Origin of the sequence: Streptomyces globisporus, from assembly GCF_003501885.1 — a bacterium.
Classification (GTDB): domain Bacteria; phylum Actinomycetota; class Actinomycetes; order Streptomycetales; family Streptomycetaceae; genus Streptomyces; species Streptomyces globisporus_D.
Genome location: NZ_QWFA01000109.1, coordinates 1 through 40,865, shown reverse-complemented (window position 1 = coordinate 40,865; position 40,865 = coordinate 1). Strand labels below are relative to the sequence as shown.

41 protein-coding genes, 2 tRNA genes and 1 pseudogene are annotated in these 40,865 nt (G+C 70.8%); 25 read left to right on the top strand and 19 right to left on the bottom strand.

Going from position 1 to position 40,865, the window contains the following annotated elements:
• Both D3105_RS20555 and D3105_RS20550 read right to left on the bottom strand, forming a co-directional pair.
• Positions 1-941 (bottom strand): serine/threonine-protein kinase (locus D3105_RS20555; RefSeq protein ID WP_133305697.1); only part of this gene is annotated, 941 nt, incomplete at its 3' end.
• Positions 942-1,089: 148 nt separating this feature from the next.
• Entirely contained in the window at positions 1,090-1,638 is a 549-nt protein-coding gene (locus tag D3105_RS20550; RefSeq protein WP_032781704.1) for a helix-turn-helix domain-containing protein, read from the bottom strand.
• A gap of 135 nt (positions 1,639-1,773) precedes the next feature.
• Here D3105_RS20550 and D3105_RS20545 point away from each other — a divergent pair.
• Both D3105_RS20545 and D3105_RS20540 read left to right on the top strand, forming a co-directional pair.
• Positions 1,774-1,846 (top strand) — tRNA-Ala (locus tag D3105_RS20545).
• A 116-nt stretch (positions 1,847-1,962) separates the two neighbouring features.
• Entirely contained in the window at positions 1,963-2,547 is a 585-nt protein-coding gene (locus D3105_RS20540; RefSeq protein WP_010071383.1) for a TerD family protein, read from the top strand.
• 99 nt (positions 2,548-2,646) lie between these two features.
• Here D3105_RS20540 and D3105_RS20535 read toward each other — a convergent pair whose 3' ends face one another.
• Positions 2,647-3,366: a DUF5324 family protein gene (locus D3105_RS20535; RefSeq protein WP_118904567.1), complete on the bottom strand. Its 720-nt coding sequence runs from the start codon at positions 3,364-3,366 to the stop codon at positions 2,647-2,649.
• Positions 3,367-3,646: 280 nt separating this feature from the next.
• Between D3105_RS20535 and D3105_RS20530 the strand changes: the two genes are divergently transcribed.
• Together D3105_RS20530 and D3105_RS20525 are read left to right on the top strand one after the other, a co-directional pair.
• Positions 3,647-4,174 carry a peptidylprolyl isomerase gene (locus tag D3105_RS20530; protein ID WP_118904566.1) on the top strand — a complete coding sequence of 176 codons (528 nt, stop codon included), beginning with the start codon at positions 3,647-3,649 and terminating at the stop codon, positions 4,172-4,174.
• 175 nt (positions 4,175-4,349) lie between these two features.
• Positions 4,350-5,252 carry a rhomboid family intramembrane serine protease gene (locus D3105_RS20525; protein WP_118904565.1) on the top strand — a complete coding sequence of 301 codons (903 nt, stop codon included), beginning with the start codon at positions 4,350-4,352 and terminating at the stop codon, positions 5,250-5,252.
• A gap of 336 nt (positions 5,253-5,588) precedes the next feature.
• Here D3105_RS20525 and crgA read toward each other — a convergent pair whose 3' ends face one another.
• On the bottom strand, positions 5,589-5,843 hold the full coding sequence (gene crgA, locus D3105_RS20520; RefSeq protein ID WP_003967902.1) for a cell division protein CrgA: 255 nt from the start codon (positions 5,841-5,843) through the stop codon (positions 5,589-5,591).
• A gap of 151 nt (positions 5,844-5,994) precedes the next feature.
• On the opposite strand from crgA, the gene D3105_RS20515 reads away from it, so the two are divergent.
• The 6 genes from D3105_RS20515 to D3105_RS20490 all read left to right on the top strand — a co-directional run bounded on the left by D3105_RS20515 (position 5,995) and on the right by D3105_RS20490 (position 10,524).
• Positions 5,995-6,762 (top strand): DUF881 domain-containing protein, encoded by a 768-nt coding sequence (locus D3105_RS20515; RefSeq protein ID WP_206272817.1) that lies wholly within the window; start codon positions 5,995-5,997, stop codon positions 6,760-6,762.
• A gap of 42 nt (positions 6,763-6,804) precedes the next feature.
• Complete coding sequence (locus D3105_RS20510; RefSeq protein ID WP_118904563.1) at positions 6,805-7,506, top strand: class E sortase; 702 nt, start codon at positions 6,805-6,807, stop codon at positions 7,504-7,506.
• A 112-nt stretch (positions 7,507-7,618) separates the two neighbouring features.
• A complete protein-coding gene (locus D3105_RS20505) occupies positions 7,619-7,807 on the top strand; it encodes a hypothetical protein (protein ID WP_118904562.1) in 189 nt (62 codons plus the stop codon).
• Positions 7,804-8,442 carry an aminodeoxychorismate/anthranilate synthase component II gene (locus D3105_RS20500; protein WP_118904561.1) on the top strand — a complete coding sequence of 213 codons (639 nt, stop codon included), beginning with the start codon at positions 7,804-7,806 and terminating at the stop codon, positions 8,440-8,442. The genes D3105_RS20505 and D3105_RS20500 overlap by 4 nt, the downstream gene beginning before the upstream one ends.
• Positions 8,439-9,764 (top strand): class E sortase, encoded by a 1,326-nt coding sequence (locus D3105_RS20495; protein ID WP_118904560.1) that lies wholly within the window; start codon positions 8,439-8,441, stop codon positions 9,762-9,764. Before D3105_RS20500 ends, D3105_RS20495 begins: the two co-directional genes overlap by 4 nt.
• 25 nt (positions 9,765-9,789) lie before the next feature.
• Positions 9,790-10,524, top strand: coding sequence for a class E sortase (locus D3105_RS20490; RefSeq protein WP_118904559.1), 735 nt, complete (start codon positions 9,790-9,792; stop codon positions 10,522-10,524).
• A 96-nt stretch (positions 10,525-10,620) separates the two neighbouring features.
• Here D3105_RS20490 and pknB read toward each other — a convergent pair whose 3' ends face one another.
• From pknB to D3105_RS20460, 6 genes are all read right to left on the bottom strand, one after another.
• Positions 10,621-12,615, bottom strand: a complete 1,995-nt coding sequence (gene pknB, locus D3105_RS20485) for a Stk1 family PASTA domain-containing Ser/Thr kinase (protein WP_118904558.1) — start codon at positions 12,613-12,615, stop codon at positions 10,621-10,623.
• A gap of 171 nt (positions 12,616-12,786) precedes the next feature.
• Complete coding sequence (locus D3105_RS20480; protein WP_118904557.1) at positions 12,787-14,244, bottom strand: peptidoglycan D,D-transpeptidase FtsI family protein; 1,458 nt, start codon at positions 14,242-14,244, stop codon at positions 12,787-12,789.
• Positions 14,241-15,641 carry an FtsW/RodA/SpoVE family cell cycle protein gene (locus D3105_RS20475; protein WP_118904556.1) on the bottom strand — a complete coding sequence of 467 codons (1,401 nt, stop codon included), beginning with the start codon at positions 15,639-15,641 and terminating at the stop codon, positions 14,241-14,243. The genes D3105_RS20480 and D3105_RS20475 overlap by 4 nt, the downstream gene beginning before the upstream one ends.
• A 22-nt stretch (positions 15,642-15,663) precedes the next feature.
• Entirely contained in the window at positions 15,664-17,163 is a 1,500-nt protein-coding gene (locus D3105_RS20470; protein WP_118904555.1) for a PP2C family protein-serine/threonine phosphatase, read from the bottom strand.
• A gap of 129 nt (positions 17,164-17,292) precedes the next feature.
• Positions 17,293-17,811 (bottom strand): FHA domain-containing protein FhaB/FipA, encoded by a 519-nt coding sequence (locus tag D3105_RS20465; RefSeq protein ID WP_010060367.1) that lies wholly within the window; start codon positions 17,809-17,811, stop codon positions 17,293-17,295.
• Between the two features lie 10 nt (positions 17,812-17,821).
• A complete protein-coding gene (locus D3105_RS20460; protein ID WP_118904554.1) occupies positions 17,822-18,679 on the bottom strand; it encodes an FhaA domain-containing protein in 858 nt (285 codons plus the stop codon).
• Positions 18,680-18,993: 314 nt separating this feature from the next.
• Here D3105_RS20460 and D3105_RS20455 point away from each other — a divergent pair.
• A tRNA-Leu gene (locus D3105_RS20455) sits at positions 18,994-19,076 on the top strand.
• Positions 19,077-19,412: 336 nt separating this feature from the next.
• Complete coding sequence (locus D3105_RS20450; protein WP_118904553.1) at positions 19,413-20,243, top strand: ScbR family autoregulator-binding transcription factor; 831 nt, start codon at positions 19,413-19,415, stop codon at positions 20,241-20,243.
• A 130-nt stretch (positions 20,244-20,373) separates the two neighbouring features.
• On the opposite strand, the gene D3105_RS20445 is transcribed toward D3105_RS20450, so the two are convergent.
• Positions 20,374-20,985 (bottom strand): FMN-dependent NADH-azoreductase, encoded by a 612-nt coding sequence (locus tag D3105_RS20445; RefSeq protein WP_118904552.1) that lies wholly within the window; start codon positions 20,983-20,985, stop codon positions 20,374-20,376.
• Between the two features lie 148 nt (positions 20,986-21,133).
• On the opposite strand from D3105_RS20445, the gene D3105_RS20440 reads away from it, so the two are divergent.
• The 4 genes from D3105_RS20440 (at position 21,134) to D3105_RS20425 (ending at position 24,488) form a co-directional block, all read left to right on the top strand.
• Positions 21,134-21,484: a winged helix-turn-helix transcriptional regulator gene (locus tag D3105_RS20440; protein ID WP_118904551.1), complete on the top strand. Its 351-nt coding sequence runs from the start codon at positions 21,134-21,136 to the stop codon at positions 21,482-21,484.
• Positions 21,485-21,623: 139 nt separating this feature from the next.
• The gene (locus D3105_RS20435; RefSeq protein WP_318197633.1) at positions 21,624-23,036 is read left to right on the top strand and encodes a DUF2252 domain-containing protein; all 1,413 of its coding nucleotides are present in this window, start codon (positions 21,624-21,626) and stop codon (positions 23,034-23,036) included.
• 93 nt (positions 23,037-23,129) lie between these two features.
• The gene (locus D3105_RS20430) at positions 23,130-24,041 is read left to right on the top strand and encodes a hypothetical protein (protein ID WP_118904550.1); all 912 of its coding nucleotides are present in this window, start codon (positions 23,130-23,132) and stop codon (positions 24,039-24,041) included.
• Between the two features lie 102 nt (positions 24,042-24,143).
• Positions 24,144-24,488 carry a rhodanese-like domain-containing protein gene (locus D3105_RS20425; RefSeq protein ID WP_010071374.1) on the top strand — a complete coding sequence of 115 codons (345 nt, stop codon included), beginning with the start codon at positions 24,144-24,146 and terminating at the stop codon, positions 24,486-24,488.
• Between the two features lie 25 nt (positions 24,489-24,513).
• On the opposite strand, the gene D3105_RS20420 is transcribed toward D3105_RS20425, so the two are convergent.
• From D3105_RS20420 to paaA, 6 genes are all read right to left on the bottom strand, one after another.
• Entirely contained in the window at positions 24,514-25,683 is a 1,170-nt protein-coding gene (locus tag D3105_RS20420) for an acyl-CoA dehydrogenase family protein (RefSeq protein ID WP_118904549.1), read from the bottom strand.
• A gap of 99 nt (positions 25,684-25,782) precedes the next feature.
• Positions 25,783-26,841 (bottom strand): 2Fe-2S iron-sulfur cluster-binding protein, encoded by a 1,059-nt coding sequence (locus D3105_RS20415; protein ID WP_118904548.1) that lies wholly within the window; start codon positions 26,839-26,841, stop codon positions 25,783-25,785.
• Positions 26,842-27,339 carry a 1,2-phenylacetyl-CoA epoxidase subunit PaaD gene (paaD, locus tag D3105_RS20410; protein ID WP_118904547.1) on the bottom strand — a complete coding sequence of 166 codons (498 nt, stop codon included), beginning with the start codon at positions 27,337-27,339 and terminating at the stop codon, positions 26,842-26,844.
• A complete protein-coding gene (gene paaC / locus D3105_RS20405) occupies positions 27,333-28,049 on the bottom strand; it encodes a 1,2-phenylacetyl-CoA epoxidase subunit PaaC (RefSeq protein WP_118904546.1) in 717 nt (238 codons plus the stop codon). The genes paaD and paaC overlap by 7 nt, the downstream gene beginning before the upstream one ends.
• Positions 28,046-28,336, bottom strand: coding sequence for a 1,2-phenylacetyl-CoA epoxidase subunit PaaB (gene paaB / locus D3105_RS20400; RefSeq protein ID WP_010060350.1), 291 nt, complete (start codon positions 28,334-28,336; stop codon positions 28,046-28,048). Before paaB ends, paaC begins: the two co-directional genes overlap by 4 nt.
• Positions 28,333-29,442 (bottom strand): 1,2-phenylacetyl-CoA epoxidase subunit PaaA, encoded by a 1,110-nt coding sequence (paaA, locus tag D3105_RS20395; protein ID WP_118904545.1) that lies wholly within the window; start codon positions 29,440-29,442, stop codon positions 28,333-28,335. The genes paaB and paaA overlap by 4 nt, the downstream gene beginning before the upstream one ends.
• Positions 29,443-29,557: 115 nt before the next feature.
• On the opposite strand from paaA, the gene D3105_RS20390 reads away from it, so the two are divergent.
• The 3 genes from D3105_RS20390 to D3105_RS20380 are packed head-to-tail and all read left to right on the top strand — an operon-like array spanning position 29,558 to position 32,507.
• Positions 29,558-30,400 carry a DUF5819 family protein gene (locus D3105_RS20390; protein ID WP_165891050.1) on the top strand — a complete coding sequence of 281 codons (843 nt, stop codon included), beginning with the start codon at positions 29,558-29,560 and terminating at the stop codon, positions 30,398-30,400.
• Positions 30,397-31,827 (top strand): HTTM domain-containing protein, encoded by a 1,431-nt coding sequence (locus D3105_RS20385; protein ID WP_118904543.1) that lies wholly within the window; start codon positions 30,397-30,399, stop codon positions 31,825-31,827. Before D3105_RS20390 ends, D3105_RS20385 begins: the two co-directional genes overlap by 4 nt.
• Entirely contained in the window at positions 31,824-32,507 is a 684-nt protein-coding gene (locus tag D3105_RS20380; RefSeq protein ID WP_118904542.1) for a TrmH family RNA methyltransferase, read from the top strand. The genes D3105_RS20385 and D3105_RS20380 overlap by 4 nt, the downstream gene beginning before the upstream one ends.
• A gap of 3 nt (positions 32,508-32,510) precedes the next feature.
• Here the strand turns inward: D3105_RS20380 and paaN are convergent, their stop codons facing one another.
• Positions 32,511-34,211: a phenylacetic acid degradation protein PaaN gene (paaN, locus tag D3105_RS20375; protein ID WP_118904541.1), complete on the bottom strand. Its 1,701-nt coding sequence runs from the start codon at positions 34,209-34,211 to the stop codon at positions 32,511-32,513.
• A 157-nt stretch (positions 34,212-34,368) separates the two neighbouring features.
• Between paaN and D3105_RS20370 the strand changes: the two genes are divergently transcribed.
• Entirely contained in the window at positions 34,369-34,968 is a 600-nt protein-coding gene (locus D3105_RS20370; RefSeq protein ID WP_118904540.1) for a TetR/AcrR family transcriptional regulator, read from the top strand.
• Positions 34,969-35,018: 50 nt separating this feature from the next.
• Here D3105_RS20370 and D3105_RS20365 read toward each other — a convergent pair whose 3' ends face one another.
• Positions 35,019-35,603: an Lrp/AsnC family transcriptional regulator gene (locus D3105_RS20365; RefSeq protein WP_425315748.1), complete on the bottom strand. Its 585-nt coding sequence runs from the start codon at positions 35,601-35,603 to the stop codon at positions 35,019-35,021.
• Between the two features lie 243 nt (positions 35,604-35,846).
• On the opposite strand from D3105_RS20365, the gene pdhA reads away from it, so the two are divergent.
• The 5 genes and pseudogenes from pdhA to D3105_RS20340 all read left to right on the top strand — a co-directional run.
• Entirely contained in the window at positions 35,847-37,007 is a 1,161-nt protein-coding gene (pdhA, locus tag D3105_RS20360) for a pyruvate dehydrogenase (acetyl-transferring) E1 component subunit alpha (RefSeq protein ID WP_118904539.1), read from the top strand.
• A complete protein-coding gene (locus D3105_RS20355; RefSeq protein ID WP_010071366.1) occupies positions 37,004-38,035 on the top strand; it encodes an alpha-ketoacid dehydrogenase subunit beta in 1,032 nt (343 codons plus the stop codon). The genes pdhA and D3105_RS20355 overlap by 4 nt, the downstream gene beginning before the upstream one ends.
• Positions 38,035-39,435, top strand: coding sequence for a dihydrolipoamide acetyltransferase family protein (locus tag D3105_RS20350; protein ID WP_118904568.1), 1,401 nt, complete (start codon positions 38,035-38,037; stop codon positions 39,433-39,435). The genes D3105_RS20355 and D3105_RS20350 overlap by 1 nt, the downstream gene beginning before the upstream one ends.
• 112 nt (positions 39,436-39,547) lie before the next feature.
• Positions 39,548-40,489: an NTP transferase domain-containing protein gene (locus tag D3105_RS20345; protein ID WP_118904538.1), complete on the top strand. Its 942-nt coding sequence runs from the start codon at positions 39,548-39,550 to the stop codon at positions 40,487-40,489.
• Positions 40,486-40,865, top strand: a pseudogene (locus D3105_RS20340) (molybdopterin molybdenumtransferase MoeA); the annotation flags it as partial. The gene D3105_RS20345 and the pseudogene D3105_RS20340, both read left to right, overlap by 4 nt.

Below are 40,865 nucleotides of genomic sequence, written 5' to 3'. Positions count from 1 at the left end.
ACAGGGGGCGGGGTGGGGGCCTGCTGTTCGGACGGCTGCTGTGGGGGCTCCGGCGGGGCGGTGACGGGCCCGTCGGGGCCGAACCCCTCGGGCAGCGGCCCGATCTGGTCGAACACCTCCACCGGCTCGTCGTCCGGGCCGGCTTCGGGCAGCATCTCGACCGCCGCGGTCAGGGCCTTGCGCGCGCCCGTGGCCGTACGGAACCGGGAGTGCGGGTCGGGCTGGAGCAGACCGGCGAGAACCTGCCACAACGGCTCGGGAATGCCCTCGGGGGCGCCCGGGGTGCCATGGGCGGCGAAGTGCTCCACCAGGGCCTGGGCGTCGGGCTTCTGACCCTGGAGGAGGTAGATCGCGACCAGGCCGACCGCGAAGAGGTCCGCGGGGAAGTCGGGCTCGGCGCCCATCATCTGCTCGGGGGCGAAGTAACCGGGCGTACCGACCACGTAGTTGGTCTCGGTCAGCCGGGGTTCGCCCTTGCGCATCGAGATGCCGAAGTCGGACAGGCGCAGATGCGGGCGGCCCGTACCGGTCGCCTCCATCAGGATGTTGGCGGGCTTGATGTCACGGTGCACCACCCCTTCGGCGTGCACCGTGGAGAGGCCGGAGAGCAGCTGGTCCAGCAGCAGGCAGACGAAGCGCGGGGGCAACGGGCCGTAGTCACCGATGACATGGGCGAGCGAACCGCCGCTCACCAGGTCCATGGTGAACAGGACCTTGTCGTCGTCGGCGGCCCAGCTGGCAGGGGCCAGCACATGCGGGTGCTCGATGCGCAGCGCCTGCTCGCGGACGAAGCGCAGCAGCGTGTGCGCGTCGCTCTGCTGGAGCACCTTGGCCGCGACGTACCGGCGGCGGCGGTGGTCCCAGGCCCGCCAGACGGCGCCGACCCCACCGCGTCCGATCGGATCGATCAGCTCGTACCGACCGGCGAAGACCTCACCCATTGCGCTGCGCCCGCTCCCCGTTCGTGTGGTGCCGCGGCGTCCGCCGCGGCCCGTGTCCGGTCCCGGTGTCCGGCTCCGTGTCCTGGCCGGTACCAGGGCGCTGCGCGGTGCGCGTGCCCTGGCTCCGTCGTGCTTCCGTCGGGACGTGCTAGCTCTGGTGCCCCTCGTAGTGCGCCACCGCGTCCGAGGTGCGTCCCGCGCCGTACACCTTGAGGAACTCTGCCAGCTCCGGGTGGGTCGGGGCGAGGGCGTCCGCGGCATCGATGATGTCGCCGGCCGCCGCGACCGACCGCAGCAGGGACTGGATCTCGCGCACCACACGGCGGACCGTGGGAGCGCCGCCGGTGGAGGTGGTCTGGCCGGTCGCGGTGAGGACGGAGCCGCCTTGCGACTTCTTGATCTCCTCCATGCGGTCGGTGGCCTCGCCCGCGCTGACGCTGCCGTCGGCCACCTGGCTCGCCAGCTCCTGAAGGGCCTGGACGCGCTGGACCACCGCGGGGTTCCCGATCTTGGCGCGCTGGCCGCTCATCAACTGCGAGAGCATCGGGGCGGAGAGCCCGAGAACGGCGGCGAGCCGGGCCTGGTTCAGACCGAGATCATCGATCAGCCGACGGAAGAGCGCCCCCAACGGCTCTCCGTACCAACTGCGTTGAAGCTCTCTGGCTCTTGCCGTCGCCTCTTGTTGCGCTGCGTCCATGGCGTCTCCCCATCGCTGCGGCTTCGCTGCTGCGAACCTTGCGAGCATCTTACGGAGCGTGGTCGCTCCCGGGGAGTCCCTATCCTTTTGGAAGAACCCGGGGGGTACCCGGTACTCTGTTCCCGACGGTGACCCGGGGCCTTAGCTCAGTTGGTAGAGCGCTGCCTTTGCAAGGCAGATGTCAGGAGTTCGAATCTCCTAGGCTCCACTTGATTGAACCCCTCCAACCTGCGGAAACGTGGTTGGAGGGGTTCTTTTGCGTTCCGCCGCCGCTGCACCAGGCACACTTCATACATAAACAGTCGAGCCACAAAGGACTCAGGCATGATCACGTTGACGAAGGAAGACGGCCCGGCGGACCTGGGCGGAGTGACCCACCTGTCCATCGGAGCGTCCTGGGACCCGACCGTCGGGAGCAGCGGCGGTCTGATGGGGAAGATCCGGCAGAAGGCCGGTACGGACCTCGACCTGATCGCCATCGCGCTGCAGGGCGGCGACCCGGTGCGGCTGGCCGGTCTGGACTCCCTGGACCCGCTGGGCAACGGCTCGCTGGTGCACAGCGGGGACAACCAGACCGGGCACGGTGACGGCGACGACGAGACGGTGACCGTCGAGTTCGCCAGGATCCCTTCGAACATCACGTCGATCGTCTTCATCGCGGCGGCCTACAAGAAGCGCAGCTCGTTCAGCAACGCGCGCAACATCAGCTTCAAGGTGTACGACGCGACGGGCGGCAGCTCGCAGCAGGTCGCCGACATCTGGCCGAGCATGCTCACCCAGGACAACGGCGTCGCCGTCGCCAAGGCGATTCGCGAGGGCGCGGGCTGGAAGCTCCAGGTGATCAACGAGACCGGGAAGATCAAGCAGGGCGACGAGCACGCCCTGATGCGGTTCGCCGTCAGCCGGTAGGTGTAGCCGGACACACGCGAGCGCGGCCGCGGAAACCGTTGAGCGGTTTCCGCGGCCGCGCTCGTTCTGCCGTTCTGCCGGCCTGTCGGCCGGCCCGGGTCAGGGCCGGTCGTCGAGGCCCGGGACGTCCCCGTCGCCCGATTCGGCCTCGGCCTGCTTGGCCTTGACCTCCGGGTCGAGGTCGGCCCGCGGGCTGCCGTCGACCGAGCTGAGCGGCGAGCGCTCGTCGCCCACCTCGGTGGCGACGGGCGGCTCGACCAGCCAGTCCGGGTTGGCCTGCTTGTCCCACCAGCGCCAGGCGGCATAGGCGCCGCCCGCCAGGACGCCCAGCACCAGGAACCCCTTCGCGGCCCGGCCGACCTTGGCCCGTCGCTGGTGCTTCCGGGCCAGCTTCTGGATCTCCTTGGCCGTCACCTGGGTGCGCAGCGCCGCCAGGGCGGCCGCGCTGCGGGCGGACGCCTGCTCGGCGACGGGCAGGGCCACCGCGCGGGCGTGCTCGACGCGGGGTGCGGTGTAGTCGGCGGCGCTCCGCGCGGCCTTCCGGGTCGAGACCGCGGCGCGGTGCGCGGCCTCGTCGACCCGGGGCGGCACGTGCGTACGGGCCTGTTCGATGCGCGGTGCGAGATGGGACGCGTACTGGACACGGGCCTGCTGGGCCGCCTTCGTCACCTTCGGTGCGAGCCGTACGCGCGCCTCGTGCGCGTAGTGGGCCGCCTGCTCCTTGGCCGTGTCGGCGTAGGGCGCCACCACTTCCGCGGCGTGCTGCGCGCTGTCCTTCGCCGAGTCGGTTGCGGCGCGCACGCTGTCGATGCGGGTCACGAGATCCTCCTCCTTGGTGGCGGGTAGGTACTCCGCCTGTCCGCCCAGTTCAAAATCATGCCTGTTGGGTCCATGCCCGGCATGCGGGACGGGCATCCGGGTCATGATCGTCATTTGCGGTCAAAACGGTTCAAGTGAAGTGTGCCGACGACAATGCCATGGTTCGGTGGTGAACGCGCCGGTTCGCCCGGCATCCGGCCGTACGTTTCCCGGTCCGTGGGAGGATCGCCGGACGTCAGCGAAGGTTTTGACGGCAGGCGAGGGAAGAGGAAGGCAGATCGTGGCCGAGCAGCTTTACGCCACTTTGAAGACCAATCGGGGCGACATCGAGATCCGGCTGCTGCCGTTCCACGCCCCCAAGACGGTGAAGAACTTCGTGGAACTGGCCACCGGGCAGCGCGAGTGGACCCACCCCGAGACCGGCGAGAAGACCACGGCCCCGCTGTACGACGGCACCGTCTTCCACCGCGTCATCAGCGGTTTCATGATCCAGGGCGGCGATCCGCTGGGCAACGGCACCGGCGGCCCCGGCTACAAGTTCGCCGACGAGTTCCACCCGGAGCTGGCCTTCACCAAGCCGTATCTGCTGGCCATGGCCAACGCGGGTCCGGGCACCAACGGTTCGCAGTTCTTCCTGACCGTCTCGCCTACCGCCTGGCTGACCGGCAAGCACACCATCTTCGGCGAGGTGGCCGACGACGCGGGCCGCAAGGTCGTCGACGCCATCGCGGTCACCCCGACCAACCCGCGCACCGACCGCCCGCTCCAGGACGTGGTCATCGAGTCCGTGGTCGTCGAGACCCGCTGACGGCCCGCACACACCGGCCCTGCGGGAATCCCTGTGGCGATCCTTGTGGGAACCAACCGCCCTGCCCGTCCGTAGTGATACATAGCGGACGAGCGGGGCGGTTCTGTCCGTGCCGCCGCCCGAGCGATGGGGACCGAGGACCGAGGATCGAGGACCGAGAGGCAGGCCAGGACCGATGGACCAGCAGCCGCCGGGAGACCGTGCCGCCGCGGGAAGCGGTGTGCCGACGCCGACCTGCTACCGCCATCCCGACCGCGAGACCGGCATCAGCTGTACGCGCTGCGAGCGGCCGGTCTGCCCCGAGTGCATGGTCAGCGCCTCGGTCGGCTTCCAGTGCCCCGACTGCGTACGCCAGGGCTCGGGCACCGGGCACCATCCGGCGGCCAGTCGGCCGCGCACGCTGGCGGGCAGCTCGGTGGCCGCCGATCCCCGCCTGGTCACCAAGATCCTGCTCGGCATCAATCTGGCCGTCTTCCTCCTGGTAACCGTCCGCCCCGGGCTGGTGGGCGACCTGACGCTGCTCGGCCGGGCATGGGACCCGAGCCCGCCGCCGGGCTCCATCGAAGGCGTCGCCGAGGGCCAGTGGTACCGCCTGGTCACCTCGATGTTCCTGCACCAGGAAGTGGTGCACCTCGGGTTCAACATGCTGGGGCTCTGGTGGCTCGGCGGACAGCTGGAGGCGGCGCTCGGCCGGGCCCGCTATCTCGCCCTCTACCTGCTGTCCGGGTTCGCCGGCAGCGCGCTGACCTATCTGCTCGCCGCGCAGAACTCGCCCTCGCTGGGTGCGTCCGGCGCGGTCTACGGCCTCTTCGGCGCGACCGCCGTTCTGATGCGCCGGATGAACTACGACATGCGCCCGGTGCTCGTGCTGCTGGCGCTGAACCTGGTCTTCACCTTCACCTGGGGCGGTATCGCCTGGCAGGCGCACGTCGGCGGTCTTGTCGCGGGCGTCGCCATCGCCGTCGGCATGGTCCACGCCCCGCGCGAGCGGCGTACGGCGGTGCAGACCGGCACCTGTGCCCTCGTCCTGCTGGTGTCCCTCGGGATCGTCGTCGCCCGGACGATGGCGCTCACCTGAGCGGAAGGGGCGGCTAGGAGGGGTCTCCACCCCCAGGCTGACCGAAGTTGTCCACAGTCTGCGCGGATTCTTGTGCATGGCAAGAGGAACAGATGTGCCCCTCGTCGCTGAGCTGGGTTTTTCCGCCCGTACAACGGGGTGCAGCCCCCCTCGGTGAGGGAGGCTGCAGTCACACCGGCGTCAACTTGAGTGGAAGTTATCCACAGATCGTCTGACCTTTTCCCCCGGCTGTGGATAACTCTGTGGGTAACTCAGGGCAAGGCTTGCGCGGGAGGGTGCCGACAGGCTACGGGCGCGCGTACGGGCCCAGGGGGCGACGGAGCGGAAGGGGTTCCGCTACTTCCACTGGGTCGACACGGCGAAGCCGCCGGCGATGAAGCCGAAACCGACCACGATGTTCCAGTTGCCCAGGGCGTCGACCGGCAGATCGCCTTCGGTCACGTAGAACACCACGATCCAGGCCAGCCCGATGAGGAACAGGGCCAGCATCACCGGAGCGACCCAGCTGCGGTTGGTCAGCTTGATGGCCGTTGCCTGCTTCGCCGGGGGCGGCGTGAAGTCGGCCTTCTTGCGGATACGTGACTTCGGCACGAGGGACTCTCCTGTCGATGCGCTGCGTGACCGCGCAGGGATCTGTGGCGGGCGCCGGGGGCGGGTGCCAGGGGATGCCAGGGGGAATGCTGCCTCCCCCGAGCGTCCGTTAGCGTAGTGCTTCCCTGGCGCCTGATGAGATAAGGGTACGTTGAGCAATTCTGCCGACTCCCCCGAAGGCCCGGCCCGGCGCACCTCCGTGTGGGCGGTCCGGGGGCTCACCGCTGCGGTTTTCGCCCTGGCCGGCCTCATCTTCGTCACCAGCGCCAACACGGCCAAGGGCACCAATCTGCGCAGTGACTCCTCGCTCCTCAAGCTCTCCGACCTGATCAGGGAGCGCAGCGAGAAGAACGCCGAGCTGAACGATTCGGCCGCGTCCGTGCGCGCGGAGATCGACGCCCTCGCCCAGCGCGACGACGGCTCCACCCGGGCCGAGGACGCCCGGCTGAAGGCCCTGGAGAAGGCGGCCGGCACGACGGAGATCACCGGCGACTCCGTCAGCGTGACCCTCAACGACGCGCCTCCCGACGCCACCGCCAATCCCGGCTACCCCGAGCCCCAGCCCAACGACCTGGTCATCCACCAGCAGGACCTGCAGGCCGTGGTGAACGCGCTGTGGCAGGGCGGGGCGCGCGGAATCCAGGTGATGGACCAGCGGCTGATCTCCACCAGCGCCGTCCGCTGCGTCGGCAACACCCTGATCCTCCAGGGCCGCGTCTACTCCCCGCCGTACAAGGTCACCGCGGTCGGCGACCCCGGAAAGCTCAAGCAGGCGCTCAACAGCTCCACCGCGATCCAGAACTACCTGCTCTATGTGAAGGCGTACGGGCTGGGCTGGAAAGTCGACGAGGACGAGGCGGTGACTCTTCCCGGGTACTCGGGCACAGTGGATCTCCACTACGCACAGCCTGTGGAGTGAGCCCTGGCCGAGCGCCAGTTGAGCCCCGGGGAGGCCGGTCCGGTGTCGGTGCGACTCGTCGTCAGGACCTTCAGCGAACTCTGCATCACCGTGGGCGCGCTGATCGTCCTCTTCGTCGTCTACTTCCTGTTCTGGACCGGTGTGAAAGCGGCCGACGCGGCCGAGGGCGAGATCGACACCCTCCGGAGCCAGTGGGCACGCGAACCCGCGGCCCCGGCCCCGCCGCCCGCTTCCGCCTCCGCGAAGCCCTCTGCCCCGTCCCCATCCCCGTACCGCGACGGAAAGCCCTTCGCGACGATGCACATCCCCCGCTTCGGCTCCGGCTGGGAGTGGCCCGTCCTGGAGAACACCGAGGTCAGGACCTTGCAGAAGGGGCTCGGGCACTACAGCGGAACCGCCCGACCCGGCGATACGGGCAACTTCGCGGTGGCCGGGCACCGGCGGACGTACGGCGACCCCTTCAAGGACTTCCCGAAGCTGCGCCCCGGGGACGCGGTCGTCGTCAACGACGGCACGACCTGGTTCACGTACCGCATCGCGAAGCAGCCCCACCGGACCGTGCCCACCGACACCGCCGTCGTCGACGCGGTGCCCCGCGGCTCCGGCTTCGAGGGCGCGGGCCGCTATCTGACCCTCACCACCTGCGAACCGGAATGGGGCAGCAGCCACCGGCTGATCGCCTGGGCGCATCTGGACGCGACACGGCCGGTGAGCGAGGGGAAGCCGCCGGAGCTCGCCGGCTGACCCGTGATGGTCCCCGGCCTGTGGTGGTCCGCGACTCGTGGTTTTCCCCAGCGGACCCACGCTTCAGCCGCGGCCCTCTAGTCTGGTGCGGGTACCGAATGGAGGGGTCAGCATGTACGGCTGGATCTGGCGGCATCTGCCGGGCAACGCATGGGTGCGCGGCATCATCGCGCTCGTGCTGGTTCTGGCGGTCGTCTACGCACTGTTCCAGTACGTGTTCCCGTGGGCGGAGCCGCTGCTCCCGTTCGGTGATGTGACCGTCGACGGCGCGAGCGCCGGTGGAGCAGGAGCCGGCCGGTGAGCGCACGCATCCTCGTCGTGGACAACTACGACAGTTTCGTCTTCAACCTCGTCCAGTATCTGTACCAGCTCGGCGCAGAGTGCGAGGTGCTGCGCAACGACGAGGTGACCCCCGCCCACGCCCAGGACGGCTTCGACGGCGTCCTGCTCTCGCCGGGCCCCGGTACGCCCGAGCAGGCCGGCGTCTGCGTCGAGATGGTGCGCCACTGCGCGGACACCGGCGTTCCGGTCTTCGGCGTCTGCCTGGGGATGCAGTCGATGGCGGTGGCGTACGGCGGTGTCGTCGACCGGGCCCCCGAACTCCTGCACGGCAAGACCTCCCCCGTGACCCACGAGGGCCAGGGCGTCTTCGCCGGGCTGCCGTCCCCCTTCACCGCGACGCGCTACCACTCGCTCGCCGCCGAACCCGGCGAGCTGCCCCCCGAGCTGGAGGTCACCGCCCGCACGGCGGACGGCATCATCATGGGGCTTCGCCACCGCGACCGGGCGGTGGAGGGCGTGCAGTTCCACCCCGAGTCGGTGCTCACCGAACACGGCCACCTGATGCTCGCCAACTGGCTGGAGCAGTGCGGAGACCAGGGGGCCGTCGCGCGCTCGGCGGGGCTCGCGCCGGTGGTGGGCAAGGCCGCCGCGTGACCGCAGGCCGCCCCGGGCACGCCGCCGGACCGGAAGGCCCCGACGCGCACGGGGCGTACGGGACCGACGGGGCGTTCGTGGCGGCGGTGGACGGCCTCGCGGATCCGCTGAACGATCCGCTGCCCGGCGGGCACACGTCGCCGTGGTTCCGGTCGGACACGGTCCCGGCGGCGGAACCCGCGGCGCACTCCTCGTACGAGACCGGGTACGCGGCCCACCAAAGCCTCCACCAAGCGCCTCAGCAGGCCCAGGGAGCCCCGAACGAGTGGTACGACCCCGCCGGGTACCAACGCGACTGGTACGGGCCTCAGGAGCCGTCGGCGCGCATGGCCCCGGCGGACTCGGTGTCCCCGGTGGCTCCGGCCGAGGAGCCGGCTCCGGCCCCGGTTCCGGACCCACCGGGCCCGCACGCCGAAGCGCGCACGGAAGTGCTCGCCCGCATACCGTCGGAGACGGAGTCCGACCCCGCGCCTGATCCGCAGTCGGCCTCCGCTCCTTCGCCTCCTGCCCCCGGCGGGCGGGCCGAGCGGCGGCGGGCGGCCAAGGGGCGCGGGCGTCGGCGCCCGGGGGCGCCCCCGGAGCAGAAGGCCACCCCGGCCGCCGCGCCGATGTCCCGGGTGGAGGCCCGGCGCGCGGCGCGGGCGGCGAAGGACAGCCCCGCGGTCATCGCCAGCCGGGCGGTCGGCGAGGTGTTCATCACGCTGGGCGTCCTGATGCTGCTGTTCGTCACCTACCAGCTGTGGTGGACCAACATCCGGGCCGACCGGATCGCCGGCAAGGAGACGAACCGGATCCAGGACGCATGGGCCAACGGGGACCGGAAACCAGGGGTGTTCGCGCCCGGTGAGGGCTTCGCGATCATGCACATCCCCAAGCTGGACGTCGTCGCCCCGATCGCCGAGGGCATCGACAAGGAGAAGGTCCTCGACCGGGGGATGATCGGCCACTACGGCGAGGGCAAGCTCAAGACGGCGATGCCCTCCGACGAGCAGGGCAACTTCTCCGTGGCGGGTCACCGCAACACCCATGGCGAACCGTTCCGCTACATCAACAAGCTGAAGCGCGGCGACCCGATCGTGGTCGAGACCCGGGACGCGTACTACACGTACGAGATGGCCAACATCCTCCCGCAGACCTCGCCGTCCAACATCTCGGTGATCGAGCCGATCCCGGTCGGTTCCGGGTTCACGAAGCCGGGCAGGTACCTCACGCTGACGACCTGTACGCCGGAATTCACGAGTACCTACCGGCTGATCGTCTGGGGCAAGATGGTCGACGAACGGCCACGCAGCGAGGGAAAGCCCGACGCGCTCGTCGGCTGAACATCCTCACGACAGGGACGGTGCGGTGGCAGCGAGGACCGAGCACGACGAGCGGACCGACACGTCCGCGTCCCCGCCCCCGGCACGCCGCCGCGTCCGCCACCCCGTGGCGACGGCCGTCAGCGTCTTCGGCGAACTGCTCATCACCGCGGGCCTGGTGCTCGCGCTGTTCGTCGTCTACTCCCTGTGGTGGACCAACGTGCTCGCCGACCGTGAGGCCGACCGGCAGGGCGACACGGTCCGCAGCAAATGGGCGGACGGGCCGGGCGCCCTCGACACCAAGGACGGCATCGGCTTCCTGCACGTGCCCGCCATGAAGAACGGCGAGGTGCTGGTCAAGAAGGGCACCGACCCCAAGACCCTCAACAACGGCATCGCGGGCTACTACACCGACCCCGTCGAGTCGGCCCTCCCCTGGGACGACGAGGGCAACTTCACGCTGGCCGCGCACCGCGACGGGCACGGCGCGAAGTTCCACAACATCCACAAGCTGAAGAACGGCGATCCGGTCGTCTTCGAGACCAAGGACACCTGGTACGTCTACAAGGTCTACAAGACGCTCCCCGAGACCTCGAAGTTCAACGTCGACGTGATCCAGCCGGTCCCGGAGGAGTCGGGCGTCAAGGAGCCCGGCCGCTACATCACGCTGACGACCTGCACCCCGGTCTACACCTCGAAGTACCGGTACATCGTGTGGGGCGAGCTGGAGCGTACGGAGAAGGTCGACAAGGACCGCACGATCCCGGCCGAGCTGCGCTGAGCCCTCGCCGCGCCTCCCCCGCACATGGAAAGGGCCCCGGTCGCCGAGCTTGGGTGACCGGGGCCCTTCCCGTACTGCCGGTGGGGGGACGGCGGTTCAGTCGTCGCCCATGCCTCCGATGAAGCCCCCGCCGTTCCCGCCGTTCCCGCCGCCCTCGATGGTCACGAGGGTGACGGTGCTGCCCTTGTCCGCCTGGGTGGTCGGTGCCGGGCTGCTGGTGATCACCCGGGCGTTCGGCTTGTCGACCGAGTTGGGAGCGAGCTGAACCACGAACCCGAGCGCTTCGAGCTGGGCCTTCGCGTCCTGGTACGACTTGCCGCCGATGTCACCGGGGATCTGGACCTGCTCCGGCTGGGCCGGGCCCTTGGAGACCTTGAGGACGATCTGCACGTCCTTGCCCTGCTTGCTCGGGCCCGTGGGGGTCTGCTCGATGACCTCACCGGCCGGCTTGTCCGAGTCCACGTCGGTCCGCGAGACGTTGGTGAACCCGATGCCGCGAAGCTGCTGCTCCGCCGCCTCGAACGTGCGGGTCCGCATGTCGGGCAGGTCGAGCGTGGCCTGGACGGCCAGGGTGATGGTGACCTCGGACTCCTCGTCGGCCTTCTGGCCGCCCTTGGGGTCCTGCTTGATCACCGTCCCCTCGGGCTCGTCGGACTCCTCCGTGGTGACGTTGACCGTGAAGCCGTCGCCTTCCAGGACTTCGCGGGCGCCGTCCTCGGACTTCTCCAGGACGTTGGGGACCTCGATCTGCGGCGCTCCGGACGAGACGACGACCGTGACCGTGCCGTCCTTGTCCATCATCGCGTCGGGCGACGGATCCTGGGAGCAGATCTGGCCCTTCTCCTGCTGCTCGCACGGCTCTTCGGCGCCCTTGGTCACGGTGACGCCGGTTCTGGACGCGAGCGTCTGTGCTTCCTCAAGCGTGGAGCCCACCAGGTTCGGGGCCTTGACCTGGTTGTCACCCCCGTTGTCGGAGAAGATCACCCGGCCGATCAGGATCGCGCCGATGAGCACCAGGATGCCCGCGACGACCAGCAGGATCGTCGAGGTGTTGCTCTTCTTCTGCCGGCCCCGGCGGCCCTGGCGGTCGTCGTAGCCGTAGCCGCCGTCTTCCGGGTTGACCGGCGGCAGCATCGAGGTCTGCGCGTTGTTCGGGTCGGCCGGGCGCAGGGCGGTGGTGGGCTGGTCGGGGTTGTAGCCGTCGTAGCCCCCGTACCCGGCGGCGCCCATCGCCGCCGTGGCCGCGACCGGCTGGCCGTCGAGGCAGGCCTCGATGTCGGCGCGCATCTCGTCGGCGGACTGGTAGCGGTAGTCCGGGTCCTTGGTGAGCGCCTTCAACACGATCGCGTCCATCTCGGGCGTGATCTCGGGGTCGAAGTTGCTCGGCGGCTGCGGCTCCTCGCGGACATGCTGGTAGGCCACCGCGACGGGCGAGTCCCCGACGAACGGGGGCCGCACCGCGAGCAGCTCGTAGAGCAGACAGCCGGTGGAGTACAGGTCGGAGCGGGCGTCGACCTGCTCGCCCTTGGCCTGCTCCGGGGAGAGGTACTGGGCGGTGCCGATGACCGCGGCGGTCTGCGTCATCGTCATTCCGGAGTCGCCCATGGCGCGGGCGATGCCGAAGTCCATGACCTTGACCTGGCCGGTGCGCGTCAGCATGACGTTCGCCGGCTTGATGTCGCGGTGGACGATCTGGGCGCGGTGCGAGTACTCCAGGGCCTGGAGGATGCCGACCGTCATCTCCAGCGTGCGCTCGGGGAGCAGTCTGCGACCGGAGTGCAGCAGTTCCCGCAACGTCGACCCGTCGACGTACTCCATCACGATGTACGGGATGGAGACCCCGTCGACGTAGTCCTCGCCGGTGTCGTACACGGCGACGATCGCGGGGTGGTTGAGCGAGGCGGCCGACTGGGCCTCTCGGCGGAACCGGGCCTGGAACGACGGGTCACGGGCCAGATCGGCCCGGAGCGTCTTCACAGCTACGGTGCGGCCGAGCCGGGTGTCGTGGGCGAGGTAGACCTCGGCCATGCCACCACGGCCGAGCACCGAGCCCAGCTCGTACCGGCCGCCGAGGCGACGCGGCTCTTCCATAACTGTTCCAGCCCTCTCCGTCAGTCCCGACCGCACCCGTGTGTGGTCCGCGGCGGTGCGCTGTTCGCGCATACGCTACCGGGCACGGGTTACGTGCTCAGCCCGCACCCGTCAGCCGATATCCGACCGGTATGCGATGTCCGGTATGACGGGCGACAGCCGTGACAGGTCTCACTTCTTGCTGTCGATGACCGCCTTCATCACGTCGCGCGCGATGGGGGCGGCCAGGCCGCCACCGGAGATGTCGTCCCGGTTGGCGTTGCCGTCCTCGACCACGACGGCGACGGCGACCGGGGAGCCGTTGTCGGTCTTCGCGTACGAGATGAACCAGGCGTACGGCTTCTCGCTGTTGTTCAGACCGTGCTGGGCGGTACCGGTCTTGCCGCCCACTGTGACGCCGGGGATCTGCGCGTTGGTTCCCGTGCCGTCCTTGACCACGGTCTCCATCATCTGCTGGACCTTCTGGGCGTTCTCACCGGAGAGCGCGCGGCTGAGTTCCTCGGGCTCGTGGGTGTAGACCGGGTCCAGGTTGGGCGCCTGGCGCTCGGCGACCATGTACGGCTGCATCAGCTTGCCGTCGTTGGCGATCGCGGAGGCCACCATGGCCATCTGGAGCGGGGTGGTCCGGTTCGATGCCTGACCGATGCCGGCCATGGCGTTCTGCGGCTTGTTGTCCTCGGGGTAGATGCTGGCGTCGGCGCGGACGGGCGTGAAGACTTCCTTGTTGAAGCCGAACTTGTCCGTCTGCTCGATCATCTTCTGGTTGCCGAGGTCGTCGCTCATCTTCCCGAAGACGGTGTTGCACGACCAGCGCAGGGCCTCCCGCAGCGAGGCGTCCTTGCAGGGGATGTTGCCCTCGTTCTTGAGCTCCGTGGTGGACTGCGGAAGCGTCCAGGGAAGCGGCGATTCCGTCTTGGCGTCGATGTCGTCGTACAGCCCGTTCTCCAGGGCGGCGGCGGCGGTGACGACCTTGAAGGTGGAGCCCGGGGGGTAGGTCTCGCGCAATGCCCGGTTGAGCATCGGCTTGTCCTTGTCCTTCAGGAGCTTCTGCCGGTTGTCCGAGTCCTTCATGGAGTTCCCGGCGAAGACCGAGGGGTCGTAGGACGGGGTGCTCGCGAGGGCGAGGATGGCGCCGCTCTTGGGGTCGAGGGCGACCACCGCGCCCTTCTTGTCGCCGAGCCCCTTGAAGGCGGCCTTCTGGGCGTCGCCGTTCAGCGTGGTGACGATGTTGCCGCCGCGCTTCTTCTCGCCGGTGAACATCGACAGCGTCCGGTCGAAGAACAGCTGGTCGTCGTTGCCGGTGAGGATGCCGTCTTCCAGGTTCTCCAGCTGCGAGGAGTCGAAGGCCTGGGACGAATAGCCGGTCACCGGGGCCCACAGGGGGCCGTTCTTCCAGACCCGCTTGTACTTGAAGTCGCTGTCCTCGGTCTCGGCGGAGCCGGTGATCGCCTTGCCGTCGACGATGATGTCGCCGCGTTCGTGGGCGTACCGCTCGATCTCGACGCGGCGGTTGTACTTGTGGCTGTTCAGTTCGTCGGCACGGACGTACTGGAGCCAGTTGTCCCGGATGAGGAGCGAGAGGACGAGGATGCCGCAGAAGATCGCGATCCGGCGCAGCGGCTTGTTCACGGTCGGACCACCTGGGTCATCTCGGCGTCGGGCGACGGTGAGGGGGCCGGAGCCGGGCGGCGGGCGGTGTCGCTGATCCTGATCAGAATGGCGATCAGCGCCCAGTTGGCGAGAACGGAGGAACCACCCGCGGCCAGGAACGGCATCGTCATACCGGTGAGCGGGATGAGACCCATCACACCGCCGGCGACGACGAACACCTGGATGGCGAACGAGCCGGAGAGCCCGATCGCGAGCAGCTTGCCGAACGGGTCACGGGCCGCCAGAGCGGTGCGTACGCCGCGCTCGACGATCAGGCCGTAGATGAGAAGCACGGCCATCATCCCGGCGAGCCCGAGCTCCTCGCCGACCGTGGCGAGGATGAAGTCGGAGTTGGCGGCGAAGCCGATCAGGTCGGAGTTGCCCTGTCCGAGCCCGGTCCCGAGCGTGCCTCCGGAGCCGAAGGCCATCAGGGACTTCGCCATCTGCTCGCTCGCGTCCACCTTGCCCCAGCCCGCGAAGGGGTCGAGCCAGGCGGTGACGCGCTGCTGGACGTGCGGTTCGAACGTGGCGACGCTGACCGCGCCGACTGCCGACATCAGCAGACCGAAGACGATCCAGCTGGTGCGCTCGGTCGCCACGTAGAGCATGACGACGAACATGCCGAAGAAGAGCAGTGAGGTGCCGAGGTCGGTCTCGAAGACGAGGATCAGGATCGACATCGCCCAGATGGCGAGGATCGGGCCGAGGTCCCGTCCGCGGGGCAGGTACAGGCCCATGAAGCGGCGGCTGGCCAGGGCCAGCGCGTCCCGCTTGACCATCAGGTAGCCCGAGAAGAACACGGTGATGATGATCTTGGCGAACTCGCCGGGCTGGAGCGTTCCGAAGCCCGGGATCTTGATCCAGATCTTGGCGCCGTTCACGGCGGGGAAGAACATCGGCAGGATCAGCAGGAACAGCGCCACGACCATGGAGATGTACGTGTAGCGCTGCAGGATGCGGTGGTCCTTCAGGATGGCCAGGACCGCGACCAGCGTGGCCACGCCGATGGCGGAGAACAGCAGCTGCTTCGAGGCGGCCGGGGCGAAGGTGGTCAGAGCCTGGAAGCGTTCCGACTGGTCCAGGCGCCAGATCAGCGCCAGGCCCAGGCCGTTGAGCAGGGTCGCCAGCGGCAGCAGCAGCGGATCGGCGTACTTGGCGAACCGGCGCACCACGAGGTGCGCGACCCCGCCGAGCAGGGCGAGCCCCGCTCCGTAGCCGAGCATCCCGGAGGGCAGTTCGCCGTTGAGGGCGAGGCCCACGTTGGCGTAGGCGAACACCGAGATGGCGACGGCGAAGACGACGAGTACCAGCTCGGTGTTGCGGCGGCTCGGTGCGTCGATCGCGCCGATGGTGGTCGTGTTGGTGACAACGCTCATGGTGCTGAAGGCCCCCTACGGCTTACTGCTTACCGCACTGCGGGACCAGCTTCTTCTCTTCCTCCGAGAGGCTGGGGCCGGGAGTGGGAGCGGTGGTCGGCTTGGTCCCCTTGGCGGAGGACGTGGCGGAAGTCCTGGTGGCGGGGGCCCCGGCGGTGCCGCCGGCCTCGCCCTCGCCCGTACGGGCCCGGGTCTCGGCCTCGGCCGCGCGGCGCTGCGCGTCCTTCTTGCAGGCGGAGGCCTGGGCGGCCAGCTCCGCGATCTTCTCGCGGGCGTCGGTGATGTTGCCCTCGGCGATCGTCGACTCGACCTGCTTGCGCTGGTACGGCGGCAGGTACTTGAGCTCGATCTCGGGGTGGTTCTTCTCGACCTTCGAGAGCGAGACCCAGGCGAGGTCCTGGCTGATGCCCTGGAACAGCGCGACGTTCTCGTCCTTCGCGCCGACGTAGTACTGCGTCTGCGTCCAGCGGTAGCCGCCGTACAGACCGCCGCCGATCACGGCAAGCGCCAGCACGATGTAGACGGAACGCTTCAGCCATTTACGGCCGCCGCGCGGTTTGACGAAGTCGTCGTCCGCATAGGAGTCGTAGGAGCCGTCCGGCATGCCGCCGTAGCCGGTGTCGCCGCTGCCGGGCGGGCCGAAGCCGCCGGAGGGCGGGGGCACGGGACGGCCGAGGCCCGCCGCGCGTCCGGCGGGCGTCTGCATGGCCCCGCCGTCGCCCAGCTGGGCCTGGTTCTCCGCGACCGCGCCGACGACGACCGGGGTGTCGTTGAGCTGCCCGGCCAGGGTGTCGTTGTTGTCGACGTCCAGCACGTCGGCGACGATGCAGGTGATGTTGTCGGGGCCGCCGCCGCGCAGGGCGAGCTGGATCAGCTCCTGGATGGTCTCCTGCGGGCCCTGGTAGCTGGCGAGGGTCTCTTCCATCGTCTGGTGCGAGACCACGCCGGAGAGGCCGTCGGAGCAGATCAGATAGCGGTCGCCGGCCCGGACCTCGCGGATGGAGAGGTCCGGCTCGACATGGTCGCCGCTGCCCAGCGCCCGCATCAGCAGGGAGCGCTGCGGGTGGGTGGTGGCCTCTTCCTCGGTGATCCGGCCCTCGTCGACGAGGCGCTGCACCCAGGTGTGGTCCTGGGTGATCTGCGTCAGGACGCCGTCGCGCAGCAGATACGCGCGGGAGTCGCCGACGTGCACCAGGCCGAGGCGCTGACCGGTCCAGAGCAGGGCGGTGAGCGTGGTGCCCATGCCCTCCAGCTGGGGGTCCTCCTCGACCATGACGCGCAGCTGGTCGTTCGCCTGCTGCACGGCCGAGCCGAGCGAGGTCAGGAGATCGGATCCCGGGACGTCGTCGTCGAGCGGGACGAGCGTGGAGATCACCTCGGAGCTGGCGACCTCACCGGCCGCCTGACCGCCCATGCCGTCGGCGATGGCGAGGAGCCGGGGACCGGCGTAGCCGGAGTCCTCGTTGCCCTCCCGGATCATGCCCTTGTGCGACCCGGCGGCGAAGCGCAGCGACAGACTCATGCGCACCTCGCCCGTCGGCTCGGGGTACAGCCTGTCTCGAGCCACACTGCCCACCCTCCGGTCGGGAACCGGGCAGCGTCCACGGTCGGGACCGCCGCGGCTCGCTCGCTCCGCTCGCTCATTGTCGTACTACTTCCGCAGCTCGATGACGGTCTTGCCGATACGGATCGGCGCGCCCAGCGGAACTGGTGTCGGGGTGGTGAGCCGGGTCCGTTCCAGATACGTGCCGTTGGTGGACCCGAGATCCTCGACGATCCACTGGCCGTCACGGTCCGGGTAGATCCTGGCATGCCTACTGGACGCGTAGTCGTCGTCCAGCACGATCGTTGAATCGTGCGCCCGGCCCAGAGTGATGGTCTGGCCCTGGAGCGCGACCGTGGTGCCCGTGAGCGAGCCTTCGGACACGACCAGCTTGGTCGGCGCCCCGCGGCGCTGCCGGCCCGGCTGCTGACGCTGCTGGGGCGGCGCCGCTTGTTGTTGTTGGCGGCCCTGCTGGGGGCGCGTGTCGGCGGCAGTGCGGCGTGAGCCGCGCTGCGTGACGCGCGTTCCGAACAGGTCGCTGCGGATGACCTGTACGGCCACGATGACGAACAGCCACAGAACAGCCAGGAAACCTAGCCGCATGACCGTCAGGGTCAGCTCTGACATTGCCCCCGCTTCACCCTTCGGCTTGCCGGTAAACGATGGTGGTGCTGCCCACGACGATCCGCGAGCCGTCGCGGAGCGTAGCGCGGGTGGTGTGCTGCCCGTCCACCACGATGCCGTTGGTGGACCCGAGATCCTGGATCGTCGAGGGCGTTCCGGTCCGGATCTCACAGTGCCGGCGGGATACGCCGGGGTCGTCGATCCGCACGTCGGCGTCGGTGGATCGTCCCATCACCAACGTCGGGCGGGAAATCTGATGGCGGGTGCCGTTGATCTCGATCCAGCGTCGTGTCCGGGCGTCCGGCAGGGGGCCGGGCGCCGCCGACGGGCGCCGGTCGCTCGTGGGGGCCGAGGGCCGTCCGGCGCCGGGCGGCGGGGCTGCGGGCATCGGCGGAGCGGCGCTCGGGGGGTAGCCGTAGCCGCCGGGCGCCTGCGGGGCGCCGGGCCGGCCGGCCGGGGGCTGGTGGGAGTGCGCCGACGGGTCCTGCTGTGACGTACTCGACGCCAGTGTGCGGCTGCGGACCCGGTAGAGCCCGGTGTCGAGGTCGTCGGCCTTCTCCAGGTGGACCTTGATCGGGCCCATGAACGTGTACCGCTGCTGCTTGGCGTAGTCGCGCACCAGGCCGGAGAGCTCGTCGCCCAGCTGCCCCGAGTACGGGCTGAGCCGCTCGTAGTCGGGGGTGGAGAGCTCGACGATGAAGTCGTTGGGGACGACGGTCCGCTCGCGGTTCCAGATCGTCGCGTTGTTGTCGCACTCGCGCTGGAGGGCGCCGGCGATCTCGACAGGCTGCACCTCGGACTTGAAGACCTTGGCGAAGGTGCCGTTGACCAGCCCCTCGAGGCGCTGTTCGAAACGCTTCATGACCCCCATGGGGCACCTCCTCCGTTGTCATCGTCCCTGTACTGCTTACTGATCGTATCCACGCGTCGGGAAATCGGCTGGTTCCCCTTGTCTGGGCTGTGGATGAGTGTCACCCCTCACACGGATCGTAGAGGTGGCCTCCTCACAGTGTCCCGCACCCGGGACGCACTCAGGAGGAGTGGGGGGCGATGGTTCGGGGTTCCCGCTTCCCCTCCCGGAGCCGGCGAAACAACGGATGTGAATCCACCCTGTCCAGCGTGCTAATCTTCCGTTTGTCGCCAGGCGCTCACCCCCCAGGGTGAGAGTCTGAAAACACCACTCATGCGCGAGTGGCGGAACGGCAGACGCGCTGGCTTCAGGTGCCAGTGTCCTTCGGGACGTGGGGGTTCAAATCCCCCCTCGCGCACAACGGCAGGTGCTTGCAGCTGCTGAAGTTGAATCGGGAGAACCCCCGCTTCGGAGAGATCCGAAGCGGGGGTTCTTCGTTGTTGCGTGTTCTCGGCGGACCGGCGGGGTACGGACAGCGGGGTACGGACAGGCGGTCGGGAGAGGCCGCGGGGAGCGGTCCGAGGAGAGGGAACGGCGGCCGTCCGGAGGCGGTGATCCACCGGGTGTGGGCACGGTTTCCGGACAGACCGATGGCCGGTGCCACGGCGCACTTGCATACGCTGGCCGCAGAGGTTGGATCGACGGCGGCTCGGCGGCGAAGGGCTGAGCGCACAGAACGTCCCGGAGGCAGGAAATGGCGAAGCAGGCTCGCGCGGTCCAGACGTGGCGGTCGATCGTGGATGCCGCGGCGAGCGTCTTCGACGACTACGGCTACGAGCGTGCCGCCATCTCGGAGATTCTCCGCCGCGCCAAGGTCACCAAGGGGGCCCTGTACTTCCACTTCGCCTCCAAGGAGGCCATCGCGCAGGCGATCATGGACGAGCAGACCTCCACGGTCGAGTTCGAGCAGGAGGGGTCGCCGCTCCAGTCCCTGGTGGACGGGGGCCAGCAGTTCGCTTTCGCCCTGCGCCACAACGCGATGGCCCGGGCCGGCACCAGGCTCTCCATCGAGGGCGTCTTCCTCGGCGGACCGCATCCGTGGGGCGACTGGATCGACGCGACGGCCCGGATGCTGGAGCTGGGGCAGGAGCGCGGCGAGGTGTTCCCGCAGATTGACCCGATGGTGTCGGCCAAAATCATCGTTGCCTCGTTCACCGGTATCCAGCTGGTCTCGGAGGCCGACACCGGGCGGGCCGATCTGCGCGAGCAGGTCGCGGAGATGTGGCGCCACATCCTGCCGTCGATCGCTCACCCCGGTGTCATCGCCCACATCAAGCCCGAGGGCCGGGTCGATCTGGCGGCCCAGGCGCGTGAGAAGGCGGAGCGGGAGGAGCAGGAGGCGAGGGTTGCCGCGGAGGCCAAGGGGGCCGGCTCCGATCCCGCGACGGACACGGGCTCCAGGGCCGGCGGGGCGGGCCTGCGGGGCGGTGGATCCCCTCGCGGTGCGCGAGCCGGGCAGGCCGACGACGAGGGTGACGAGGAGCCTGCGGGCGCGGGGGTCGCGGCGGCCGGAGGGGCTGCCTGATCCGCGAGCGGACGTGCCATGTTTCACGCTCCATGTTTCACGTGAAACGTCCGATTGATCATGATGCGGCGGGGCCGCGGAGCTCGTAGAAGCTCCGCGGCCCCGCCGCTCTTCGGGGTCTGCGGTTCTCTCAGGCGGCGAGGCGGGTGGCGAGGGCCTTCGCCTTCGCCCGGGCGTCGTCGAGCGCCTGGGCGCGGGAGGCCTCGGCGAGCGGGATCAGCTCGGCCATCGACGGCTGTGAGTGGGCGAGGGTCAGCTCCGGAACGATGAAGTCCACCTCGGCGGAGAACATGCCCGCGAACACCTTCTCCAAGTAATTCTGGACAAATTCGAAGCCCTCGCGCGGGGTGCCCGGAGCGTAGGAACCGCCGCGGCTGGCGACGACGGTCACCGGGGTCCCGGCGACGGGGGAGTCGGGGCCCGCGTTGTGCCCGACGATGATCACCTGGTCCAGCCATGCCTTGAGGGTGGACGGGATCGTGAAGTTGTACATCGGGGCGCCGATCAGGACGGCGTCCGCCGCGGCCAGTTCGTCGGCCAGCTCGCGGCGCAGCGGGTCGTCGGCGCCCGCGGCGGTGGCGCCGGCGTCCAGGTGGGGCAGCGGATCGGCGGCGAGGTCGCGGTGGACGACGGTGCCGTCCGGGTGCTGCTCGCGCCAGGCCTCGACGAACGCCGCAGTGACGTCGCGGGAGGCGGAGCCCTGGGGGAAGACGGCGGAGTCGAGGTGCAGAAGCGTGGTCATGGGGATCTCCACAGAGAGGGGAAGGGGAGTGCGGGTGGGCCGACGAGACCTCACGGGCGACCGGAGGTAGCCATTACGTACGTAACTACTAATAGCATAGCTACTTATTTTTAGTAAGCTACCGACATCGGCGCAGTAGGCTGGAGGTATGGCGGATCACAGCGAAGAGGCCTGTCGGCGGGTCGATGGGGGGATCAGTCGGGTCTTCGAGTTGTTCGGCAAGCGCTGGACCGGCCCGATCGTCTCGGTGCTGATGCAGCGACCGGTGCACTTCGCCGAGTTGCGCAGGGCGATTCCCGGGATCAGTGAGCGCATGCTCTCGGACCGGCTGACCGAACTCGGTGCGGCGGGTCTGGTGATCCGCGAGGTCGACGAGGGGCCACCGCTGCGCGTCGCGTACCGGCTCACCGAGGCCGGTGCCGCCATGGAGCCCGCGCTCAAGGAGCTGGGGCAGTGGGCGGACACCTATCTGGCGCCGGAGACCGGCGGCGGCTGCTGATACAGGCCGCCGAATCGGCGGTACCGTCGTGCCCGGCCGCTGCTGGGCAGGGCTGCTGGCCGGGCGGGACAGCCGGGCAGCCGGAGAGCGTGTACGAGGGTGGGGGAGGCGACGCTCCATGGGCGTAACCGGGACGACGATGCCTGAACAGCGTGCCGAGGAGCCGGATCCGCGGATTCCTGTCGTGCCCGGGTTCGCCCGGCGCGGGGCGGCGACTTCACCGAAGGCGGCGGGCAAGGCGCTCCGTGACAGGGTGCCCCGGTCCTCACACGCCTCGCTGGTCCTGCCGCAGGGACGGCCGGACGCGGTGCGGGCCGTCGAGGAGTCGAACCGGGGCCGTGTGCCGGGTCTGACGCCGATACGGGTGGGCCGGATGGCGGCCACCCCCTTCGCCTTCCTGCGGGGTGCGGCCGGACTGATGGCCCACGACCTGATGGGCAGCCCGGTCACCGGCGTGGGCGCCCAGCTCTGCGGCGACGCGCACGCGGCCAACTTCGGCCTCTACGGCGATGCCCGGGGCAGCCTGGTCATCGATCTGAACGACTTCGACGAGACCGTCTTCGGGCCGTGGGAGTGGGACCTCAAGCGTCTCGCCACCTCCCTGGTGCTCGCGGGCCGGGCCGCCGGGGCCGACGAGGACACCTGCCGCCGGGGCGCGTACGACGCCGTCGGCGCCTACCGCCGCACGATGCGGCTGCTGGCCCGGCTGCCCGCCCTCGACGCCTGGAACGCGATCGCGGACGAGGAGCTGGTCTCGCACACGGACGCGCGCGACCTGGTCGGCACCCTGGAACGGGTCTCGGAGAAGGCCCGCAACAACACCAGCGCCCGTTTCGCCGCCCGCTCGACGGAGGAGTGCCCCGACGGCGGCCGGCGCTTCGTCGACGCCCGGCCCGTGCTGCGCCGGGTGCCGGACGCCGAGGCCGCGGTCGTGGCCGCCGGTCTCGGCGGCTATCTCTCCACCGTCTCCGAGGACCGGTTGCCGCTGCTGGCCCGGTACACGATCCACGATGTGGCGTTCCGGGTGGTCGGCACCGGCAGCGTGGGGACCCGGTCGTACGTGGTACTGCTGCTCGACCACCGGGGAGAGCCGCTGGTCCTCCAGGTGAAGGAGGCGCGCCCCTCGGTGCTCGCCCCCTATCTGCCCGCGGTCGGTTTCGACGTACCGGAGGTGGCGCACGAGGGCCGCCGGGTGGTGCTCGGACAGAAGCGGATGCAGGTCGTCAGCGACATCCTGCTCGGCTGGGCGGACGTCGACGGCCGGCAGTTCCAGGTCCGGCAGTTCCGGAACCGCAAGGGCAGCGTGGACCCCGCCGCGCTCGCCGCCGATCAGGTCGACGACTACGGGCGGATGACCGGCGCACTGCTTGCCCGGGCGCACGCCCACAGCGCCGACCCCCGCCTGCTCGCGGGCTACTGCGGCAAGAACGACGAGCTCGACGAGGCGGTGGCCGCCTTCGCGGTGACGTACGCCGACCGTACGGAAGCGGACCACGCCGAGCTGCTGCGGGGCATCAAGGCGGGCAGGCTGGCCGCCGAGTTCGGTGTGTGACCGCTCCGTTCCCGGCGTGCGCGTGAAGCGGTGGGTCCGGTCCGGGCCCACCGCGTGTGCCGTGCCGCCGGGCTGGGGCCATACGCTGGACGGGTGACCCACGAAGCCGCCGGGGTGCCGACCACCCGGAACGATGAAGACCGGCAGGACAACGTCCCGCAGGGCAACGACGACGTCCAGGACGTCCAGCAGGACGAGGCCGGGGACGCTTCCGGTCCCCAGGACGCCGACTCGCGCCCCGAGGCCCGGCTGGCCCGGGCGGTGCACGTCGCCGAGCAGGCCTTGATCGAGTTCGAGATCGCGGTGGAGACCTTCCGGGTGGAGGTCGAGAACTTCTCCCGGCTGCACCACCAGAAGCTCGGCCCGATGTACACGCGTCTCGACGAGCTGGACGCGCTCATCGCGGAGGCGCGGGCGGCGAAGACCGGGGATCCGGAGGACGAGCGCAAGGCGCGCGAGGCGCGGGCGGTCGTCATGCCCATGCCCGGGGTCGACGAGCTGTTCCACGACTGGATGGACACCGACGGTCTCTCCCCCGAGGCCGCGGCCATGCTCACCGAGCAGCCGGTCCGGCCGCCGAAGCGGGTCAGGCCGAGCGAGGAGGCCCGCAGGCTCTACCGGGAGCTGGCCCGCAAGGCGCACCCGGACCTCGCCCAGGACGAGGTGGAGCGGCAGCGCCGGGACGAGTTCATCGCCCGGGTGAACGCCGCCTACGGCCGCGGCGACGTCGAGCTGCTCAAGGAGCTCGTGGCGGAGTGGGAGGCCGGCCCGGTGCAGCCGCCGGCCCCGCTGAGCGAGAGCGAGGAGCTCTACGCCCGGCTGGAGTGGCTCAGCCGGCGCAAGGAGCTGCTGACGGTGCTCGCCAAGGAGCTGGAGGACGGCGCGATCGGCTCGATGCTGCGGATGGCCCCGGACGACCCGGACCAGCTGCTGGAGGACATCGCGGAGCAGCTGCTGGGCGAGGTGTCCCGGCGCGAGGCCGAGCTCGCGGAGATGACGCGGTAGGCGCAGTGGGCAGGGTTCGGCGGGCGGGGTGCAGTAGCGTTCCGGGTGACTCTTCCGTGAGTGGACGACTCTTCCGCGTATGTACGAGAGAAGGCATGACCCATGAATTTCGCCCCGCTGCCCTCGGTGGACGCCGCGGCGGTGCCGTCGGACGGCTTCGTCCTGGACGTCCGTGAGAACGACGAGTGGGCGGCCGGTCACGTCGAGGGTGCGCTGCACATTCCGATGAGCGACTTCGTGGGCCGGTTCGGCGAGCTGACCGAGGCGGCCGAGGACGGTCGGCGCGTGCATGTGATGTGCCGGGTGGGCGGCCGGTCGGCCCAGGTCACCCAGTACCTGGTCCAGCAGGGCATCGACGCGGTGAACATCGACGGCGGCATGCAGGCCTGGGACGGCGCGGGTCGTCCGATGGTCACGGACAACGGGACGCCCGCCTTCGTCCTCTGAGCCCGTCCGGTCCGCCCGGTCGGTGTCAGCCGAGCGGGCGGGCGGCCAGCAGGTCTCCCAGCGCCTCCTCGTGAGCCGCTGCCGGGCCGAGCGAGAGCTCGATCTGCTTCGCCCACGCGTGGTAGCGGTGCAGCGGGTAGTCGGTGTCCGCGCCGAAGCCGCCGTGCAGATGCTGGGCGGTCTGCACGACACGGCGCACACCGTCGGAGGCCCAGATCTTCGCCACGGCGACATCTCCCGCCGTCGGGAGCGGACCCCCGGCGTCGGTGGAGATCCGCCAGGCGGCCTGCCAAAGGGTCGCCTCCATCGCCCGTAGATCGATGTACCGGTCGGCGGCCTGGACCGCCACCGCCTGGAACGTCGCGACCGGAAACCCGAACTGCTCGCGCTTACCGGTGTATTCGGCCGTCATCGCGAGCACCCGCTCGCCCAGCCCGAGCGCCAGCGCACACGTCCCCGTGGTCAGCAGGGACCGCAGCCAGTCCCAGCAGCCGGCCGCGTCGATCAGCTCGCGCGCTTCCACGCGCACGGCGTCGAGCCGGACCTCGGCCAGGCGTTCACCGCTGGTGGAGACCTGGTCCGCCAAGGTGACGCCGTCGCGGGTACGGGGCACGAGGGCGAGGACCGGTCGGCCCCCGGCGGTGTGTGCGGGGACGGCGATCCAGTCGGCCGCCTGGGCCCACGGAACCGCGGACTGGACCCCGTCGAGCACCCAGCCGGAGCCCCCGGGCGATTCGTCGGTCTCCCCGTCGCCCACCCCGTACGGCCGTGCGGAGACGGCGAGTTCGGCCGGATCGTGGCCGCTGCGGCCGTTGGCGCCGACGGTCAGGATCAGTTCGCCCCGGCCGGCCCGGGGCAGCAGCTCCGCGGCGAAGGTGCGAGCGCCGTACCGCTGGATGGCCATTGCCACCGCACAGCTCTCCAGTAACGGGACTCTGGCCAGCACCTTGGCCGACTCCCGCAGGACCAGGCAGAGCGCGATCGGGTCCAGACCCCCGCCCCCGTGGTCCGGCGACAGCGTGAGCCCGAGCAGATCCGTGCGCGCCAGCTCGTGCCACAGCTGCCGGTCGATGTCCTCCGCCACGGCGCCCGGAGTCAGGGCGGGGCTGGGTGCGCGGTCGGGTGCGACATCCGAGAAGACGGCCCTGGCCGCCTCGACGGCCGCCTGCTGTTCCTCGGTGAAGGTGAAGTCCACTGTCCCAGCCTCTCGTTGACCTGAGCTAGCTGACGGGTCGTCAAGATAGAACAGGTTCTACGGGATGGGAAGGGAACAGTGCGGCGGTCCGCCGGGGCCTCAGCGGTCGAAGTCCAGCTCCACCTCCGGGGTGAGCGGATGCGACTGGCAGGCCAGCACGAAGCCCGCATCCGTCTCCTCCGGTTCCAGGGCGAAGTTGCGATCCATCCGGACCTCGCCCGAGACGAGGAACGCCCGGCAGGTCCCGCAGACCCCGCCCTTGCACGCGTACGGAGCGTCCGAGCGGCTTCGCAGCACCGTCTCCAGCAGGGATTCCGCGTTCTCCACGGGCCAGCTGCCCGAGCGGCCGTGAAGGGTGGCCGTCAGCACCGAGTCGGACGGGGCGGCGACCTTGGCCACCGTCACATCGGCGGGGCCCTCGTCGACGTGGAAGATCTCCTGGTGGACCCGGGAACGGTCGACGCCGAGCGCCTTGAGGGCCTTCTCCGTGCCCCGTACGAGGCCGAGCGGCCCGCACAGGAACCAGCCGTCCACCTCCGCGACCGGGAGCACGGCGGGCAGCAGGCCCGTGAGCCGTTCGGTGTCCAGCCGCCCGGAAGGGAGCCCGGCCGACTGCTCCTCCCGGGAGAGCGCGGTGACCAGCTGGAAGCGGTCCGGATAGCGGTCCTTGAGGTCGGCCACCTCGTCGAGGAACATCGTCGAGGCCGCCGTGCGGTCGCTGCGGACCAGACAGAACCGGGCCGTCGGCTCCCGGTCGAGCAGGGTGGCCGCCATCGACAGCACCGGGGTGATGCCGCTGCCGCCGACCACCGCCGCGAAGAGGCCCGGGCGCGGCTTCAGGACGAAGCGGCCCATCGGAGGCATGGCCTCCACCTGGTCCCCGACGGCCAGCTCCTTCAGGGCGTACGTGGAGAACGCCCCGCCCTCGACCATGCGGATGCCCACCCGCAGCACCGGTTCGCCGGGCTGCTCGGTGGCCGGTGCGCAGATCGAGTACGAACGGCGGACCTCCTGGCCGTCCACGCTGTAGCGCACGTTCAGATGCTGGCCGGGGGTGTGGCGGAAGGTCTCGCGCAGCTCGGCCGGCACGGCGAGGGTCACGGCCACCGCGTCGTCCGTGATCCGTTCGATCGCGCTGACCCGGAGCGGATGGAACATCTACAACTCCTTGAAGTGGTCGAACGGTTCACGGCAGGCGACGCAGCGGCGCAGGGCCTTGCACGCCGTGGAGGAGAACCGGCTGAGCAGCTCCGTGTCCGTTGAGCCGCAGTGCGGGCAGCGCACCGAGAGCGTCAGCGGCACGGGGCCGCCGTCGGTCCTGTGGGCGCGCGGTGGCGCTATGCCGAACTCCGCGAGCTTGCGGCGCCCTTCGGCACTGATGTCGTCCGTCGACCAGGCCGGGGCCAGGACCGTGACCACGGATACCTCCGGCACGCCGTGGTCGTGGAGCACCCGCTCGATATCGGCGGACATCGTCTCGATCGCCGGGCAGCCGGTGTACGTCGGGGTGAGCCGAACGGTCACCCGGCCCGGCCCCTCCACCTGGACATCCCGCAGGACGCCCAGCTCCGCCAGGGTCAGCACGGGGAGCTCGGGGTCGGGCACGGAGCCGGCCAGCTCGCGCAGCTCCGCCTCCAGCAGCGTCTCGGTCACCATGACGCCCCCGGGTGACTGCGGTGCAGGTGCTGCATCTCGGCGATCATGCGGCCGAACGGCTCGGTGTGCAGGCCCTGTCGGCCCGCGCCCGCCGCCCAGCCCCCGGTCCGCGGGCCCGCGGGGAGAGTCAGGGTGGCGCGCTCGACGACGTCGGTGACGGCGGCGAGCCAACTGCTCTCCAGCGCCTGCCAGTCGACACCGGACTCCGCGGAATCGAGCCCTTCGACCGGCTGGAACATCTCGCCGGTGAACCGCCACAGCGCGTCCAGGCCGCTCTGCATCCGGCCGTGGCTCTCCTCGGTGCCGTCCCCGAGCCGCAGAACCCACTGCTCGGCGTGGTCACGGTGGTAGGCCACCTCCTTCACGGCCTTGGCCGCCAGACCGGCGAACTCGCCGTCCCCGGCCGCCAGTCGCTCGTACAGCAGGTGCTGATACACCGAGAAGTAGAGCTGCCGGGCGATGGTGTGGGCGAAGTCCCCGTTCGGCTGCTCGACCAGCTGGAGGTTGCGGAAGGCACGCTCCTCGCGGAGGTAGGCCAGCTCGTCCTCGTCGCCGACGAGCGAGAGCAGCACCCGCGCCTGCCCCAGCAGGTCCAGGGCGATGTTGGCGAGCGCCACCTCCTCCTCCAGGACGGGGGCGTGACCGGCCCACTCCCCCAGCCGGTGCGAGAGCACCAGCGCGTCGTCGCCGAGGGCGAGTGCGGCGCTCACAGGTGCTTCACCCCGTCCGGGATCTCGTAGAACGTCGGGTGGCGGTAGGGCTTGTCACCGGCCGGCTCGAAGAAGGAGTCCTTCTCGTCGGGGGAGGAGGCGGTGATCGCGGTGGACGGGACCACCCAGATCGAGACGCCCTCCGAGCGGCGGGTGTAGAGGTCGCGGGCGTTGCGCAGGGCCATCTCGGCGTCCGGCGCGTGCAGGCTGCCCGCGTGGGTGTGGGACAGTCCGCGCCGGGAACGCACGAACACCTCCCACAGAGGCCAGTCGGTCGAGCTGCTCATGCCGTCTCCTCCACATGCTGCGCGGACGCGCTGGTCTGTGCCGATGCCGATGCCGATGCCGATGCCGATGCTGATGTCTGTGCCGGGGCGTGCTTGGCGGCGTACGCGGCAGCCGCGTCCCGGACCCAGGCACCTTCCTCGTGGGCCTTGCGCCGCTGGGTGATCCGCTGTTCGTTGCAGGGGCCGTTGCCCTTGAGGACCTCCTGGAACTCCGACCAGTCGATCGCGCCGAAGTCGTGGCCGCCCAGCTCCTCGTTCCACCGGATGTCGGGGTCCGGGAGCTCCAGGCCCAGCGCTTCGGCCTGGGGCACGCAGATGTCGACGAAGCGTCGGCGCAGCTCGTCGTTGGAGTGCCGCTTGATCTTCCAGGCCATGGACTGCTCGGAGTGCGACGAGGCGTCGTCGGGCGGGCCGAACATCATCAAGGAGGGCCACCACCAGCGGTTCACCGCGTCCTGGGCCATGGCGTGCTGGGCCTCGGTGCCCCGGCTGAGGGCGAGCAGCAGCTCGTACCCCTGGCGTTGGTGGAAGGACTCCTCCTTGCAGATACGGACCATCGCGCGGGCGTAGGGGCCGTAGGAGCAGCGGCAGAGCGGCACCTGGTTGGTGATCGCAGCGCCGTCCACCAGCCAGCCGATGGCGCCGACGTCGGCCCAGGTCAGCGTGGGGTAGTTGAAGATCGACGAATAGCGCTGGCGGCCCGCGTGGAGCTTGTCGAGCAGCTCCTCGCGGCTGGTGCCCAGGGTCTCGGCGGCGCTGTAGAGATACAGGCCGTGGCCCGCCTCGTCCTGCACCTTGGCCATGAGGATCGCCTTGCGGCGCAGCGAGGGCGCCCGGGTGATCCAGTTGGCCTCGGGCTGCATGCCGATGATCTCCGAGTGGGCGTGCTGGGCCATCTGGCGGATCAGCGTCGCCCGATAGGCGTCCGGCATCCAGTCGCGCGGCTCGATCCGCTCGTCCGCCGCCACGGCCGCGTCGAAGGCCGCGAGATGGTCCGCGGTGGCCGCGTCCGTCTCACCCGCCGCAGCCGTCGACCCCGCTCCGCCCGCCGCATTCGCCGTGCCGAGCGTCTTCTGCGTCGTCTGGTGCGCAGTCACTGCCGCCATACCGGGCTCCCTACCGACCGATCGTTCGGTTCCTTGACTTCAATGGTGAGTCGGAGGCCCGTAGGGTGTCAACCCTGTGGATAACTGAGTGGTGATCGACGGTGAGCGGGGCGGGATGGATTCGGACCACGACAGGAGCTCTGCGGGCGGGGGGAAGGGCGCCTGGCCGCAGGCGTTGAACCGGTCGGCGGAAGCGCGGGAGACCTCCGAAGCCATACCGCCGGACCATGCGGTCCCCACGCCCCCGACGCCCTCGTCGCCGGTGCCGGATCCCTCGGTCACCGGCCGGGGCATAGCCGGGCTCTCGACTCCGTACCAGGTGGTCGCGGCCCTGGCACTGTCCCTGATCGGGCTGCTCGCCTGCACCCAGGTGGCCATGGTGTTCCTGCACGTCGCCCCGTCCAACACGCTGACCAAGGAGCACGGGAAGACGGTCGACCGCTGGATCTACCCGGAGTTCGAGCAGAACTGGAAGCTCTTCGCCCCCAACCCGCTCCAGCAGAACGTCGCCGTCCATGTGCGGGCCGAAGTGGTCGACGCCGACGGCCGCCGCACCACCCGGTGGATGAACCTGACCCACGAGGACGCCAAGGGGATACGCGGCAACCTCTTCCCCAGCCATGTGGACCAGAACGAGCTCCGCCGGGGCTGGGACTTCTACGTCAACTCCCACGACAGCGAGAACCGCCCCAACGGCCTGCGCGGGGATCTCTCCGAGCGCTACGTGCGGCGCATCGCGATGTTGCGGCTGAGCGAGCGCGACTACGGCGGCACGATCGAACGCATCCAGCTCCGCTCCGCCACCAGCTCCATCGCCCCGCCCCCGTGGAGCACCGAGAAGATCAGCACCCGGCCGGCCTACCGCGTCCTCCCCTGGTGGACCGTGACCCCCGACGATCTTCCCGAGGACGCGGCGGCACAGTACCGGGACGCGGCGCGTGCGGAGGCGAACCAGTGACCATCCCCTCACCGCAGAACCCGCAGAACCCGCAGAACCCGCAGAACCGGGCCCCGCAGAACCATGCCTGGCAGGACCCGGCTGCGCAGCCGACCCGACCGCAGCCGACCGGGCTCCGGCCTCCGGGCCCCGGTGGCCCCGGCGGCGGTCTGGCCCGTGGCCTTCAGCGGGTCACCGCCTCGGCCCTCGGCCCGTACCAGAGCGCTGTCGTCCGGATCGGTTTCGCCGCCACCTACCTCTTCTTCCTGCTGCGCGAGCTGCCGCACCGCCATGAGCTGTACGGCCCGGACGGCCCGTGGCACTGGGACCTGGCCCGCCAGCTCACGGACGGCAACGGGGCCTTCTCCGTCCTGATGTGGACCGACAGCACGCTCTGGTTCGAGGCGGTGTACGTCCTCACGCTGCTGTCCGCGGCGGCGCTGATGGTCGGCTGGCGGACCCGGACCATGTCCGTCCTCTTCATGGTCGGCGTGCTCTCGGTGCAGAACCGCAGCATCTTCATGGGTGACGGTGGCGACAACGTCGTCCACCTCATGGCGATCTACCTGGTGCTGACGCGCTGCGCCCAGGTCTGGTCGCTCGACGCCCGGCGCTCGGCGCGCAACGCGCAGCGTGCCGCCGAGGGTCTGCCGCCCCTCCGGGACATCGTGGGTCCGGTGCTCTGGGCGGTCCTCGGCCCCGTTCTCGCGACGGCCACCCTGATGGGCGCGCTCGGCGGCACCTGGTGGCTGCCGACGCTGCTGTGGATCCTCTGGATCTCCGCCGCCGTCTGGTGGGCCGTGAACCGCTACGCGCGGCACAGCGAGGCCCGCACCCTGCTCGACGTGCTGGCCAATCTCACGCACAACGCCACGCTCGCCGTGATCATGGCCGAGGTCTGCCTGATCTACGCGACCGCCGGCTGGTACAAGATCCAGGGCTCGCGCTGGCAGGACGGCACCGCGCTCTACTACCCGCTCAACCTCGACTACTTCACCCCGTGGCCCGCCCTGTCGGACATCCTGGGCGCCAGCGGGCTGATGGTGATGGTGCTGACGTACGGCACGGTCATCGTCCAGGTCGCCTTTCCGTTCACGCTGTTCAACCGGCGGGTCAAGAACGTCCTGCTGGTCGTGATGATCTGCGAGCACGCGGGGATCGCCCTGCTGCTCGGGCTGCCCTTCTTCTCCATGGCGATGATCGCGGCCGACGCGGTGTTCCTGCCGACGGCCTTCCTCGTGTGGCTGGGCACCCGGGCCACGATCGGCAGGCGACTGCTGCTCTCCCGGCTGCCCGACCGGTCCCGTACGCCGGGGAAGCCCGGGGCGCCCGCCCGCACGGACGGCCCGGACGGACGGCCTGCGGACGGCCCGGCCACGGGCGGCCACGGCGGCAGGGACGAGCCCCGGCTCCAGGGCGGCGGCGGGGGCCATACGCTCGTCGGGTGAGCAGTGAGACCGGCAGAACCCAAGAACCCCCGGCGGAACCCCTCCAGTACGACGACGGCTACGGCCAGCCGATCGGTGTCGGGCCGCACCCGCTGCCCTGGCCCGAAGGCGAGCGCTACGACCCCGAGCTGCTGGCCCAGGGCGACCGCCGCAACGTGGGTGACGCGTACCGCTACTGGACGCGGGAGGCGATCGTCGCCGATCTCGACCTGCGGCGGCACGACTTCCACGTGGCCGTGGAGAACTGGACCCACGACTTCAACATCGGCTCGGTGGTTCGGACCGCCAACGCCTTCCTGGCCAAGGAGATCCACATCGTGGGCCGGCGGCGCTGGAACCGGCGCGGCGCCATGGTCACCGACCGCTACCAGCATGTGCGCCACCACCCCGGCACGGCGGACCTGACCGCCTGGGCGGCGGCCGAGGGGCTGCCGATCATCGGGATCGACAACCTCCCCGGCGCCGTACCGCTGGAGCGCACCGAGCTGCCGCGCCGCTGCGTCCTGCTGTTCGGGCAGGAGGGGCCGGGCCTCACCGAGGAGGCGCGCGAGCACGCCACGACGGTGTGCTCGATCGCGCAGTTCGGCTCGACCCGGTCCATCAACGCCGGAGCCGCCGCGGCCATCGCGATGCACGCGTGGATCCAGCGCTACGCAGACGTCCCGGACCCCCGCCGGTAGCGCCTACGCCTGGCGGCGCACCTCCACCACGCGGAAGCGGTTGGCGACGAAGGCCGCGTCGCACAGGGCCGCGTTGGCCGCCGGGTTGCCGCCGGAGCCGTGGAAGTCGGAGAAGGCGGCGGTCTGGTTGACGTACACCCCGCCGGTCAGGTTCAGCGAGAGCTGGGCCGACTCGTCCAGGCAGACGTCCTCGACCGCGCGCTCCACCTCGGGGGAGGTGGTGTACGCCCCGACCGTCATTGCGCCCTGCTCCCGGATCGTGCGGCGGAGCAGGTCCAGGGCGGCGGAGGTCGACTCGACGGCGACGGCGAAGGACACCGGCCCGAAGCACTCCGAGAAGTAGGCCGCGCCGTCGTCGGGCTTGGTGCCGTCGAGCTTCACGACGACCGGCGTACGGACGGCGGCGTCGGGGAATTCGGCGTTGACGACCGTCCGCGAGGGCAGGGCGACCTCGCCCAGCCCGCCCGCGGCCTCCAGCCGGGCCCTGACATCCGGGTTGACCAGCGCGCCGAGCAGGGCGGACGCGCGGGCGTCGTCGCCGAGCAGTCCGGTGACGGCGGCCGAGAGGTCGGCGACCACGTCGTCGTAGGACTTGGCGCCGTCGTCGGTGACGATGCCGTCCCGGGGGATCAGCAGATTCTGCGGGGTGGTGCACATCTGACCGCTGTAGAGCGAGAGGGAGAACGCCAGGTTGGCCAGCATGCCCCGGTAGTCGTCGGTGGAGTCGATGACGATCGTGTTGACGCCGGCCTTCTCCGTGTAGACCTGGGCCTGGCGGGCGTTCTCCTCCAGCCAGACGCCGAAGGCGGTCGAGCCGGTGTAGTCGATGATCCGGACCTCGGGGCGGACCGCCAGGGTCTTGGCGATGCCCTCGCCGGGCCGCTCGGCGGCCAGCGCCACCAGATTCGGGTCGAAGCCCGCCTCGTCCAGGACGTCACGGGCGATGGACACCGTGAGCGCCAGGGGCAGCACCGCGCGCGGGTGCGGCTTGACCAGCACCGGGTTGCCCGTGGCGAGGGAGGCGAAGAGGCCGGGGTAGCCGTTCCACGTGGGGAACGTGTTGCAGCCGATGACCAGCGCGACGCCGCGGCCGGACGTGATGAACGACTTGTGCAGCTTCAGCGGATCCCGCTTGCCCTGCGGCTTCGACCAGTCGGCGTTCTCGGGGGTGCGGACCTGCTCGCGGTAGGCGTACGCCACGGCCTCCAGGCCGCGGTCCTGGGCGTGCGGGCCGCCCGCCTGGAACGCCATCATGAAGGCCTGGCCGCTGGTGTGCATCACGGCGTGGGCCAGCTCATGGGTGCGGGCGCTGATCCGCGACAGGATCTCCAGACAGACCAGGGCCCGGACCTCCGGACCCGCCGCCCGCCAGGCCGCCGTGCCGGCCTTCATCGCCGGCAGCAGGACGTCCGGGTCGACGTGCGGATACTCCACACCGAGCTCAGGGCCGTACGGCGAGACCTCGCCGCCGGTCCAGCCGTCGGTGCCCGGCTGGCCCAGGTCGAACCGGGTGCCCAGCAGCGCGTCGAAGGCGGCCTTGCCCTCGGCCGCACCGAGGCTGCCCGGGGCGCCGCCCTCGCCGTACGCCTTCGGGTGCTCGGGGTGCGGGGACCAGTACGCGCGGGTACTGATCACGTCGAGGGCCTGGTCGAGCGTGGGCCGGTGGGTCTCGGACAGCTGCTGGGGGGTGAGCGCGGAGGCCATGGCGGACCAACTCCTCATCGAGCCGGGCGGGGACGTGCGGACGGAGTTAGAGTAACCGAACGATCGGTCGGGACAAGAGGTCCTCGGGGAACCTGTGGACAACTTCGATGGTCCCCGCCTGTGCGGGGCTGATCCCTCATGGGGGAGGATCGCGGACATGACCACGGCCAAGCGGGACACGTACACACCGGAGACCCTGCTCACCGTCGCCGTCCGTGTCTTCAACGAGCGCGGCTACGACGGCACGTCCATGGAGCATCTCTCCCGGGCGGCGGGTATCTCGAAATCCTCCATCTACCACCATGTGGCGGGCAAGGAGGAGCTGCTGCGCCGGGCCGTGAGCCGGGCGCTCGACGGGCTCTTCGCCATCCTGGACGAGCCGGGGGCGCAGCGCGGGCGCGCGGTCGAGCGGGTCGAGTACGTCACGCGCCGGACCGTCGACGTGCTGATGGCGGAGGTCCCCTACGTCACCCTGCTGCTGCGGGTGCGCGGGAACACGAAGACGGAGCGCTGGGCGCTGGAGCGGCGCCGCGAGTTCGACCAGCGGGTGGCGGAGCTGCTCCAGGCCGCGGTGGCCGAGGGCGACCTCCGGGCGGACGTGGACATACGGCTGGCGACCCGGCTGCTGTTCGGCATGGTGAACTCGCTGGTCGAGTGGTACCGGCCGCAGCCGGGCGGCTTCCCCGGGGAGGAACAGCTCGCGGACACGGTCGTCCAGCTGGCCTTCGGGGGAATGCGGGCCGGCGGCGCCCGCTGATCCCGCCGGGTCGTCGGGACCCCCTGTCATCGGGCTCCTGCCCGGCCCGGTCAGGCGAGTTCGGCCTGACGGTCCGGACGCGGTCCGAGGTCCGTCTCCTCGAACACCAGCAGCGTGCGCGTCGAGAGCACCTCGGGGATGGACTGGATCCGGGTGAGGACCAGCTCGCGCAGCGCCCGGTTGTCCGGCGTGTGCACCAGCAGCAGTACGTCGAAGTCGCCGCTGACCAGCGCGATGTGCGTGGCCCCTGGTAGCGCCTGGAGCTGCTCGCGCACGGTGCGCCAGGAGTTCTGCACGATCTTGAGCGTGATGTACGCGGACGCGCCCTGGCCGGCCCGCTCGTGGTCGACCCGGGCGCCGAAGCCGCGGATCACGCCGTCCTCGACGAGCCGGTTGATCCGGGCGTAGGCGTTGGCGCGCGAGACATGGACCCGTTCGGCCACGGACCGTATCGAGGCGCGGCCGTCCGTCTGGAGGATCCGCAGGATGTCGCGGTCGATGGCATCCAGCGGCCGGGCGGGCGGAACCGGGGCCGGCTCCGGCACCGGACCCGCGGGGGCGGCGGCCGGCGATGTCGTGGCGGTCGGGGTCCGGTCCTGCTCCTCGCCCCTGTCGGCCATTTGTTCAGCTGCCATCGGCCCGCGCCTCCCTGTCGTGGACGACCTGTACCTATCCCAGGCTGTGGAGAACCGTTTGTCCACAGGCTGGTGGTGCCTGTAGCCAAAATGCGCTTGCGACCGAACAATCGGTAGGTGAGGCACACCACACCCGTGCCTCGCCCGGCCCTCGATGTCTCGCTCCCGATCGACACCATCGACACCCAGCGACACCGCCGATCGACATCCCTCGATCTCCCTCGATGCCAGGAGGTGCTTCTTATGACGGTCCAAGAGCTGCCCGGCGCGGCCGCCTACCGGCCCACGCCGCCCCCGGCCTGGAAGCCGATCACCGACCCCGCCCCGCTGCTCCCGGACCCGGAGCCCTACCGGGTGCTCGGTACGGACGCGGTCGCCGACGTCGACCCCGAGCTGCTGCTCCGGCTCCACGCGGAGCTGGTGCGCGGTCGTCGCTACAACGCCCAGGCCACCGCGCTGACGAAGCAGGGCCGGCTGGCGGTCTACCCGTCGAGCACCGGCCAGGAGGCGTGCGAGATCGCCGCCGCCCTGGTGCTGGAGGAGCGCGACTGGCTCTTCCCCAGCTACCGCGACACGCTCGCGGCCGTCGCGCGCGGCCTGGACCCGGTCGAGGCACTGACCCTGCTGCGCGGCGACCGGCACACCGGTTACGACCCGCGCGAGCACCGCATCGCTCCGCTGTGCACCCCGCTCGCCACCCAGCTCCCGCACGCCGTGGGGCTGGCGCACGCCGCCCGGCTCAAGGGCGACGACGTGGTGGCGCTCGCCATGGTCGGCGACGGCGGCACCAGCGAGGGCGACTTCCACGAGGCGCTGAATTTCGCGGCCGTCTGGAAGGCCCCGGTCGTCTTCTTCGTCCAGAACAACGGCTTCGCGATCTCCGTGCCGCTGGCCAAGCAGACCGCCGCCCCCTCCCTCGCCCACAAGGCCGTCGGATACGGGATGCCGGGCCGCCTGGTCGACGGCAACGACGCGGCTGCGGTGCACCGGGTGCTGAGCGAGGCCGTGGCGCGGGCCCGGCGCGGCGAGGGCCCGACGCTGGTCGAGGCGGTCACCTATCGCATGGAGGCCCACACCAACGCCGACGACGCCACCCGCTACCGGGTCGACAGCGAGGTCGAGGCGTGGAAGGCGCACGACCCGGTGCGGCTGCTGGAGCGTGAGCTGACGGAGCGCGGGCTGCTGGACGACGCGGGCATCGAGCAGGCGAAGGAGGCCGCCGAACGCATGGCCGCCACCCTGCGCGACCGGATGAACGCGGATCCGGAGCTGGCCCCGATGGACCTTTTCACCCATGTGTACGCCGAGCAGACGAGCCAGCTCCGGGAGCAGGCAGCCGCCCTGCGCGCCGAGCTGGACGCCGAGCAGGACCACGACGAGCACGGCCCGGAGGCAGGACGATGACCACCGCGGCAGTGACGGCCGACGGCCGCCCGGTGAAGGCGAAACCGGCCACGATGGCGCAGGCCCTCGGGCGCGCGCTCCGCGACTCGATGGCCGAGGACCCCACCGTCCATGTGCTCGGTGAGGACGTGGGCACGCTCGGCGGGGTCTTCCGGATCACCGACGGGCTGGCGAAGGAGTTCGGCGACGACCGCTGCACCGACACCCCGCTGGCCGAGGCCGGCATCCTCGGCGCGGCCGTCGGCATGGCGATGTACGGGCTGCGGCCCGTGGTGGAGATGCAGTTCGACGCGTTCGCCTATCCGGCGTTCGAGCAGCTGATGAGCCATGTCGCCAAGATGCGCAACCGCACCGGCGGGGCCATGCCGCTGCCGATCACCGTGCGCGTGCCGTACGGCGGTGGGATCGGCGGGGTCGAGCACCACAGCGACTCCTCCGAGGCGTATTACATGGCCACCCCCGGCCTGCACGTCGTCACGCCGGCCACGGTCGACGACGCCTACGGGCTGCTGCGCGAGTCGATCGCCTCCGACGACCCGGTGGTCTTCCTGGAGCCGAAGCGGCTCTACTGGTCCAAGGCCGACTGGTCGCCCGAGGCCCCGGCCGCGGTCGAGCCGATCGGCAAGGCCGTGGTGCGCCGGCCCGGGCGCAGCGCCACCCTGATCACGTACGGGCCCTCCCTGCCGGTCTGCATGGAGGCCGCCGAAGCGGCCCTCGCCGAGGGCTGGGACCTCGAAGTGGTGGACCTGCGCTCGCTGGTGCCGTTCGACGACGAGACGGTGGCCGCGTCGGTGCGCCGTACCGGGCGGGCGGTCGTCGTGCACGAGTCCCCCGGTTTCGGCGGACCCGGCGGCGAGATCGCGGCCCGGATCACCGAGCGGTGCTTCCACCATCTGGAGGCTCCGGTGCTGCGGGTGGCCGGGTTCGACATCCCCTACCCGCCGCCCATGCTGGAGCGGCACCATCTGCCGGGAGTGGACCGGGTGCTCGACGCGGTGGCCCGGTTGCAGTGGGAGGCGGACAGCTGATGGCCCAGGTGCTCGAATTCAAGCTGCCGGACCTCGGCGAGGGACTGACCGAGGCCGAGATCGTCCGCTGGCTGGTGGAGGTCGGCGATGTCGTCGCCATCGACCAGCCCGTCGTCGAGGTCGAGACGGCCAAGGCCATGGTGGAGGTGCCCTGCCCCTACGGGGGCGTGGTGACCGCACGGTTCGGCGAGGAGGGCACGGAACTTCCCGTCGGCGCACCACTGCTGACGGTCGCCGTCGGAGCACCGGAGGGGCCTTCCGGCTCTGACAAGGATTCCGGCTCCGGCAAGGAGTCCTCGGCCGGCTCGGGCAACGTGCTCGTGGGGTACGGGACCGGCGCGCCGGCCGCACGCCGTCGGCGCATCCGTCCGGACCGGCTCGACCGGGCGGTGACCGATGCCCCGGTCTCCGGTGCGCCGGTGGTCGAGGCCCCGGTGGTCAAGGTCCTGGTTGCCGAAGCCTCGGTGCCCGAGGGGCCCGTGCCGGTGGTCTCTCCGCTGGTACGCCGACTGGCCCGGCAGCACGACATCGATCTGCGGCGGCTGGCGGGTTCGGGCCCCGACGGGCTGATCCTGCGCGCCGACGTCGACCGGGCGATCCGGACGGCGCAGGAGACCGCGACGGCAGATGCGGCCCAGGTGCAGGCCCAGGCGGCGGCAGCCGTGGCCGCAGCCCCGAACGGCGTGGCCGCCGTTCCGGACGCCGAGCGGATTCCGCTGCGCGGGGTGCGCGGAGCGGTCGCCGACAAGCTGGCGCGCAGCCGGACCGAGATTCCCGACGCCACCTGCTGGGTCGACGCCGACGCCACCGAGCTGATGGCGGTCAGGGCCGCGATGAACGCCGCCACGGGCCCGTCCGCCGGGCCGAAGGTGTCGGTCCTGGCTCTGCTGGCGAGGATCTGCACGGCGGCGCTGGCCCGGTTCCCGGAGCTCAACTCCACCGTGGACACGGAGGCCCGGGAGATCGTCCGGCTGTCCGGTGTGCACCTCGGGTTCGCCGCCCAGACCGAGCGGGGCCTCGTCGTTCCGGTCGTCCGGGACGCGCACACCCGTAACGCCGAGTCCATCGGGGCCGAGATCGCCCGGCTGACCGAGCTGGCGCGCACCGGGAAGCTCAGCCCGGCGCAGCTGACCGGGGGCACGTTCACGCTGAACAACTACGGGGTGTTCGGGGTCGACGGTTCGACGCCGATCATCAACCACCCGGAGGCGGCGATGCTCGGCGTGGGCCGGATCATGCCCAAGCCCTGGGTGCACCAGGGCGAACTGGCCGTACGTCAGGTGGTCCAGCTGTCCCTCACCTTCGACCACCGGGTGTGCGACGGCGGAACGGCGGGCGGCTTCCTCCGGTACGTGGCGGACTGCGTGGAACAGCCGGCGGTGCTGCTGCGCACCTTGTAGTCGCGAGGCGCGCCCGCGTCTCCGGCGGCCCCCTGACGCCCCCATCGCGGTGGCCGGTCTTCCGGCCACCCCGGCGGGGGCGTCGCTCCTGGGCGCCGCCCATACTCGACGTATGACCGCCTACGACGTGATCGTCCTTGCCGGAGGGGCCGCGAAGCGGCTCGGTGGCGCCGACAAGCCAGGAGTCCGGGTGGGCGGCCGGGCGCTGCTCGACCGAGTCCTCGCGGCATGCGACGGCGCGGCTCGCACCGTCGTCGTGGGCGCCCGTCGCCCGACCGCCCGACCGGTCGTCTGGACCCGGGAAGTGCCTCAGGGCGGAGGCCCGTTGGCGGCGCTGGGCGCGGGGCTGAAGCCGACGACGGCGGAGCGCGTTCTCGTTCTCTCCGCCGACCTGCCGTTCCTCGGTCCGGGCACGGTCGACGCGCTGCTCGCCGCCGCCGGACAGCCCGGCCGCGAAGGCGCCCTGTGCACCGACCCCGACGGGCGCGACCAGCCGCTCGTGGCCGCGTACCGCGCCGAGCCGCTGCGCCGGGAGCTGGCCCTGATCGCCACCGAGTACGGGAGCCTCGCCGGCCTGCCGCTCCGGATCCTGACGGCCGAGCTGGAGCTCGCCCGGATCGAGGCGGGCCCTGACGCCGCGTTCGACTGCGACACTTGGGACGACATCGCCGCCGCCCGCGCCCGGATCAGGGAGCATGGGGCCGTGCTGGACGAATGGATCACCTCGGTAAAGAACGAACTGGGAATCGAACTCGACGTCGACACCGGCGTCCTGCTCGACCTCGCCCGTGACGCCGCGCACGGAGTCGCCCGGCCCGCCGCCCCGCTCACGACCTTCCTGGTCGGGTACGCGGCGGCCAGGGCGAGCGGCGGTGCGGGCCCCGACGAGGCCGCGGCCGCGGTCGCGGAGGCCTCGCGCAAGGCCACCGCCCTCGCACTGCGCTGGGAAGCGGAGGCGGCGGAGTCGGCGGGGCAGGGCGGCGGCGATGCGGCGGGCGGGCCGACGGGCGGCGCGAAGCCCGACGCGGGCCGTGAGGGGACCGGGACACCGTGACCGGCTCCGACGGGCCGCACCGTGGGTCCGGCGGCGACGTCCGTGCCGCCGGGTCCGCGAGCGAACGCGCACGCGAGGAGGAGGAGCGCGCCGTCGAGCAGGCACTGGCCCTGGTCTGCGGGTCTGGCGGGTCGGGCCGTTCCGACCGGTCCGGAGGTTCGGACGATCGCCCGAGCCGCAGCCGGGACCCGCAGGACCCCCTGGACCCACGGGACTCCAGAGACCCCTGGGACGAGGACCTGAACGCCGACCGGAGCAGCGACCCGCACGCCCGCCGGAGCAGCGACAACGACCCGTACGACGGCCGTGGCAGCGACCTGGCCAAGGGCCGCGCCAACGAGCTGCGCGACGGCCGCGCCGCCACCGCCCCCGCCAC

Excerpts from the sequence above, each read along its gene's own strand:
- paaA (WP_118904545.1), bottom strand. The coding sequence starts at position 29,442 with ATGGCGGCAGTGACTGCGCACCAGACGACGCAGAAGACGCTCGGCACG.
- paaB (WP_010060350.1), bottom strand. The coding sequence starts at position 28,336 with ATGAGCAGCTCGACCGACTGGCCTCTGTGGGAGGTGTTCGTGCGTTCC.
- D3105_RS20475 (WP_118904556.1), bottom strand. The coding sequence starts at position 15,641 with ATGAGCGTTGTCACCAACACGACCACCATCGGCGCGATCGACGCACCG.
- D3105_RS20355 (WP_010071366.1), top strand. The coding sequence starts at position 37,004 with ATGACCACCGCGGCAGTGACGGCCGACGGCCGCCCGGTGAAGGCGAAA.
- D3105_RS20450 (WP_118904553.1), top strand. The coding sequence starts at position 19,413 with ATGGCGAAGCAGGCTCGCGCGGTCCAGACGTGGCGGTCGATCGTGGAT.
- D3105_RS20540 (WP_010071383.1), top strand. The coding sequence starts at position 1,963 with ATGATCACGTTGACGAAGGAAGACGGCCCGGCGGACCTGGGCGGAGTG.
- D3105_RS20550 (WP_032781704.1), bottom strand. The coding sequence starts at position 1,638 with ATGGACGCAGCGCAACAAGAGGCGACGGCAAGAGCCAGAGAGCTTCAA.
- D3105_RS20525 (WP_118904565.1), top strand. The coding sequence starts at position 4,350 with ATGGACCAGCAGCCGCCGGGAGACCGTGCCGCCGCGGGAAGCGGTGTG.
- D3105_RS20415 (WP_118904548.1), bottom strand. The coding sequence starts at position 26,841 with ATGTTCCATCCGCTCCGGGTCAGCGCGATCGAACGGATCACGGACGAC.
- D3105_RS20425 (WP_010071374.1), top strand. The coding sequence starts at position 24,144 with ATGAATTTCGCCCCGCTGCCCTCGGTGGACGCCGCGGCGGTGCCGTCG.
- D3105_RS20365 (WP_425315748.1), bottom strand. The coding sequence starts at position 35,603 with ATGGCAGCTGAACAAATGGCCGACAGGGGCGAGGAGCAGGACCGGACC.
- pdhA (WP_118904539.1), top strand. The coding sequence starts at position 35,847 with ATGACGGTCCAAGAGCTGCCCGGCGCGGCCGCCTACCGGCCCACGCCG.
- D3105_RS20445 (WP_118904552.1), bottom strand. The coding sequence starts at position 20,985 with ATGACCACGCTTCTGCACCTCGACTCCGCCGTCTTCCCCCAGGGCTCC.
- D3105_RS20470 (WP_118904555.1), bottom strand. The coding sequence starts at position 17,163 with ATGAGTCTGTCGCTGCGCTTCGCCGCCGGGTCGCACAAGGGCATGATC.
- paaN (WP_118904541.1), bottom strand. The coding sequence starts at position 34,211 with ATGGCCTCCGCGCTCACCCCCCAGCAGCTGTCCGAGACCCACCGGCCC.
- D3105_RS20465 (WP_010060367.1), bottom strand. The coding sequence starts at position 17,811 with ATGTCAGAGCTGACCCTGACGGTCATGCGGCTAGGTTTCCTGGCTGTT.
- pknB (WP_118904558.1), bottom strand. The coding sequence starts at position 12,615 with ATGGAAGAGCCGCGTCGCCTCGGCGGCCGGTACGAGCTGGGCTCGGTG.
- D3105_RS20350 (WP_118904568.1), top strand. The coding sequence starts at position 38,035 with ATGGCCCAGGTGCTCGAATTCAAGCTGCCGGACCTCGGCGAGGGACTG.
- D3105_RS20440 (WP_118904551.1), top strand. The coding sequence starts at position 21,134 with ATGGCGGATCACAGCGAAGAGGCCTGTCGGCGGGTCGATGGGGGGATC.
- D3105_RS20345 (WP_118904538.1), top strand. The coding sequence starts at position 39,548 with ATGACCGCCTACGACGTGATCGTCCTTGCCGGAGGGGCCGCGAAGCGG.
- D3105_RS20390 (WP_165891050.1), top strand. The coding sequence starts at position 29,558 with ATGGATTCGGACCACGACAGGAGCTCTGCGGGCGGGGGGAAGGGCGCC.
- D3105_RS20370 (WP_118904540.1), top strand. The coding sequence starts at position 34,369 with ATGACCACGGCCAAGCGGGACACGTACACACCGGAGACCCTGCTCACC.
- paaD (WP_118904547.1), bottom strand. The coding sequence starts at position 27,339 with ATGGTGACCGAGACGCTGCTGGAGGCGGAGCTGCGCGAGCTGGCCGGC.
- D3105_RS20505 (WP_118904562.1), top strand. The coding sequence starts at position 7,619 with ATGTACGGCTGGATCTGGCGGCATCTGCCGGGCAACGCATGGGTGCGC.
- D3105_RS20435 (WP_318197633.1), top strand. The coding sequence starts at position 21,624 with ATGCCTGAACAGCGTGCCGAGGAGCCGGATCCGCGGATTCCTGTCGTG.
- D3105_RS20460 (WP_118904554.1), bottom strand. The coding sequence starts at position 18,679 with ATGGGGGTCATGAAGCGTTTCGAACAGCGCCTCGAGGGGCTGGTCAAC.